The 57,671-nt window shown below is 50.0% G+C and carries 48 protein-coding genes and 1 tRNA gene (1 of these 49 running past the window's edge); 22 read left to right on the forward strand and 27 right to left on the reverse strand.

Annotated elements, in window-relative coordinates; all coding sequences use genetic code 11:
• From AC2215_RS27370 to AC2215_RS27395, 6 genes are all read left to right on the forward strand, one after another.
• Positions 1 to 1,105, forward strand: a 1,105-nt coding sequence (locus AC2215_RS27370) for a cation:proton antiporter (protein ID WP_486813208.1), incomplete at its 5' end; no start/stop codon positions are given.
• Positions 1,102 to 1,491, forward strand: a complete 390-nt coding sequence (locus tag AC2215_RS27375; RefSeq protein ID WP_486813209.1) for a Na+/H+ antiporter subunit E — start codon at positions 1,102 to 1,104, stop codon at positions 1,489 to 1,491. The genes AC2215_RS27370 and AC2215_RS27375, both read left to right, overlap by 4 nt.
• Entirely contained in the window at positions 1,488 to 1,751 is a 264-nt protein-coding gene (locus AC2215_RS27380; protein ID WP_486813210.1) for a hypothetical protein, read from the forward strand. Before AC2215_RS27375 ends, AC2215_RS27380 begins: the two co-directional genes overlap by 4 nt.
• Positions 1,748 to 2,050 (forward strand): monovalent cation/H(+) antiporter subunit G, encoded by a 303-nt coding sequence (locus tag AC2215_RS27385; RefSeq protein ID WP_486813211.1) that lies wholly within the window; start codon positions 1,748 to 1,750, stop codon positions 2,048 to 2,050. Before AC2215_RS27380 ends, AC2215_RS27385 begins: the two co-directional genes overlap by 4 nt.
• Entirely contained in the window at positions 2,043 to 2,672 is a 630-nt protein-coding gene (locus AC2215_RS27390; protein ID WP_486813212.1) for a DUF4040 domain-containing protein, read from the forward strand. Before AC2215_RS27385 ends, AC2215_RS27390 begins: the two co-directional genes overlap by 8 nt.
• Positions 2,669 to 3,328 carry a Na(+)/H(+) antiporter subunit B gene (locus AC2215_RS27395; RefSeq protein WP_486813213.1) on the forward strand — a complete coding sequence of 220 codons (660 nt, stop codon included), beginning with the start codon at positions 2,669 to 2,671 and terminating at the stop codon, positions 3,326 to 3,328. Before AC2215_RS27390 ends, AC2215_RS27395 begins: the two co-directional genes overlap by 4 nt.
• Positions 3,329 to 3,424: 96 nt before the next feature.
• On the opposite strand, the gene AC2215_RS27400 is transcribed toward AC2215_RS27395, so the two are convergent.
• The 4 genes from AC2215_RS27400 to AC2215_RS27415 form a co-directional block, all read right to left on the reverse strand.
• Positions 3,425 to 5,011 carry a tetratricopeptide repeat-containing sulfotransferase family protein gene (locus AC2215_RS27400; protein WP_486813214.1) on the reverse strand — a complete coding sequence of 529 codons (1,587 nt, stop codon included), beginning with the start codon at positions 5,009 to 5,011 and terminating at the stop codon, positions 3,425 to 3,427.
• A 57-nt stretch (positions 5,012 to 5,068) separates the two neighbouring features.
• Positions 5,069 to 6,058: a glycosyltransferase family 2 protein gene (locus AC2215_RS27405; protein ID WP_486813215.1), complete on the reverse strand. Its 990-nt coding sequence runs from the start codon at positions 6,056 to 6,058 to the stop codon at positions 5,069 to 5,071.
• 228 nt (positions 6,059 to 6,286) lie between these two features.
• Positions 6,287 to 9,247, reverse strand: a complete 2,961-nt coding sequence (locus AC2215_RS27410; RefSeq protein ID WP_486813216.1) for a glycosyltransferase — start codon at positions 9,245 to 9,247, stop codon at positions 6,287 to 6,289.
• Positions 9,248 to 9,268: 21 nt separating this feature from the next.
• Positions 9,269 to 10,264, reverse strand: a complete 996-nt coding sequence (locus AC2215_RS27415; RefSeq protein ID WP_486813217.1) for a glycosyltransferase — start codon at positions 10,262 to 10,264, stop codon at positions 9,269 to 9,271.
• Between the two features lie 264 nt (positions 10,265 to 10,528).
• On the opposite strand from AC2215_RS27415, the gene AC2215_RS27420 reads away from it, so the two are divergent.
• Positions 10,529 to 11,419 (forward strand): sulfotransferase family protein, encoded by an 891-nt coding sequence (locus AC2215_RS27420; protein WP_486813218.1) that lies wholly within the window; start codon positions 10,529 to 10,531, stop codon positions 11,417 to 11,419.
• Positions 11,420 to 11,481: 62 nt separating this feature from the next.
• Here AC2215_RS27420 and AC2215_RS27425 read toward each other — a convergent pair whose 3' ends face one another.
• A complete protein-coding gene (locus AC2215_RS27425) occupies positions 11,482 to 12,648 on the reverse strand; it encodes a cupin domain-containing protein (RefSeq protein ID WP_486813219.1) in 1,167 nt (388 codons plus the stop codon).
• 147 nt (positions 12,649 to 12,795) lie between these two features.
• Here AC2215_RS27425 and AC2215_RS27430 point away from each other — a divergent pair, with 147 nt between their 5' ends.
• Positions 12,796 to 13,623, forward strand: coding sequence for an ankyrin repeat domain-containing protein (locus AC2215_RS27430; protein WP_486813220.1), 828 nt, complete (start codon positions 12,796 to 12,798; stop codon positions 13,621 to 13,623).
• A gap of 110 nt (positions 13,624 to 13,733) precedes the next feature.
• Here the strand turns inward: AC2215_RS27430 and AC2215_RS27435 are convergent, their stop codons facing one another.
• On the reverse strand, positions 13,734 to 14,006 hold the full coding sequence (locus AC2215_RS27435; protein ID WP_486813221.1) for a hypothetical protein: 273 nt from the start codon (positions 14,004 to 14,006) through the stop codon (positions 13,734 to 13,736).
• 528 nt (positions 14,007 to 14,534) lie between these two features.
• On the opposite strand from AC2215_RS27435, the gene wecB reads away from it, so the two are divergent.
• Together wecB and AC2215_RS27445 are read left to right on the forward strand one after the other, a co-directional pair.
• Complete coding sequence (wecB, locus tag AC2215_RS27440; RefSeq protein WP_486813222.1) at positions 14,535 to 15,659, forward strand: non-hydrolyzing UDP-N-acetylglucosamine 2-epimerase; 1,125 nt, start codon at positions 14,535 to 14,537, stop codon at positions 15,657 to 15,659.
• 275 nt (positions 15,660 to 15,934) lie between these two features.
• Positions 15,935 to 16,057 (forward strand): hypothetical protein, encoded by a 123-nt coding sequence (locus AC2215_RS27445; RefSeq protein WP_486813223.1) that lies wholly within the window; start codon positions 15,935 to 15,937, stop codon positions 16,055 to 16,057.
• A 316-nt stretch (positions 16,058 to 16,373) separates the two neighbouring features.
• Here AC2215_RS27445 and ruvB read toward each other — a convergent pair whose 3' ends face one another.
• From ruvB to AC2215_RS27490, 9 genes are all read right to left on the reverse strand, one after another.
• Entirely contained in the window at positions 16,374 to 17,477 is a 1,104-nt protein-coding gene (ruvB, locus tag AC2215_RS27450; RefSeq protein WP_486813224.1) for a Holliday junction branch migration DNA helicase RuvB, read from the reverse strand.
• Positions 17,478 to 17,674: 197 nt separating this feature from the next.
• Positions 17,675 to 18,625, reverse strand: a complete 951-nt coding sequence (locus tag AC2215_RS27455; RefSeq protein ID WP_486813225.1) for a F0F1 ATP synthase subunit gamma — start codon at positions 18,623 to 18,625, stop codon at positions 17,675 to 17,677.
• Between the two features lie 93 nt (positions 18,626 to 18,718).
• Positions 18,719 to 20,236 (reverse strand): F0F1 ATP synthase subunit alpha, encoded by a 1,518-nt coding sequence (gene atpA / locus AC2215_RS27460; RefSeq protein WP_486813226.1) that lies wholly within the window; start codon positions 20,234 to 20,236, stop codon positions 18,719 to 18,721.
• 176 nt (positions 20,237 to 20,412) lie between these two features.
• The gene (atpH, locus tag AC2215_RS27465) at positions 20,413 to 20,961 is read right to left on the reverse strand and encodes an ATP synthase F1 subunit delta (protein WP_486813227.1); all 549 of its coding nucleotides are present in this window, start codon (positions 20,959 to 20,961) and stop codon (positions 20,413 to 20,415) included.
• Positions 20,958 to 21,482, reverse strand: a complete 525-nt coding sequence (locus AC2215_RS27470) for a F0F1 ATP synthase subunit B (RefSeq protein ID WP_486813228.1) — start codon at positions 21,480 to 21,482, stop codon at positions 20,958 to 20,960. Before AC2215_RS27470 ends, atpH begins: the two co-directional genes overlap by 4 nt.
• Before the next feature lie 94 nt (positions 21,483 to 21,576).
• Positions 21,577 to 21,993, reverse strand: a complete 417-nt coding sequence (locus AC2215_RS27475; protein ID WP_486813229.1) for a F0F1 ATP synthase subunit B' — start codon at positions 21,991 to 21,993, stop codon at positions 21,577 to 21,579.
• Between the two features lie 120 nt (positions 21,994 to 22,113).
• Positions 22,114 to 22,359: an ATP synthase F0 subunit C gene (gene atpE / locus AC2215_RS27480; protein WP_413264337.1), complete on the reverse strand. Its 246-nt coding sequence runs from the start codon at positions 22,357 to 22,359 to the stop codon at positions 22,114 to 22,116.
• A 133-nt stretch (positions 22,360 to 22,492) separates the two neighbouring features.
• Positions 22,493 to 23,242, reverse strand: coding sequence for a F0F1 ATP synthase subunit A (gene atpB, locus AC2215_RS27485; RefSeq protein WP_486813230.1), 750 nt, complete (start codon positions 23,240 to 23,242; stop codon positions 22,493 to 22,495).
• 7 nt (positions 23,243 to 23,249) lie between these two features.
• Positions 23,250 to 23,828, reverse strand: a complete 579-nt coding sequence (locus AC2215_RS27490) for an ATP synthase subunit I (RefSeq protein ID WP_486813231.1) — start codon at positions 23,826 to 23,828, stop codon at positions 23,250 to 23,252.
• Positions 23,829 to 24,651: 823 nt separating this feature from the next.
• Between AC2215_RS27490 and AC2215_RS27495 the strand changes: the two genes are divergently transcribed.
• Complete coding sequence (locus AC2215_RS27495) at positions 24,652 to 27,828, forward strand: CHAT domain-containing protein (protein ID WP_486813232.1); 3,177 nt, start codon at positions 24,652 to 24,654, stop codon at positions 27,826 to 27,828.
• Here the strand turns inward: AC2215_RS27495 and AC2215_RS27500 are convergent.
• Positions 27,808 to 28,017 (reverse strand): hypothetical protein, encoded by a 210-nt coding sequence (locus AC2215_RS27500; protein WP_486813233.1) that lies wholly within the window; start codon positions 28,015 to 28,017, stop codon positions 27,808 to 27,810. The two genes, AC2215_RS27495 and AC2215_RS27500, sit on opposite strands and share 21 nt — an antisense overlap.
• A 100-nt stretch (positions 28,018 to 28,117) precedes the next feature.
• Between AC2215_RS27500 and AC2215_RS27505 the strand changes: the two genes are divergently transcribed.
• Complete coding sequence (locus AC2215_RS27505; RefSeq protein ID WP_486813234.1) at positions 28,118 to 28,978, forward strand: tetratricopeptide repeat protein; 861 nt, start codon at positions 28,118 to 28,120, stop codon at positions 28,976 to 28,978.
• Between the two features lie 677 nt (positions 28,979 to 29,655).
• On the opposite strand, the gene AC2215_RS27510 is transcribed toward AC2215_RS27505, so the two are convergent.
• A complete protein-coding gene (locus AC2215_RS27510) occupies positions 29,656 to 30,951 on the reverse strand; it encodes an FGGY-family carbohydrate kinase (protein ID WP_486813235.1) in 1,296 nt (431 codons plus the stop codon).
• 152 nt (positions 30,952 to 31,103) lie between these two features.
• Here AC2215_RS27510 and hpsE (AC2215_RS27515) point away from each other — a divergent pair, with 152 nt between their 5' ends.
• The 3 genes from hpsE (AC2215_RS27515) to AC2215_RS27525 are packed head-to-tail and all read left to right on the forward strand — an operon-like array spanning position 31,104 to position 33,582.
• A complete protein-coding gene (hpsE, locus tag AC2215_RS27515) occupies positions 31,104 to 32,087 on the forward strand; it encodes a hormogonium polysaccharide biosynthesis glycosyltransferase HpsE (protein WP_486813236.1) in 984 nt (327 codons plus the stop codon).
• On the forward strand, positions 32,060 to 33,007 hold the full coding sequence (hpsE, locus tag AC2215_RS27520) for a hormogonium polysaccharide biosynthesis glycosyltransferase HpsE (protein WP_486813237.1): 948 nt from the start codon (positions 32,060 to 32,062) through the stop codon (positions 33,005 to 33,007). Before hpsE (AC2215_RS27515) ends, hpsE (AC2215_RS27520) begins: the two co-directional genes overlap by 28 nt.
• A 20-nt stretch (positions 33,008 to 33,027) precedes the next feature.
• The gene (locus AC2215_RS27525; protein WP_486813238.1) at positions 33,028 to 33,582 is read left to right on the forward strand and encodes an SMI1/KNR4 family protein; all 555 of its coding nucleotides are present in this window, start codon (positions 33,028 to 33,030) and stop codon (positions 33,580 to 33,582) included.
• Positions 33,583 to 33,820: 238 nt separating this feature from the next.
• Here AC2215_RS27525 and AC2215_RS27530 read toward each other — a convergent pair whose 3' ends face one another.
• The 7 genes from AC2215_RS27530 to AC2215_RS27560 all read right to left on the reverse strand — a co-directional run bounded on the left by AC2215_RS27530 (position 33,821) and on the right by AC2215_RS27560 (position 50,336).
• The gene (locus AC2215_RS27530) at positions 33,821 to 34,774 is read right to left on the reverse strand and encodes a glycosyltransferase (RefSeq protein ID WP_486813239.1); all 954 of its coding nucleotides are present in this window, start codon (positions 34,772 to 34,774) and stop codon (positions 33,821 to 33,823) included.
• Positions 34,774 to 35,652 (reverse strand): SDR family oxidoreductase, encoded by an 879-nt coding sequence (locus AC2215_RS27535; protein ID WP_486813240.1) that lies wholly within the window; start codon positions 35,650 to 35,652, stop codon positions 34,774 to 34,776. Before AC2215_RS27535 ends, AC2215_RS27530 begins: the two co-directional genes overlap by 1 nt.
• 57 nt (positions 35,653 to 35,709) lie before the next feature.
• Positions 35,710 to 41,205 carry a CHAT domain-containing protein gene (locus tag AC2215_RS27540; protein WP_486813241.1) on the reverse strand — a complete coding sequence of 1,832 codons (5,496 nt, stop codon included), beginning with the start codon at positions 41,203 to 41,205 and terminating at the stop codon, positions 35,710 to 35,712.
• Between the two features lie 927 nt (positions 41,206 to 42,132).
• Positions 42,133 to 42,825, reverse strand: coding sequence for a response regulator transcription factor (locus AC2215_RS27545; RefSeq protein WP_486813242.1), 693 nt, complete (start codon positions 42,823 to 42,825; stop codon positions 42,133 to 42,135).
• A gap of 228 nt (positions 42,826 to 43,053) precedes the next feature.
• Complete coding sequence (locus AC2215_RS27550) at positions 43,054 to 45,357, reverse strand: NACHT domain-containing protein (RefSeq protein ID WP_486813243.1); 2,304 nt, start codon at positions 45,355 to 45,357, stop codon at positions 43,054 to 43,056.
• 454 nt (positions 45,358 to 45,811) lie between these two features.
• Positions 45,812 to 47,548 (reverse strand): EAL domain-containing response regulator, encoded by a 1,737-nt coding sequence (locus AC2215_RS27555; protein ID WP_486813244.1) that lies wholly within the window; start codon positions 47,546 to 47,548, stop codon positions 45,812 to 45,814.
• A 226-nt stretch (positions 47,549 to 47,774) separates the two neighbouring features.
• Positions 47,775 to 50,336, reverse strand: coding sequence for a PAS domain S-box protein (locus tag AC2215_RS27560; RefSeq protein WP_486813245.1), 2,562 nt, complete (start codon positions 50,334 to 50,336; stop codon positions 47,775 to 47,777).
• Positions 50,337 to 50,685: 349 nt separating this feature from the next.
• Between AC2215_RS27560 and AC2215_RS27565 the strand changes: the two genes are divergently transcribed.
• Entirely contained in the window at positions 50,686 to 51,027 is a 342-nt protein-coding gene (locus tag AC2215_RS27565; protein ID WP_486813246.1) for a hypothetical protein, read from the forward strand.
• 153 nt (positions 51,028 to 51,180) lie between these two features.
• On the opposite strand, the gene AC2215_RS27570 is transcribed toward AC2215_RS27565, so the two are convergent.
• Complete coding sequence (locus AC2215_RS27570) at positions 51,181 to 51,546, reverse strand: single-stranded DNA-binding protein (protein ID WP_486813247.1); 366 nt, start codon at positions 51,544 to 51,546, stop codon at positions 51,181 to 51,183.
• 589 nt (positions 51,547 to 52,135) lie between these two features.
• On the opposite strand from AC2215_RS27570, the gene AC2215_RS27575 reads away from it, so the two are divergent.
• The 4 genes from AC2215_RS27575 (at position 52,136) to AC2215_RS27590 (ending at position 55,197) form a co-directional block, all read left to right on the forward strand.
• Positions 52,136 to 53,140: a rod shape-determining protein gene (locus AC2215_RS27575; RefSeq protein WP_486813248.1), complete on the forward strand. Its 1,005-nt coding sequence runs from the start codon at positions 52,136 to 52,138 to the stop codon at positions 53,138 to 53,140.
• A gap of 6 nt (positions 53,141 to 53,146) precedes the next feature.
• Complete coding sequence (mreC, locus tag AC2215_RS27580; RefSeq protein ID WP_486813249.1) at positions 53,147 to 54,001, forward strand: rod shape-determining protein MreC; 855 nt, start codon at positions 53,147 to 53,149, stop codon at positions 53,999 to 54,001.
• Between the two features lie 4 nt (positions 54,002 to 54,005).
• The gene (gene mreD / locus AC2215_RS27585; protein WP_486813293.1) at positions 54,006 to 54,569 is read left to right on the forward strand and encodes a rod shape-determining protein MreD; all 564 of its coding nucleotides are present in this window, start codon (positions 54,006 to 54,008) and stop codon (positions 54,567 to 54,569) included.
• A 232-nt stretch (positions 54,570 to 54,801) separates the two neighbouring features.
• A complete protein-coding gene (locus AC2215_RS27590) occupies positions 54,802 to 55,197 on the forward strand; it encodes a hypothetical protein (protein WP_486813250.1) in 396 nt (131 codons plus the stop codon).
• Between the two features lie 22 nt (positions 55,198 to 55,219).
• Here the strand turns inward: AC2215_RS27590 and AC2215_RS27595 are convergent, their stop codons facing one another.
• Positions 55,220 to 55,627, reverse strand: coding sequence for a response regulator (locus tag AC2215_RS27595; RefSeq protein ID WP_486813251.1), 408 nt, complete (start codon positions 55,625 to 55,627; stop codon positions 55,220 to 55,222).
• Positions 55,628 to 56,003: 376 nt separating this feature from the next.
• Here AC2215_RS27595 and AC2215_RS27600 point away from each other — a divergent pair.
• Both AC2215_RS27600 and AC2215_RS27605 read left to right on the forward strand, forming a co-directional pair.
• A tRNA-Gln gene (locus AC2215_RS27600) sits at positions 56,004 to 56,075 on the forward strand.
• Between the two features lie 119 nt (positions 56,076 to 56,194).
• The gene (locus AC2215_RS27605; protein ID WP_486813252.1) at positions 56,195 to 56,443 is read left to right on the forward strand and encodes a hypothetical protein; all 249 of its coding nucleotides are present in this window, start codon (positions 56,195 to 56,197) and stop codon (positions 56,441 to 56,443) included.
• Positions 56,444 to 56,874: 431 nt separating this feature from the next.
• On the opposite strand, the gene AC2215_RS27610 is transcribed toward AC2215_RS27605, so the two are convergent.
• Positions 56,875 to 57,671, reverse strand: partial view of an aldehyde dehydrogenase family protein gene (locus tag AC2215_RS27610; protein WP_486813253.1) — the 3' portion only. It continues 616 nt past the right edge of the window; the window shows 797 of its 1,413 coding nt (coding positions 617-1,413); its start codon lies off the right edge, out of view — the gene reads right to left on this strand; it ends in the stop codon at positions 56,875 to 56,877.

Here is a 57,671-nt window from a genome sequence, read left to right on the forward strand (position 1 = left end):
CGCAGTCTTTATCTGCGCTGATTTTATCAGTTTGTACGTGGCTTTGGAGGTCATCGGAATTGCGGCATTCCTACTGATTGCCTATCCTCGGACCGATCGATCGATTTGGGTGGCCTTGCGCTACCTGTTTGTGAGCAATACAGCAATGTTGTTTTACCTGATCGGGGCGGTATTGGTCTACCAAACCCACAACTCCTTTGCGTTTGAAGGATTGCAGGGTGCCCCAACAGAGGCCGTTGCTCTAATTTTTGTCGGTTTGCTCACCAAAGGGGGAATCTTCATCTCGGGGTTGTGGCTGCCCCTGACTCACTCGGAATCGGAAACCCCCGTATCGGCAATGCTGTCGGGGGTGGTCGTCAAAGCCGGTGTCTTTCCCCTGGTGCGCTGTGCTTTGATGTTTGAGGAGATCGATCCCATCGTCCGCATCTTCGGCGTCGGTACGGCATTGCTGGGGGTCGGTTATGCCGTCTTTGAAAAAGATACCAAGCGAATGTTGGCGTTTCACACTGTTTCCCAGTTGGGGTTCGTTCTCGCGGCACCCGCTGTTAGTGGCTTTTACGCCCTCACCCACGGCTTAGTGAAATCGGTTTTGTTTCTGATTGCGGGGAATTTACCCAGCCGCAGCCTCAAAGCCCTCAAGCACATACCCATTGCCACACCGGTTTGGATTGCCCTGGCGATCGCGAGTTGCTCGATTTCGGGCTTACCGTTACTCTCGGGTTTCGGATCGAAGGCGTTGACGATGAAAAACTTATTGCCCTGGCAAACGAGCGCCATGAACGTTGCGGCATTGGGAACTGCGATCTCCTTCGCCAAATTTATTTTTCTGCCCCGTGGGGGTCAAGGCAAGGTCAAACCCGGTTTCTGGCCGGCGGCGATCGTCTTGCTGGGGGGATTGGTGGTGACCAATGGGTTTTATCTAGACGCCTATACCCTGACCAAGATCGGTAAAGCGCTCGTCACAATCGTCTTGGGATGGCTGGCGTATCATTTTATTTTCGGGCGAGCGGCGATCGCCTTACCCCGAATGATGGAGCGATTCGAGCATCTGATCGGGGTGATGAGTCTAACGCTAACACTACTGTTTTGGATGGTATTCGCATGATTGGATATCTTGATTTACTACTGCGATTGACCATCTGGTTTTTGCTGACGGCCGATTTGAGTTGGGCCAATATCATTATCGGTGTGGCTGTCGCTCTGCTGCTGCCGCGACGCTATACCGCACCGGCCGTTTTCAAAGATGGGTTGCGGGTTCTGGGGGAAATTCTCGTGGCGATTCCCCAAGCCTATTTTGAAGCCTTTGAAATTATGTTGCGTCCCCACAAACACGAAGATATCGTCATGGAGCGGGTCAAGCCCCAGCGCACCCCCGGACTGATTTTTCTCGATATCTTTTTGATTACCTTTACCCCCAAAACGATTGTTTTGAAATACCACGAACATGGCTGGTACGAAGTGCATCGGGTGCTCCGGAGGAAGAAGAGATGAATTGGATACTGATAGCAACGATCGCGGCACTGCTGATTCCGATTTACGAGGCATGGCAGGATGAAAATATTTGGCAAACCATGCTCGCGTTTTCGAGTATTGCCAGCAAAACATCGGTGATGATTTTGATTGTTTCCGTCCTCCGGGATGATTGGACCCTCGGGGTGGTGGGGGTGATTATTTTGAGCGTGGGAAATGCCTCATTGATGCTGCTGGCTCACATTATCAGACGAACGAACGAACTACGATCGAGGCTATGAGTGATTTGAATTATTTGAATTATTTGAATTATTTGAGTTATGTCTGTATTGGCGTGGGACTGGTCTTTTGGTTTTGGGGAACCTGGCCGCTGATCGGCGATCGCTCCGTCCTGTTTAAACTCCACAGTCTCTCGGTGGCCGATACCCTCGGTTCGATGAGTATTATCGTTGGGTTGCTCGTCAAAATTCCCCGAGAATGGCCGCTGCTGCTTCTGGCGTTGATTTCCCTGGCGATTTGGAATACGGTTCTGGGGTACGTGTTGGCCTACTGTGCCAGTGGGGGGGGTGAGAATGAGTGACGAGTTGTACATCATCCCCATCGTTCTCCTGCTGCCCCTGACGGGATGTATGCTCGTGTTGCAGCTCAACCCCTACCACGCCCTGGTGATTCGCGGGATTTTCGGGGCGATCGCCGCTCTCGTCTACGTCCTGTTCGGGGCGGCCGATGTGGCCTTAACCGAAGCCCTCGTCGGTACCATGCTTTCAATTACCCTCTACGCCGTGGCGGTGCGCTCTTCGATGAGTCTGCGGCTGGGGGCGATCGAGGGTCAGTTGAAAGCCGACTCCGCTCAAGAGTTACTCTCACAACTGCGCAAAACCTTCGGGAAATACCACATGGGCATCGAAATCGTACCCTATACCAATCCTGAAGCGATGCAAGCGGCTTTAATCGCCAAGGAAATTCATACCGCCTGCATCGAATCGGAGAAAAAGGGGAAATCGGAATACTCCAACGGACATACAGAGCCATATCCCCTTTACGATCTCCAAACCCGCGTCACCCGTCTCTACGAAATCATGCAAGCCGAAGTGCCCCCTACCCTCGCCGAGCTAGGCTACGTCGATCCCGATCGACCCAGTCCCCCCAAGACCGATGATGCGCTCGCTCCAGTACCCGAAGCGATGGAGGGGCACTCATGAAGTGGGTTTATATTATTGCCGGTATCGCCCTGTTTATCAAAACCCTCGTGTTCCCCCATCCCCCTATCGATACCGAACTCGAAATCGTCGATTCGATTATCAAAGATAGCGGCGTGCCCAATGCCGTGTCGGGGATTATTTTCCGCAACCGACTCTACGACACGATTTTTGAGGTGGTGGTGTTTACGATCGCCATTATGGGGGCGAAGTATCTACTGGCGAACGAGCAACCCTCCTGCACCATCTATCAGTTTCCCGATGGTCCGTCGGTGGTGCTGGCGCGGTTGGGGGCGACCATTGCCGCACTCGTCAGTATCGAACTGGCGATTCGCGGTCACTTGAGTCCCGGCGGTGGGTTTGCGGCCGGCGTGGCGGGCGGTACGGCGATCGGTTTGATTGCCATTACCTCCTCTTCCAAATGGATGGAAGAAATCTACAAACGCTGGCGCGCGTCCACCTGGGAGAAAGTGTCGGTGCTGATTTTTATCGTCTTGGCGGTGCTGACCCTGGCGGGGGTGGAATTGCCCCAGGGACAGTTTGGCGCGCTCGTGAGTGGGGGATGGATTCCCCTACTGAACGTGCTGGTGGCGATTAAGGTTGCCTTGGGTTCCTGGGCGGCGATTTTGATTTTTATTCGCTATCGGGGGTTATTGTAAGGTCAGCATTCAGCACTCAGCTATCAGCTTTAGACTTTCTCTCAAGGCTTAAATTTAAAGAGTGTTAGCCTGTCAATCAAGCCATTCTACAATGTTCTATTCCCAATTAAAGTTCATCCCTAAATAGTCTTCCAACTCCAGGTTGTAAGGTTGGTAGTAATCCCTTAACTGTTGATACACCGACGGATTGACGGAAGCATAAGAACCGGCATTGTACTTTTTAGAATCTTGAACGTTTCGATCGGGAAGGTCTAAAAACTCAAACACCTGAGTCAGCGTGTTGCCGGGATTTTTATAAAAGTCTTGACTGTTGAGAATTAAAAGCTGGTTGGCGGGAAAGACCTCCATCCACTTTTTAATAAAGGTTACGTACATGCCGCGCGTGAGGTAGTTGCCTTGTTGGTTCCAGGGATCGCCATCGCGATCGAATTTTTTCATCTGCCGTTCGATGGCTTCTTCAAAAGAGCGATGTTCCCAACCTTCTCGCACGGAATGGTAATAATGAGAAATCGCGCGATCGACGGGATTTCGTAAGAGAATAATCAGTTTTGTTTGCGGCAAAAACCGATACATTCGATCGGGAACGCAGTCGAAATCAAAATAGTTGGTACTCGCTTCCCCTGATAGAAAATTATTCTCGGAAGAGGTGGGAGGAAAATGAGAGAGATACCAATCTAAACCCAACTCGAAATAACTCGACCAAAAATGAATTTCTTTTTTAATCGGCGTTAAAACTTGGGGATGTTGGGTCATATAATAATAGAGAGAGGTTGTTCCACCTTTTTGAGTACCGATGACTGCAAATTGAGGGGCACAAATTTTCTCGGAATTCCAACTCTCTTTCGGCGAGTTCGGGTAAAACCGAACCGTTTGATTGTAACTGGCAACTTGATAAGATTCGATCGCCTCTTCAATCTTCCCTTGTCGGGTTAAAATTTCTCCGAAATTGACGCGAGCTAACACGGGTTTGGGACTATTCTCAAGTTTAGAACGATAAATTCGAGCCGCATCGTCAAGTTTATCGACTTCAGACAATAAATCCCACAGATTTGAGTAATGCCACCACCGATGCAGCGGGTTGAGTTCTAGGGCTTTTAAATACGCATTTGCCGCGGATTCCCACTGTTCCATTCGGGTTAAAAACGTTCCGAATTTATAGTAAGGGGAAAAGTCATCGGGTTGCTGTTGCAATTTTGCGTAAATTTTTTCTAACTCTTCTTGACTTTCGCTCAAACCTCCATTTGTTTGAAGTTGCGAAACCTTAAGATAAGCTCCTAAAGATTCCTCCCACTTTCCGTCCAAAGCCAGTAAATGAGCAAGTTTTAGATAAACGCCCCATCCATTGGGTTTGATTTCCACAGCTCGCTTGTAGGCGGAAATTGCCTCATGGGTCAGGTCGATTTGAGCGAATGTATTTCCAAGTTTTTTATAGGTTTCAAAACAATTGGGATTAAAGTGCGCCGATTTTTGTAACGCAGCGATCGCGGCGGTAAATTGTTTTTGCTGGCAAAAGCGATCTCCAAGTTTTTGATATAACAGATCTCGGTTCGAGCGCGATCGAAATGCAATTTGATAGTAGAGAAGAACCCAACGAGCGGTGTGGCTGTTGACCCAAATCCAAATCTTTTTCAGTTCTTGCTTGAACGGGTCGGGGAGGCCGGAAACGGGGTTGGCAGAAGTCATAGTTCGATCGGCTGAGATTGCGGGTCAAAATTGCGAAAAAGAGTCCGTGCGTTCGTCTTAACTGCGGACGGGGTACTGCAGGGTTTGGAGAACGCCATCGACATTGGCATACCGACCCATTTTCGCAAACAGGGGTGCGGTAATCGAACTCGGCAGCAATAGTGCCAGAACGGCTTTCAGCCACATTTTCCAGGTGGCGCGCTGCTTCCAGAGGTTGCGATCGTATCCGATGGCGCGCCAGAGAAATTTTACTCCCATCATCGCGCGCTGCCGTTCGGGGTTTCCCTCAAACGCTTTCCAAGCAAAACACTTATAGCGGTTTCCCCAGCAGAAGGGTTCGAGGTATCGCAGCGACTCCGGCATATCTTTAAACGCTAAATTCAGGGTTCGGCTACTGGCGACTTCCATGACGGACATATTATGGGAACCCGAACCTACTAGTTGCCGATACAAAATCTGCACCGACGGCACCACGGCGTATTCGTATTTTCTGGCCAGCCGCAGCCACATATCCCAATCTTCCGTGGGAACGACGTAGGGGTTGAACTGTCCCACCTCTCGCAGTGCCTCAGTTTTGATGAGGGGATTGGAACCGCTGCCGATAAAGTCGGCGAGTAGCAGGATTTGATACACATCCCCTTTCAAGTCTGCATGCGCGCAAGCACCCAACACGTTACCGGATTCGTCGATGTAGTTCGTCCAGCTATAGGCAACGGCAGCCTTGGGATTGGCATTGAGGGCCGCTAGTTGCGCTTCGAGTTTTTCTGGCGTCCACAAATCGTCAGAGTCGAGGAAGGAGATGTATTCCCCCGTAGCGCGATCGATTCCTCGATTCCGGTTGGCGGCAACCCCAGCATTCTCGAAGGAAAACACCTTCATACGCGGTTCGTCGATTTGTTCGAGAACTTTGAGGGTGTTATCGGTAGAACCGTCGTCGATGACAATCAGTTCCCAGTCGGTGTGGGTTTGCGCAATCACCGATTCGATGGTTTCGCAAATGGTGGTTTCGGCGTTGTAAGCCGGGATAATCACGGAAATCTGTGGCACGAATTTTGCTCCTATCGATAGATGAGTTTGCCTGAAATTTTTCGTAATCTCGATGGCTGGGTTTACCAACATCTATATAAGCATTCAGTTGTCAGCGTTCGGCGATCGCATTTTGAAGATGTCAGCACTCATTTGAAATTGCCGCTATTTAGGCTTGTTTAAAGCTGACTGCTGACAGCCGTTCGCTAAGCGACTCCTTCGGAGTATCGCTGAAAGCTTACACATCTATTAAAACGGCACCGGACGAATGCGGATGAATAAATCCGTCAGATAGGAAATGCGATCGATGCGGGGACGTAAGGCTGCAGCCATCGATTCGGGAAGAAAGGCAACAGTATAACTTTTGAGAATCACCATCAACGAAATCCGCCGCTGGCGCAAGAATCCTCGATCGTTTTGGACGATCGTCCAGAAGAAGCGAGTGGCAACTTTCGCTCGTTCTGGATCTTGCAAGTTTTCCAGTGCTTTGTAGGTTAAATATTGGTATAAATTCGCCAAACTTTGGGATTTGAGATATTGCAGAGACTCGGCTTTTTCCACCGCAAAAGCGCGATCGAGAACTCGACGGCACGATCGCTCTAAACGTACCACGTTTGTCGATTGCGAGGTGGATGTCATCCGGTACAAAATTTGTGCTTCCCGAACGCAGACAAAATCGTATTTTGCTGCCAAGCGCAACCACATATCCCAATCTTCTGCAGGGGGTAAATCTCGATCGAAATTCCCCACCTCGTCAAAAGCTTCCCGGCGAACGAGGGGGTTGGAACCATTTTCTAAAAAGTCGGTGAGGAGCAAATGTCCGTAGGCATCGCCGTTAACCTCAATTCGTCCTCCCTTACGGAGAAATTTACTCGATTCATCGATATAATTGACCCAACTATAAGCAACTCCCGCATAGGGATTTTCTTTGAGCGCTTCAAGTTGTTTTTCGAGTTTATCTTCCGTCCATAAATCATCGGCATCGATAAAGGCGAGATACTCTCCCGTGGCGCGATCGATTCCCCGATTGCGGCTTTCTCCCTGTCCGGCATTGGCGTAGGAGAAGATTTTGAGCCGGTAATCGCCGATGCTTTTCACCACATCAACGGTATTATCGGTAGAACCATCATCGATGACGATAATTTCAAAGTCGGTAACGGTTTGGTTGAGAATCGATTCGATGGTTTCGACAATCATATCCGCACCGTTGTAGACGGGGATAATGACAGAAATCGTCGGAAACGGACGGGGACGATTGTATTCGAGTAACTCCGCTGGATCGAATACCCATTTGAGTTCGCTTTGCAGTTTTTCGATCGAAGAATTTGTGGGAAGTAAGGCAAAGGTGGCGCTATTAAACCATAAAGAGGAAATTGTTTCTTTGGCGTGAATGTGGGAGGGATCGCAGGTGATAATTTTGCCTAAAAACTTAACGGTTGCTTGACAGTTGGACGGGGTAAGTGGCGGACGCAAGGCGCGTGCGGATAGGCTGCGGTAGAGGTTTCCCAACCCTTGCGGCTTTAAGTGTGCGAGTTCGGGAACTCGATCGAAAGCGCGATCGAGGACGGTAATAAATGACGACTCTAGGGGAGCGATATTGGACAGTAATGCGTCGGGGGTGATGCGACACATCACCTGAACTTCTGGGATACCAATAAATTGAGAGTCTTTGGCAAATCGCAATGCCAAATCCCAATCTTCTGCGGCGTTCAAGTCTTCGTCAAATCCACCCATATCGAGAAAGGCTTGGCGGCGAAAGAGGGGATTAGACGCACTTTCGAGAAAGTTTTCCAGTATCAGGTAGGAGTATATATCTTCTTCTATATTGCTGTGGCTTCCGGTATGAAGAACTTCTCCGCGTTCATCAATATAATCGACCCAGCTATAAGCTACGGGAACGTCTGGATTTTCTTGCAACACTCGCAATTGCTGGGAAAGCTTCTCCCGCGTCCACAAATCGTCGGCATCGATAAAAGCGATGTAGTCTCCCCCCGCTTTGGTAACACCAAAATTACGGCTGGCACTTTGACCGGCATGGGGTTGAGAAAAGACTTTAATTCGATAGTCTCGAATGCTAGAAATGACGTCTAAAGTATCATCTTCGGAACCATCGTCGATAATAATGAGTTCGAAGTCGCTGAAATATTGATCGAGGACGGATTCGATGGTTTCCCGAATGGTTTTCGCGCCGTTATAGACCGGTAAAATAACGGAAATGGTGGGATAGGGGTCGATGCGAGTTTCGTCGAGAAACCGTTTCACCGGACAGGTCGGTTTGAACGTTTCCGGTAAAATGTTGGCTACCGATGGTTCGAGTAACGCCGAAGTTGCACTGACGAGTAAGGCGGAGGAGAGTAAATCCGTTCGGACGCGAAAATTGGGGTCGTTTTCGATAATTTTGCTGATGAATCGTCCGGCGGTTCGCGCGCGATCGGGTTCGATCGGCTCTTGGAGCGCTTTGGGGGTAAGATACTTGTATAAGTTGGCGTAGCTGGGTTTTTGCAGGTATTGCAACTCCTGCGGTGCGCGATCGAAGGCGCGATCGAGAACTTTCAAGCAAGCGGCTTCCTGCTGCAAAATATCCGCCGACATGGAACTGGCGGTAACGCGATACAAAATTTGCGGACGGGGAACGCAGGCAAATTGATATTTCGCCGCCAACCGGAAATACATATCCCAATCTTCTGCGGCTGGCAGGGTTTCGTCGAAGTTTCCCACCTCTAAAAGTGCGTCCCGGCGAATCAGGGGATTTGACCCATTTTCGAGGAAGCAAAGCAAAAGTAAATGCGGTAAGGCATCGCCATTGACGGTGAGGTGGCTACCGGAATAGATGTATTCCCCTGCTTCGTTTATATAATCCGTCCAGCTATAGGCAACGGCAGCTTCGGGGTTGTCTTGCAAAGCCTGAAACTGCGCTTCGAGTTTGTCTGCCGTCCACAAATCATCGGCATCGATGAAGGCGAGATATTCCCCCGTGGCGCGGGAAATGCCTCGATTGCGACTCGCCGATAAGCCGGCATTGGCATAGGAGAAGACTTGAATGCGAGAATCGTCGAAGGATTCGATCGCCTCTACGGTACCATCGATCGAACCATCATTGATAATGAGGAGTTCAAAGTCGGTAAAGGTTTGATTGAGTACCGATTCCAGGGTCGCTCGAATTGTCTTTTCGCCATTATAAACCGGTAGAATGACAGAAACAGTAGGCATGACTTTGCTATAAAATTTCCCTTACGGTGAAGGCGGATCGAGTCGAATGCTGACCAGCAGGCTGTACGGTGGCGAGATTCGATCGAGTTGTTCGAAGGCTAGCTTTGCAAGCTTGAGCGGCAGAAGAACTAAGGCGAAACTTTTCAACATTACTGTTATAGCAGTTCTTTTTTGGCGGATAAACCCCGGATCGTAGCGCAGAAGTTGCAAGAAAAAACCGATCGCTGAAATCCCTTGTCGCCGCCGGCGGGGGTACTCGAGGCTGCGATAGGTATAGTATTTGTAGAGGTTGGCGAGGCTGTGGGGTTTGAGGGACTCTAGGGAGGCTGGCGCGTTATCGAAGGCGCGAGAAACGACCGCTACCGATGCCGCTTCCAATTGCGATAAATCGGTGGACATGGAATTAAAGGAAAGCCGATACAAAATTTGCGCTTCTCGGACGCAAACAAATTCGTATTTTGCGGCCAATCGCAAGTAAAAATCCCAATCTTGCGCGGCGGGGAGTGACTCGTCATATTTGCCAACGGTTTCGATCGCCTCTCGACGAACTAGGGGGTTAGAACCGTGTTCGAGAATGTTACATAGTAAAAGGCGATCGAACACATTACCGTTATAGGTTTGATGACTTCCCGGACGTAAAAAGTTCCCCCATTCATCAATACAATTCGTCCAGCTATAGGCAACGGCAGCTTCAGGGTTTTCTTGCAATGCCTCGAGTTGTTTTTCCAGTTTTGTTTCCGTCCATAAATCATCGGCATCGATGAAGGCGAGATACTCCCCCGTCGCGCGATCGATACCTCGATTTCGACTCGCAGCCAGTCCGGCGTTAGGATAGGTAAAAACCTTTAATCTGGAGTCGGAAATACTGGCTAGGATTTCTGAAGTTCGATCTGTCGAACCGTCGTCGATCGCCAGCAGTTCAAAGTCACAAAAGCTTTGGTTTAAAACGGAATCGATCGTCTCGCGAACCGTTTTTTCACCGTTGTATACTGGAAGCACCACAGAGATAAGCGGCATATTGACGTGGCTCGGGAACGCTATCTCTATTTTAAAACGCGAGTTTGTCGAACGTCAGGAGTTAGTCGCTTGAATAGGTCCCACTCCCGTTCCCCTTCAAAAGGGGGAAGCCAGAGGATGCTTCGCAGTTTATTTGTTCGGGACTTTTTCGAGTTCCCCCCTTTTGAAGGGGGGTTAGGGGGGATCTAAATTTATTAGTCTTGAATTCTTACTAGTAAACGTCGCGCTTTTTTAGTTAGCACATTTTTCCATTTTAATATTTATATGATACCACATCGCCGTCAAAATACAATTTTTTTAGTGGGATGTCCTCGATCGGGAACGACATTTTTACAAAGCTTATTAGCAGCGCATTCTCAAATTTATTCGCCTCCCGAATCAAAGTTTTTTCAATACCTCGTTCCCGAATTCGAAGACCAACCCCGGCGATATCAATACGGACTCGTTTCTCGCCGCTTGTCTCCGCGCATGAAAGCCTTTTTCGCCGACGAATTGCATCGTCCGGAACTATTATCGCATTTGTCTAAACTTCCCGTTCGGAGTCTGTATACTCGTCAATTCATGCAGATTTTACACGGACTCAAACGAGAAGCAGGGAAGACAATCTTGCTCGAAAAAACTCCCGAACATATCAATCATATTGACGACATCGAAAAATACGTTCGCGGTGCCAAATTCATCCATCTTGTTCGCCAGGGAACCGATGTTATTGCTTCCTTGTATGAAGTCACCCGCAAACATCCGGAATGGTGGGGGGGAGAGTGGCCGCTAGATTGGTGTATTTACCGGTGGAATCAGGCGATCGAAATGACCCAGAAAAATATTCACAAGCCCAACCATATTGCGATCGGCTACGAATCATTAGTCGAAAACTCAAGCACATCGCTGCTCAGACTTTGTGATTTTATCGGGATTGAGTTTGAAGAAAAGATGATGCGGGATTATCACCGAGTTGCAGCTAATTTAACCCGTCAAGCTTCGGGAAGAACGGTCAGCGATAAAATTGCCACAACCTCGGGCCATAAATTCGATCTTTTATTGAGCGAGGCCGACAAAAAATATGTTTTAGATAATTTATTATCTGTGTATTTGAGCGAACTTATTGATGAACCATTCGTAGGGGTCAACGGCCGTCTAGCCTGTCGGCATGGCTGACGCTAACACCCCTACAACCCACACCCCACCTTCACCAGAAACTGTCTTATCCCGAACTAACGTTAATCCACTAAAATCATTCCTTCTTTCACCAATCCCGATAAGATGGGCAAAATTTGCGTTTCTAAGTCGAAGTCCGGCAACCATTGCGCCGCATCTCCCACGGTAAATGCTTCGCAATTCAACAGATTATCCAAGAGATTATCGACGAGTTCGGGATTGGTCCCTTTAAAAGTAATCTTTTTGCCGTTGGTTAAAATTTGATAGCCGGATTCCGGTAGGGGTTCGAGTTTCAGGGTTTGGAATTTCGTGTGGCGGAAGCGAGTCTCCATGCCGCGATCGAAAACCCCAAATCCCAACTGACCCGGCAGGGAAATTTCCGGCGCGCGGGGGTTACTCGTGGCGTGGCGCAGGCTGTACTGGAGGGCGAGTCGATCGCGATCGAGACTGGCTTTGAGGCGTTCCAACAAGCTTTGCACGCTCCGTTCGAGAGGTTCGATGTTACCATCGGGCATCAAGGGTAAATTTTGCCGCCACGCTTCTTCCTCTTTCAACTCCCCAATCAGCCAATCGAGCATGTTTCCCCCCGTGAGGCAGCATATTCCCAAGGTGAGGTGCAAGGAGGGAGAATCTTGCGCGACGGCATAGTGCCAGTGTCCGCGCGGGATGTAGAGTACGTCTCCCGGCTGGAGAACCTCATGGATATAAGGCGGACTTTCAGGGGGTCGGTGTTCGGGTCCGTTATCCTTGCGCACCGGGTATTTCATCGTCTCGTCGAAGACAAACCACTCTTTCGTGCCGTCGATTTGCACAATGAAGACTTCGTGGGTGTCAAAGTGGTTTTTAAATCCCTGCGTCCCCGGCCAGGAACAGTAGAGGTTGAGATGGGCGGTATTTTGCCCGATTTCTTCTTGCAGTGCCCAAACCCAGTCTGTGAGGACGGGAACGCGATCGTGAACGTGGTCGATGACGAGGGTTGCCCCTTGCTTGCAGTACTTAATCCAGTGCTTGGGATCGCATGCAGGTAGCCTTTGCCCTTTGATGGAAAATCGAATAGATGGATGTTGCAGTTGGTGGAAGTTGAGGAGGTCGTTCAGCTGTTGCCAGGAGAAAAAAGAATCGAATCGATCGGGTTTTTCTCCGGGAATCAGAACCCCTCGCTGAGTCCAGTTTTCCGCGAAAAATTTCTCGATCGAGTAGGGATAAAGGAGATTTGCAAAAGTTTTCATAAGGGAGAGGAGAGAATAAGTATATTAAGTGGGTTGAATTCAAATTGAATCACGAGGAATGAGTTTCGTGTTGCCAAATTGGCACGATCGAGATTTGGCTTGCATCCGAAGGAAAATCTCGAGATTTTCGAGAGAATGTAAATCTTAATGAAGAAAAATATTAAGTCTAGCCCAACGCTCTCTTTTTTCTTGAGTGCAATAATTGGCGTGCAGCGCTTGACCTGCTCGAATCTTCTCAACCTCATTAAACGAGGTAGATATTTTGACGGACATTTAATAACCGATAATATTTTTCTCTTTCTCGTGGGAGCTTCTATTGGAGGAATTCTCGGAATCGGGATCTGGTTATTGATGTCTTATCTTAAAATTGGTGGACGAGCGAAAATATATTTAAATTATTATTTACTATTTTTGGTAACTATCTTAACGATTTTTAGAGTGTCATTAGGAATGAAAGTTAGACCCCCTATCGTTAAAGATGCTTTAGTGAACAACGTATTTAATTTAAAACTCTATGACAAATTTAATGCAAACTTAAATATTAGAGACTTAAATAGTCAAACGCCTTTAATCAAATCCAGTGAATATCACAATATTGAATCCGTTCGATTTTTAATTGAATCAAACGTCGATTTAAATGTACAAGATAAGAATGGGGAGACCGCATTGATATCGGCTATCCGCGAATCGAGTCGCATCGATCGGAAAGCTTGCCAAATTGTGGATGCACTAATTGAAGCGGGAGCGAATCTCGATGAGAAAGATATGAGTGGCGAGACGGCATTAATGAAAGCCGCAAAAAGTGGAAATACTTGTAGTGTAAATAAGTTACTAGAGGCGGGTGCAGATATTAATATACAAGATCGTCATGGTAGCACTGCGATGATGCACGCTGCCGGAAGAGGACACGACAAAATTGTACAAATTTTTCGAGATTTTACGATCCGTGTTTTCATGAAGTTCGATCGAGGTTAGGTTTATAGACATTAAAAGATGACGAATAGATTAATATCTTTCCGATCTGCTTAATCATGAGAAATAAACCGATAATATCGAGTGGCGTTCGACCTTATATCTAACTAAAACTATTGACAGATATATTCGCGGCTTGAGTCACGCTCGTCAGCAAGTAAGCCAGCGGAGAGTTCGGCTTCGGAAATTGTTTCATTGGCTGGCAAAGAGAAGGTTTCTAACAGTCTAGTCCCATCAAACTCGTCATAGAAATAAAAGTTCCAGATTTTTGTAGCTGAGTTAGAGGCTTGTGTATCTAATTCCAAATCAAAACCATAATTGTGTAAACCACTTCCGATTGTAATATACGAACCCCTAGAGTTAAACTCATAGATTGTTCCACCCATGCGATGTAACTCGGCTGGCAACCATCTATGACTTAGTCTATGTGGGAACAATTTTGGATCGGACTGGGAGTAACGGGCTAGCGTTCGAGCTACCGATTGATAGACTTCTGGACGTAACATATATTCTTGCCGGCATTCAACCTGTCTTCCAATTGTCAATATCAAAAATGATACTATTACTACATGAAAAAGAATGTAGATTACAGTTGCTCTTAATATAAATAGACCAACGTTTTTAAGAAGGGTAAGTTTACTATTCACGCTCGAATGACTCTGTTGAATTACTTTTTTTTATAAAAATCATATTCTTTCACCGCTAATACAAAGTGATTTTCATCCAAATCGTATTTTTTTGTAGCACTTTTCGATCGAGGTCAAAATACATTCGCGATCGAACGGTTCGCCGATCGCGAATGTAAAAGTGCCACCTCCGCAAGAAAAACTGCCCACCCGACAAATCGATCGCCAATCAAAAATCCTTCTCCCGAGGCTATAGGATAAATAAGGAATTCTCTCCAAACCCGTCTCATGCCTACCCCTCCCCTTCGAGTTTGCATCACCCTCGGTACTCGTCCCGAAGCGATTAAACTCGCCCCGGTCATTCGCCAGTTTCAGCATTCCCAAGCCTTTGAAACCCACGTCATCCTCACCGGACAGCATCGGGAAATGGTCGCCCAGGTGATGGAACTGTTCGATTTGCAGGCCACCCGAGATTTGGCAATCATGCAACACGGGCAAACCCTCACGGACATTACCTGCCGCAGCCTGGGGGGGTTAGAGGAACTTTTCGGCCAACTCCAACCGCAGTTGGTTATCGTCCAGGGGGATACCACCACCGCGTTTGCCGCAGCGTTGGCCGCCTTTTACCAAAAGATACCTATCGGTCACGTCGAGGCGGGATTGCGCACGGATAACCTCTTCGATCCCTATCCCGAAGAAGTCAATCGTCGGCTGATTTCCCAACTCGCCCAACTCCACTTTGCCCCCACCGCCCGTGCCGTGGAGAACCTCAAGGGTTCGGGGGTCGTTGGAGAGATTCACCAAACGGGCAATACCGTTATTGATGCCCTCCTTTCAGTTGCAGACCGGAATCCCGAATGTGACGTCGCGGGGTTGGACTGGGGGAAATATCGGGTATTGCTGGCAACGGTGCATCGTCGGGAAAACTGGGGCGAACCCTTAGAGGGCATCGCGCGGGGATTCTTGCAGGTTCTCGAGAAGTTTCCCGATACCGCCCTGCTGCTGCCTCTGCATCGCAATCCCACCGTTCGGGAACCGTTGCAGAAATGGTTGGGCAACCATCCGCGCGTTTTCTTAACCGAACCCCTCGATTATGCCAAACTGGTGGGGGCGATCGGGCGGTGTTACCTGTTACTGACGGATTCGGGGGGATTGCAGGAGGAAGCCCCGGCTTTGGGCAAACCGGTGTTGGTGTTGCGAGAAACCACCGAACGTCCAGAGGCGATCGAGGCGGGAACGGCTAAATTGGTCGGAACGAATCCCGATCGCATTTTGACGGAAGCCAGCGCCCTGTTGAACGACGCACAAACGTATCAAACCATGGCGACGGCTATTAATCCGTTTGGAGATGGTCGCGCGGCAGAGCGAATTGTCTGGATTTCGGGGAATTATTTCGATCTAGACTTGTCTTGAAATTCCCTGAAAATACCAAGTTAGGTCAGTTAAAGAAAAGATATAACTGCGCTCGACTCGATCGCCTTTTAAGCTGTCGATCGCACTTTCTTTATATTCATCTGAAACAACCCTCGATCGCCTAAAATCGAGAAAAAGCGATCGAGATCTCAGGTAAATAGCGATCGCGATCGCATCCCTAAGGACTCTTCATCACGTAGATCCAGACCCATCTTGTCTAAAATAAGCGTAACGCATAATATGTTGAACTAGAGTGTAGTCTGGAGTCCTTTACTATGTCTCAAACGATAAAACAGCCCCCCATCCAAGAAAAGCCCCTACGCCAAAATCCTTTTACAGCCTATCGCGATCCACAAACCGGTCGGTGGATGGTGATTAAATCTTCTTCTTCAAGGTAACATCCTCAGGGTGTCTCTACCACGTTTCTCGATTGCCGCATCTTCACCACATCTGCTGTAATTGATTCGATTTGAGAGCCGACTCGTTTCAATGGCTCGATCGCGCCAAAGCTTCTGCCACTTCAGCTTTGATACGCCAGTTTTCAACTCCAATTTCCAGTCTCGAGCGCGTTCATAAAGATCGCAACAAACAGTTTCCAGGACGATCGAGTTCGTATTTATAGCAGTTCGCGCTTTCTTCGCTATAATCCCTGGGAAATGGAAAATTAGGAGTTTAAATTTTGAATTTTGAATTTTTAACTTTGCATTCTCCCCATCACTTTCCCCAAATCGACAGTTGCTCTTGAGGCGGTTCGTAACCCAGATGTTCCCACGCCGCGCGGGTCGCCACTCGTCCGCGATGGGTACGGTTGAGATAGCCGATTTGCAATAAGTAGGGTTCGTAAACTTCTTCGATGGTTTGGGTATCTTCCCCAGTGGATGCGGCGATCGTTTCTAACCCCACCGGGCCGCCGTTGAACTGTTCGATAATCGCCCCCAGCAAACGGCGATCGGTCCAATCCAATCCCATGGGATCGACTTCAAATAAATCTAAAGCATCGATGGCCACTTGCAATTCAATGGAACCAGAGGCACGAACCTGGGCAAAATCCCGCACCCGCTTCAACAATCGGTTGGCAATGCGCGGTGTTCCTCGCGACCTGCGGGCGATTTCCGTGGCTCCTTCTTCACTCAGGGGAGTTTGGAGAATCTCCGCCGTGCGCTGGATGATTTGCGTCAGTTCGTCCACTTCGTAAAAGCGCAGTCGTTGAATCAAACCGAAGCGATCGCGCAAAGGAGAGGTCAGCGCGCCAACGCGGGTAGTGGCCCCCACCAGGGTAAAGGGTTGCAGGGGGATACTGCGGGTTTTGGCACTCGAGCCTTTGCCGATGGTGATATCCAGGCGAAAGTCTTCCATCGCGGGATAGAGTAGTTCTTCAGTCATCCGACTGAGGCGGTGGATTTCATCGACGAATAGAACGTCCCCCGGTTTCAAACTTACCAGCAAGCCGACGATATCGCGCGGTCGTTCCAGGGAGGGAGCCGTCGTGATTTTGCAGCCGACTTCCATCTCTGTCGCCAGAATCAAAGCCATGGTGGTTTTACCCAAACCGGGAGGTCCGTACAAAAGCAGGTGATCGAGGGCTTCTTGGCGCGATCGGGCTGCTTGGATGGCGATTTCCAGGACGGCTTTGAGGTCTTTTTGCCCGATGTAGGTATCGAGGCGCTGGGGGCGCAGTTTCTCATCGTGCTGAAACTCTCGGCGTTCTTCTGGAGTGGCTTCTTGTTCCAACAGAGAATCGACGTTCTTCGGCAGTGGCGACTCGTCGCGCGGGCGCTGGGGTTCGGGGGAGGATTTTTGAGAGGAGACGATCGCCATGGATACCTACGAGGAAGTCCGGTTCAAGATCGATGGTATCGCGAGAAGGGGGCATCGGGGGCATCGGGGGCAACGAGCGCTAAACTTTCCCCCATTTCCGAATTCGGAATTCGGAATTCCGAATTCCCCATTACGCGAAAAAACGCCCGATCGAAATCGAGCGCTTGCACAAAAAGGATAAATAGTCAAGGCTGGGCTTAGCCCGCAAGTGCTTCCGCACCGCCAACCACTTCCAAAATTTCTTGGGTAATTGAAGCCTGACGAGCTTTATTATAGACCAAGGTTAAGGAACCGATGAGTTCGCTGGCGTTGTCGCTGGCGTTATTCATGGCGGTCATCCGGGCAGCCAGTTCGCTGGCAGCGGATTCTTGCCAGGCCCGCAACACTTGATTGTTCACGTACAGCGGCAGCAAGGCATCCAAAATCTGAGCGGGGTCTTGCTCGAAAATCATGTCGCGGGGTAGGTCTTCCAGGGGAGAAGACACCTTTTCCCGTTCCACTTTAAACTCTCCACCTTTACTGGTGAGTCGGAAGACTTCATCATCCTGGGTCTCTAATCCTTGAGGTGTCAAGGGGAGAAGAGTTTGGATGACGGGACGAGAACTGACCAGGGAGACGAACTTGGTGTAGATGAGTTCGACCCGATCGACTTCCCCAGAAAGGAACAGCGACAGGAGGATGTCGGCAACTTGCGCGCTTTCGTTGGCGGTGGGAATTTGTTCGTTATCCACGAAACTTTCCACAACCGGGGCGTTGCGACGGTTGAAATACTGGGTGGCTTTGCGACCGACCAGAACGTACTTATAATCGATACCTTCTGCGGTGAGTTCCCGAGCGCGGGTTTCTGCTTTTTTGAGAATATTGGTATTGTAACCGCCGCAGAGTCCCCGGTCTCCGGAGATAACGAGCAGTCCGGTGGTTTTGACTTCCCGCTGTTCGAGTAGGGGCAAGTCTAGGGCTTCAAATTGCAGGCGAGATTGCAAGCCGTGAAGAACTTGGGCGAGGGCGTCGGCAAAGGGGCGAGTGGCGAGTACCTGTTCTTGGGCGCGACGGACTCGGGCAGCGGCCACCAGACGCATCGCTTCGGTAATTTTTTTGGTATTTTTGACCGACTTAATGCGATCGCGAATTGCTTTGAGATTGGCCATGACGAAGAACGATGAACGATCGAATTAAAATTAGCAATTGAGAATGAAGATCGCTGTTAAATTGCTAATTCTCCATTCTCAATCTGTCAGCATTTAGCTAGAAACCAGGAAGGTTTGTTTGAATTCGCTAATGCCTTCTTTGAGCAATGCATCCGCTTCTTCGGTGAGCACTTTTCCGGATTGAATAATCTCGCCGAACTTCGGCTTGCTGGTGCGCAGGTACTCTCGCAATCCGGCGTTGAAGTCGGTCACTTTCTCGAGGGGGACGTCGTCGAGGTAGCCGTTAATGCCGGCGTAGACGATCGCCACTTGCTCGTTGAGGGGCAGGGGCGAGTTTTGGGGCTGCTTGAGGATTTCCCGCAGGCGCTGACCCCGAGAGAGTTGGTTCCGGGTGGCTTCGTCGAGATCGGAGGCGAACTGAGAGAACGCTTCGAGTTCGTCGAACTGGGCCAGTTCGAGCTTAATCTTACCGGCCACCTTCTTAATGGCTTTGGTTTGGGCGGCAGAACCCACTCGCGACACGGAAATACCGGGGTTCACGGCGGGACGCTGACCGGCGTTGAACAGGTCGGAGGAGAGGAAGATTTGCCCGTCGGTAATCGAAATCACGTTGGTGGGGATGTACGCGGACACGTCACCGGCTTGGGTTTCGATAATCGGCAGGGCGGTCATGCTACCTTCGCCGAGTTCGGGACTCAGTTTGGCGGCCCGCTCCAACAAGCGAGAGTGGAGGTAGAACACGTCTCCGGGATAAGCTTCCCGACCGGGGGGACGACGTAGCAGCAAGGACATTTGACGGTATGCCTGGGCTTGCTTGGAAAGATCGTCATAGACCACCAGGGTGGCTTTGCCCTTGTACATGAAGTACTCGGCTAAAGCAGCACCGGTGTAAGGGGCGAGGTATTGCAGGGTGGCTGGGTCGCTGGCGTTGGCGGCAACAATAATGGTGTAGTCGAGTGCGCCGCGATCTGCCAAGGTTTGAACGACCTGGGCAACGGTGGAGGCTTTCTGACCCACGGCCACGTAGACGCAAATCACGTCTTCGTCTTTTTGGTTGATGATCGTATCGACGGCGATGGCGGTTTTACCGGTTTGTCTATCGCCGATAATCAGTTCCCGCTGACCCCGACCGATGGGAATCATCGCGTCGATGGCGGTAATCCCGGTTTGCATGGGTTCGTACACGGACTTCCGTCCGATGATGCCGGGGGCGGGAGATTCGATGAGGCGGGTTTCGCTGGTGTCGATGTCCCCTTTACCATCCACGGGACGACCCAGCGCGTCGACGACGCGACCGATGGTGGCATCTCCCACGGGAACCTGGGCGATTTTACCGGTAGCGGTGACCGAAGATCCTTCTTGGATTTCGTTACCGGCACCCATCAGCACGGCCCCGACGTTATCTTCTTCGAGGTTGAGGGCAATACCGATGGTTCCATCTTCAAATTCGAGCAGTTCGCCGGCCATGGCGTTTTCCAGGCCGTAGATGCGGGCGATGCCATCGCCAACTTGCAGCACGGTTCCGACGTTGGTGACTTTGAGTTCGGCGTCGTACTGCTCGATCTGCTGCTTGATAATGCTGCTAATTTCGTCTGGTCTGATCGCTGCCATAATGTTTGTCCTTCGTTCTTTATCGTTCGTTGGTGACTTTGAGTTCGGCGTCGTACTGCTCGATTTGCTGCTTGATAATGCCGCTAATTTCGTCCGGTCCGACCGCTGCCATCACGATTGTCTTTACGCTCTTTATCCTGAGCTCTGCCCAGAGCGGGACTTGGGTTCTTCGCGTGTTAGCTCAAGCTCACGGCAAGGCGGCGCAGTTGTCCGCGCAGACTGGCATCGAGAACTTGGGAACCAACTTTGATAATCACGCCACCGATGATGTCGGCGTCGATTTTGGTTTCGATTTCGACTTCCCGCGCGCCGGTGAGGTTTTTGACTTTATCGACGATCGCATCCCGTTGAGAACCGCTCAATTCCACCGTCGAGGTGACTTCGGCGAGCACTGTCTGGTTGCGTTCGCGTAACAGCGCCCGATACCGAGAGCAAACTTCATCGAGGAACAAAATCCGTCCCCGATCGATGAGGAGCATCACGAAGTTGAGGGTAATCGGGTCGACTTCCGACTCGGTAACGCGGCGGAGAACGGCTTTCTTATCGTCGGGGGCGACGATGGGATTGTCTAAAAACTCCGCAAGATCGGAAGAGTCTTGCAGGAGTTGCTGTAACATCGCCACGTCGCGACCGATGCGATCGGCTAAGTCGCGATCGTCGGCGATCGACATTAAGGCTTTGGCGTAGGGGTCGGCAATTTGCGCCCCCATGGCACCGCTTTTCATCCCTGACCTCCTAGCAATGCAATACTGCGATCGATGGATCGTTCTTGAGCGGAGCTATCCATGCGCTCTTTAAGCTGAGCTTCGGCGGTTTCGATTGCCATGGCAGTTACCCGGGCCCGCAGTTCGCCAATGGCTCGATCTCGATCGGAGCTTAGCTCTTGACTTGCGGACGCTTTCATGCGTTCGATTTCTTGCTCCGATTGCGCCAGAATTGCTTCTTTAGCTGCTTTGGCTCGCTCTTGAGCGTCCGATCGAATGCGTCCGGCTTCTGCTTGGGCTTCGGTTAACTTTTGCTGAGCTTCGGAGAGGGCGACTTTAGCCGCTTGAACTCGATTCTCGACGTCTTTGATGCTCGTTTCAATATTCGCCTGTCGTTCGCCAAGGGTTTTGCTTAAAATCCCTTTCCCGAAATAGACGAGTACGCTAATAATAATGGCTAGGTTAACGATGTTGGATTCTAACAAGTCAAAATGGAATCCAAATCCTTTTTCTTCTGTTGCTAGCCACAAAAATGTTTCCATTTTCGCCTTGATATCCTTTGTGATTTTTGAGCTAGGTTTAAGCTTTCTTTGCGCGAAAAATTAACCTTAGCAATCCCTCGGTTTGCGCGAGTTCTTATCCCAATAGTTTTGCGAGCATCTGGTTACTCAGCGCGCTGACTTCCTGCTCCAAAGACTGCATGGCCGCTTCTTTTTCTTGGGCAATTTCGGCGGCTGCGGCTTCGCGGGCTTCTTGAGCTTCCTTCTGAGCTTCGGCGATGCGTTGATTGGAAATATCTTGGGCTTCGGTTTGGGCGGCGATGACGATCGCTTGAGCTTCTTTGCGCGTATCCGCTAGCTCTTGCTCGTATTGCCGGGCCAATTCTTCGGTCTTTGCCAGACGTTCTGCGGCATCTTTATCGTTACTGCGGATGTACTCGTCTCGCTCGTCTAAAACTTGGGTGAGCGGTTTGAAGAACACCGCATTCAAGATCGCCGTTAACACTAAAAACTGCACTGCCATTAAAGGCAAAGTGGCATCAAAATCAAACATCGCTTTGCTCGGAAATACAAGAATTTAAAAAAGAAGCTGTGCCAGTCAGTTGGGTCTTTGCAAACGAAGGGTAACTGGTATCGATACGCACCAATTACCCCAAACTCGCTAATGGATGTTTTATGCGAATGGATTGGCAAACAGCAACACCAGAGAGATAACCAAGCCATAAATCGTCAGCGATTCCATGAATGCTAGGGTCAGCAATAGGGTACCGCGAATTTTTCCTTCTGCTTCCGGCTGACGAGCAATCCCTTCAACAGCTTGACCCGAAGCATTACCTTGACCGATACCAGGGCCGATTGCAGCCAAACCAACGGCGAGGGCAGCAGCTAAAACGGAAGCAGCAGAAACTAATGGATCCATGACTGTATTTTCCTTACTGTATTAAGTACTAAACAAAAACTGAACGAATCGAACAACTCGAAGGCGCGATAAGGTTTCTCGCTGGGTCGGTGGCGAGTGTTTCGCCGCAACTCAAGGGCGAGGGTTTCGGTCCTCAATCGTGCTCTTCTTCACCGTGACCTTCAAGGGCTTCGTGGATGTATGCCGCCGCCAAGGTGGCAAACACTAAAGCCTGAATGGCACTGGTGAACAAACCCAGCATCATCACTGGAATCGGGACGAACAGGGGAACCAGCAGCACCAAAACGGCGACCACTAGTTCGTCTGCCAAAATGTTCCCGAACAGACGAAAACTTAGGGAAAGGGGTTTGGTGAAGTCTTCTAGAATCGCGATGGGTAGTAGAATCGGCGTGGGTTCGATATACTTAGCGAAGTATCCCAAACCGCGCTTTCTAAACCCGGCGTAGAAATACGCCAGCGAGGTTAGCAACGCGAGGGCTACGGTGGTATTGATGTCGTTAGTCGGGGCGGCAAGTTCGCCTTCGGGTAGCTCGATAAGCCCCCAAGGGATTAACGCACCGGACCAGTTAGACACGAAGATAAATAGGAATAAAGTCCCAACAAACGGTAGCCAAGGTCGATATTCTTTCTCTCCGAGTTGGCTTTTTGCCAAGTCCCGCAGAAATTCCAGGGCGAACTCCATAAAGTTTTGGATACCCGTGGGGACTCTCTGGGCGTTCTTGGTGGCCAGAACCGAAGCACCTACGATGAGGGCGATGACAAACCAGGAAACTAGAAACACCTGTCCGTGAATTTTCAGGTTCCCAATATGCCAATACAAATGGTTGCCGACTTCGAGTTCGGCGATTGGGAGGAAGTTAAAGGTGTTTAAAACATCCAACATTGTCGATTTAGGAGGATTCCTCAGTACTTGAGGACGGGGACTCACCAGAGGTCAAAACTTCTGGTAAAAGCGTAATGCGCACCGTGTATACGATTAGGGTGACTTTGTAGGTTAAAAACCCCAGAAAGATCGGCAGAATTTGCAGTTGTTCGAGTTGAGTGGCGAAGATAATCGCGCCAACGAATACCGCAAATCGAGCTTTGCTCACCGATGGATCTTCTGGCCCGAGACGATCGACGTTTCTCGCTAACAGTCTCAGGTACACCAGACCCGAAAATGCCCCGATCGCGTAGTTCAAGGCAATATTGAGGGAGTAGAAAATCCACACTGCCGCGAAGATTAATCCCGTCAATAACAGCGTAATCCCGTACAGCTCTTGCTTGAGCTTGGCGTATTCTTCGAGTCCTCGAACGATTTCCTCGCTAGAGGTTTCCCGTGAGGGAGGTTCCGATGGCGTTGCTGCTTCAACAACGGTTTCGGATCTCCGAGAGGGTCGAACGGCGGGTGTCCGAACATTCCCAGCATCCGATCGCCGAAAGCGCGGATAGTGGGTTTGAGATTCGGTTCGATCGCCGGGAGGAAACATAGTGTTTTACGCCAGGGGTTAACAAGCCGATTCGGAAATTTCCGAATTTAGCTCGGGTCGATGGACGCGGTCAAACCCATCGTGGTGCGTGGCTTGGACTTCCCAAGCCAGAAGCCATCTTATCATGAAGCGGCAACAATACTTAAAAAAAAATAAATCTTCCCCAAGGGCGATCGAATTGACTGTTCGACCGGGATGGTGGAGAACGGGTCTATGTCATAGAATGTCTGATTTTATTGAACTTTACCGGCTTCTCGAGAGGGAATATTTGCGCGATAAACGGTCAAGTTTTGCCGATAATTGACTTGGCCGGGAATTCTGCTGCCATCGGAAATACTGGGGCGATCGGTGATAAGCAAGATGGGGAATTTACGAATCAAATGTTTTGATTTTTCTATGATTTTCGATGGGTTTACATAAGTTTAGGGGTGAGAATGGTGTCAATAAGCAACGCAATGGATGGGTTGTTGGGGTATACTTAAAGGTGCGCCCAAGGGCTTCTAGTGTCTAAAACTCAATTAACACGATCCAAGAATCGATAAAATCTTCACTACACCGTCGATCTTGGGTCATCAATAAATAAAAGGTTCGATGGGAATGCTCTCGCTCGTGACAGAAGTTGGCGATTTCGTTTTTTAATTTCTTTTTCAAAGTATTGACAAAACGACCAAAATCGCATTTAGCCATAAAAACTAGGGTTCGATCGAGTTTGGAGGCAACAATGGCAGTCCGTCGAATGCTAACTCTCGAAAAACTTGCATAAGTTCCTCATTCCCAGAAATATGTGAACATAACTCGCGAGTCGGGATAGATGCTAGCTGTAATGAAAAGGAAACAGGCGATGAAAGGTTGGCAGGGGTGGGTGGCGGCACTATGGCTGTGGGGGATGGTTCCGGCTGAAGTGTTGGCGAATCCGATCGCTGGGAATAGAGGAGATTTGAGCTTCCTCATCAATCTGGAACTGCCAGTTGTAGCGCAGGAGAATAATGAAGATCGTCAAGATCGAGCCTATCGATTGTTGTCAGAAGGCGTTCAATTACTCCAGGCAAGTGAGTTCCAAGCTGCACGAGAGAAACTGTACGAGGCATTAGCGATTTACCGGCAAATCGGCGATCGCTTTTTTGAAGGTGTCACGCTTACGGGACTCGGTGAAGTTTCGCGCGAACTGGGACGGTACTCACTTGCCTTGGAATACTCTCAAGAAGCATTAGCCATCCACCAGGAAGTCGAAAATCCTTTGATGGAAGGGACGACTCTGAGTAATTTAGGTGGAATTTACAGCGCTTTAGGAGATTATCCCCAGGCACTTGAGTACTACCAACAAGCATTAGCGATTCACCGGGAAGCCGGACATCGTTTTGGAGAAGGGGTGGTTTTCAATAGTTTGGGGTTAATCCATCACAACTTGGGAGACTACCCAACAGCATTAGAGTATTTCGAGCAAGCGCTATCGATTCGGCAAGAAATCGGGCATCAGTCCGGAGTTGGTATCACGCTCAATAATTTGGGACTCCTTTACGCAAGTCTGGGGAATTATCCTCAAGCATTGGAATACTACCAACAAGCCTTAACCATCGTTCGGGAAGTTGGCGATCGGACGGGGGTTGGAACGACTCTCAATAATTTGGGAGGAGTGTATGAAAGTCTGGGGGATTATCCTCAAGCATTGGAGTATTACCAACAAGCCTTAACCATCGCCCGAGAAATTGGCAATCGGGCGAGGGTTGGAATGACTCTCAATAATTTGGGACTTATTTACAATAACCTAGGAGATTATTCCCAAGCATTAGAGTACTATCAACAAGCCTTAACCATCGCCCGAGAAATCGGCAATCGTTCGGGGGAAGGAACGACTCTTAACAATTTTGGGAGCGTTTATTTCCAACGGGGAGATTATCCCCAAGCATTAGAGTACTATCAACAAGCCTTAACCGTTATCCGAGAAATTGGCGATCGGGCGGGGGTGGGAATTACACTCAATAATTTGGGGTTCGTTTACAAGAAGCTGGGCAATTATCCCTTGGCGTTGGAGAATCACCAACAAGCTCTCGAGATCGCCCGAGAAATTGGCGATCGGGCTGGAGAAAGTGTGGCTTTTAAGGCTTTGGGGGAAATTTACTCATATCTGGGAAATGAGCGCCAAGCATTGGAATACTACCAGCAAGCGTTAACCATTGCTCGGGACATTGGCTATCGGGCAGCAGTAGGAACGATTCTCAAGGCGATCGGGGGAGTTTACTTACGTCTGGGCAATTACTCTCAGGCACTAGAATACTACCAGCAAGCTTTAGCCATCGTCCGAGAAATCGGCGAGCGTTCTATTGAAGGCAGAACTCTGAGTGATTTGGGCACAATTCACACTCTTATAGATCGGAGCACCCAGGCACTGGAATACTACCAACAAGCTCTTGTCATCGCCCGAGAAATTGGCGATCGCTCTGGGGAGGGTGCGGATCTTTCTGGATTGGGTTTAGCCTACATGAACCTGGGAAATTTCTCTCAAGCACTAGAGTACTATCGGCAAGCCTTAGACGTTACTCGGGAAATCGGCGATCGCACTGGGGAAAGTACAACTCTTTCGGGATTGGGATTCGTCTACGGTCACTTGAGAGAACATGCTGAAGCCGAACGATGGCTATTCGAAGCGATCGCGGTGTGGGAATCCCTGCGCTCTTCCGAACTCAGCGACACTGATAAAATCTCGCTCTTCGACACTCATACGTTTGCATACCAAGGTCTCCAACAAGCCCTAATTGCCCAAAACAAAACCGAAATCGCCCTCGAGGTGGCAGAACGGGGAAGGGCTAGGGCATTTGTCGATGTTCTGTGGCAGCGTTTTAGCGACGATACCCGATCCACTGTGCCGCCTCCAACACTTGACGATATCCGGCAAGTTGCAAGAGAACAGAACGCCACCTTCGTCGAATATTCCGTAATTGAAAATGATGGAATAGCAAGAGAACTCTACATCTGGGTTATCTCTCCCACGGGCAACATCGCCTTCCATTCTGTCAGCCTCGCTGATGTCGATCTCGAAGAACTCGTCAATACCACCCGTTTTTCCATGGGGGTTCGCAATCGTTCTGCCATCGAAGTTGTCTGGGCAGACAGCAGTTCAGAACGTACTGTCCGGTTGCAGCAACTCCACCAAGTTCTCATCGAACCCATTGCCGATATCCTCCCCCAAAACCCGGAAGAACGAGTGGTTTTCGTTCCCCACGGCGCACTCTTCCTCGTTCCCTTCCCCGCCCTACAAGATACCGACGGAACCTACCTCATCGACAAACACACCATCCTTACCGCCCCGGCGATTCAGGTATTGCAACTGGCGGGGAATGGGGTAGCAGATGCTTCTGGGGGAGAGGCTTTAGTCGTAGGAAATCCAACCATGCCTTCCTTTCAAGAAAATATCAGCGATATACCCGTGCAATTACGTCCCCTTCCCGGCGCGGAAACCGAAGCAAAAGCGATCGCCCAAATGTTGGGAACCGAACCTCTCCTGGGCAGTGCGGCAACGGAACCCACTGTCGTCGAACGAATGCAAACTGCTTCTGTCATCCACCTAGCTACTCACGGCTTACTTGATGACGCGCAAGGGATCGACAGCAGCATTGCCCTGACTCCTGGTTACGGGGGAGATGGCTTCCTCGCTGCTGGAGAAATCTTCGAGCTGAATCTCAAAGCCGAGTTGGTGGTGCTGAGTGCCTGCGATACCGGGCGGGGCGACATTACTGGAGATGGAGTCGTAGGATTATCCCGTTCTCTGGTGACGGCAGGGGCACATAGCGTTGTTGCGTCTCTATGGCAAGTTCCAGATGCACCCACGGCAGAGTTAATGACAGAATTTTACGATAATTTACAACAAGGACTTGACAAAGCCACTGCGCTGCGGGGTGCGATGCTCTCCACCCGAGAAACTCACCCGGAACCCTCGAATTGGGCGGCATTTACCCTGATGGGGGAAGCAGATGCAATGCCATTAACAACTCAAAAGAATTAACTGCCGCTTTTGAAGCGATCGCACCCCATCTAACCCCAACTCCACCGTCGCCACAATCTCACCCACCGTCTTGCCTCCAGCTTCGCAACCCTGTAAAAATTCACGATCGCGATCGGTGAGGCAAATAAGCTGTATGGTCACTTGCCGCGTACCGGGCGTTAGAGCAGTAAATGGTGACCCAACTTTCATCAGTCCTCCATTCCCATAGCTCTGTAGCAATAGCTCATAATATGAGAACGCAATTGCAACTAGGAGAACAGTGGGGATGGAGAATCGATATATATGGGTCGTGGGTACTCTATTGGCTTGGGGAATCGCAGGAATTCCGATCGGCATCCAGATAAAAGCAAGACAACTTTACTCAGAAGTATCAGAACTCCAAAACAAAGGTGAATACCAAGCTGCACTCAATAAACTTCAACAGCAACTTGTTATCGATCGAAAATGGAGACATCAAGTTAGAGAAGGTACGACTCTCAACAATTTAGGATCGGTTTACTACCAGCTGGGAGAGTATTCCCAAGCGATGGAATACTATCACCAAGCTTTAGCAATTCGCCGAGAAGTTGGCGATCGCCCTGGGGAAGGGGTGACTCTCAACTATTTGGGTGTCATTTACGATGACCTGGGAGAGTATTCCCAAGCAATGGAATACTACCACCAAGCTTTAGCGATTCGCCAAGAAGTTGGCGATCTCACTGGGGAAGGGGTGACTCTCAACAACTTGGGATCGGTTCACGATGACCTGAGAGAGTATTCCCAAGCAATGGAATACTACTACCAAGCTTTAGCGATTCGCCGAGAAGTTGGCGATCGCCCTGGGGAAGGGGTGACTCTCAACAATTTGGGATCGGTTTACCAAGACCAAAGACAGTATTCCCAGGCGATGGAATACTATCACCAAGCTTTAGCGATTCGCCGAGATATTGGCGATCGACCTGGGGAATTGACGATTCTCAATAATTTAGGCTCGCTTTATTACGATCGAAGACAATACTCCCAGGCCATGGAATACCACAACCAAGCGTTAGCCATCGCACGGGAAGTTGGCAATCGTACCTTTGAAGGAATCACGCTCAATAATTTGAATGCAGTTCGGAGCCAGTTAGGGGACTCAGCAAAGGATCCGAGCTTATCAACCATCGATTGAATCGGAACTCAAAAGAATCAACTATCGTTCTTGATGCGATCGCGCCCCGTCAAAAATTCATGCTCGCTATCGATAAGGGAAACAAGCTGGTAGTCGCCATCGAAAATTGTTCGTTCGGGTCATCCTTATCGACTTCTGAGTGAGGTGTCATTTGGCGAACGATGATAATTGAATTCAATAATTTTTGACGGTTTGTTTTAAATATTCCAATAGATACGTGGAGTTTACATAACTTCACGAGTGAGAATGGTGTCAATAAGCAACGCAAAATTGGGATTTTTCAGGTATACTTAAAAGTAAGTCCAAGGGACTCTAGTATCTAAAATTAAACTTTCACCAGCCAAAAATTGACGAAACCCTCGCCACATCGTTAATTTTTCTCCAAAAAGATCGCAGAACTAAGATGGTCATGCTTTCGTTCGCGACAAGAGTTGGCGATCGCAATTCTGAATTTATATTGCAAAAAATTGACAAAATAACCAAAATCGCAGGTAGATGGAAAAAGTGAGAGTTGTGTGGTGAATTCAAAAACTGGTGCGATATCGAGTTCGGATAATTTATGACAATTCAAGGCAATTGCTGAATCTCTCCTCCCATTCTCTCCCGACGCTTCCCACACCCCCGACGCTCACTTAACCTGGAATTGTCAGTATTGAACCCAACTTTATGGATGCAAGTCATCTTTCGATCGTTGGATTGAGACCTCGCATTGCCAATAATGCCGTACCGTATGCAGCTTCTGTCTGGATGGAGGGAATCACGGGTACGCCCAGGCGATGTTGGCGCAGGCGAGTCCACACCCGATTTTTCGCCCCACCACCTGCGGTATAAACCCGTTTGAGGGAAGCCGCCCCCAACTGCTGCAATAGTTGGTATCCTCGGGTTTCAATTTTCGCCATGCCATCGAGCAAACCGTGGAGGAATGCAACGCGATCGTCCGGTTTCGGTTCCAGACGCGGGGAGAGTTGCGGATCGTTGATGGGAAATCGTTCCCCCGGTTGGGTGAGGGGATAGTAGTCCAGGGGACTTTCGCCGCTGGCAATCTGAAGGCTGAGGGTGGCGAGTTCATCATCGCCAAAGAACTGACGCAACACTGCCCCCCCCGTATTCGACGCACCCCCCGCCAGCCACAAATCTCCCAAGCGGTGGCTGTAAATCCCGTATCGGGAATCATCTACCCGAGTGCGACTCAGTAGCTTCAGCACCAGGGTGGAACCGAGGGAAGTAACCGCTTCTCCTGGGGCAGATGCACCACTGGCGAGAAAAGCGGCAATGCTATCGGTAGTTCCGGCACAAACAGTGCAGTTGGCGAGTAAACCAAAACGACGGGCAATCTCTGGGGCGATCGTTCCGATGGGGGTTCCCGGCGAAACAATCTGTGGCAACTGGGGAATATTTCCTCCGGCAATGCGATCGAGTCCCTCGTTCAACCAGTTGGGATATCTGAGATTTTCCACATCCGCCCCCAGTTTCAGGGCATTATGATAGTCGCTGATGCCGAGTCTGCCATGGAGTAAAAATGCCAGCCAATCGGCTTGGTGGAGAAAATAGTAGGATGCCTGACTTTTATTTTCAGTAATCCACCACAATAACTTTGCCAAACTCGAAGTTGCACTCAAAATCGGATGATTGGCAGGGGCGATGCTTTTGAGGGTATCGAGAACAGTAACCGAGCGATCGTCATCGTACAGAATGGGAGCATCGACGGGATTGCCCGTTTCGTCGCACAGGAGTACTGTCGAAGACGTTCCATTAATGGCAATGCGAGCAATGTTTTGGGTCACCGGTACGATCCGACAAATTTGCTCGAGCAGGGAAAACAGTGCCTCCCGCCAGATGGGTATCCAATCGGCAGAGGTGGTGCGACCCATCTCGAAGTCGTATCGCCCTTCTCCCCGAATTTGCCCGATCGCATCGACGACGATCGCCCGTGCCCCCGACGTGCCAAAATCGATCCCCAGATACAGTGCCATCGCTTTTGTTTCCTTGTCTCCAATTTGCTAACGATTCGGGTCAAAATTCAGGTGCTATAACGGAGGTATCGCCCGTTTGCGGGCGTTGCGCGCGCAATAGACTTTTGAGAGTCTACGATTAAAAACCTGGTGGTTACGGAACTTCTATTAAAATGCCATCTCTTTCCGAGAAAATCGACTTTACGGTTGCCATTCCCACTTACAATGGTGCCGAGCGTTTGCCTGCCGTTTTAGATCGCCTCAAAACCCAAGTCCGTACGGAAGATTACGTTCGCTGGGAAGTCCTTGTTATCGATAATAATAGTACCGATCGCACGGCACAACTGGTGGAAGAGTATCAGCAAGATTGGATCGATCTCGCTCCCCTACGCTATTGCTGCGAACCCCAGCAAGGTGCCTCTTTTGCCCGGATGCGAGGGGTAACGGAAGCTCGAGGCAAGTGGGTGGGATTCCTCGATGACGACACGATTCCCGCCCCCAACTGGGTAACCACGGCGTATGCCTTTGGGGAAGTGCATCCGGCAGCGGGGGCATACGGTTCTCAGGTGCATGGGGAGTACGAAGTGGAACCGCCGCAAAACTTCGAGAAAATTGCCAGTTTTTTCGCCATTACCGAACGGGGATGCGAACCCCATCTCTACGAACCTCGGATGAAAATGCTGCCTCCTTCAGCGGGATTGGTAGTGCGCAAACAAGCCTGGTGCGATTGCGTTCCCGAGAACCTATTTTTATCGGGACGTTCTCCACAGTCGATTCTCAACAGCGAAGACTTGGAAGTGGTACTGTATTTGCAAAATGCAGGTTGGCAAATTTGGTACAACCCCCACATGCATATCTACCATCAAATTCCCCGCCAGCGACTAGAACGGGAGGCGTTGCTATTTTTGATGCGGAGTACGGGATTGGCACGCCACCACATCCGGATGCTACGCCTCAAATCGTGGCAAAAACCGCTTTTGTTTCCCCTCGGTTTAATTCGGGATATCTACAAAGCGATCGCCTATTTTGTTCAACATTACCCGGAACTCGATCGCGATGTCGTCGCTGCCTGCGAGATGGAGTTTTTACGCAGTAGTATTTTCAGTCCGTTTTATCTGTGGAAGCAATCATGGAAATCTCGATCGATTTCACCGTAGCCATTCCCACCTATAATGGAGCCGATCGATTATCTGCGGTTTTAGAAACGTTAAACGCTCAAATTAAAACCGAACAAATCACCTGGGAAATTATCGTTATCGATAACAACAGCAGTGACAATACGGCACAAGTCGTTGCCGAGTGCAAAAAAAATTGGCAGTCTCCATTTCCCCTCAAATACTATTTCGAACCAAAACAAGGACTTGCCTTTGCAAGAGCGCGCGCGATCGCCGAAGCTCAAGGTCATTTAGTTGGGTTTATTGACGACGATAATCTACCCGCCCCGGATTGGGTGTTTGAAGCGGTTCGGTTTGGTGAGAATTATCCAAAAGCCGGTGCGTACGGCGGTCAAATTCACGCTAAATTTGAAGTGCCACCGCCGGAAAACTTCGAGAATATTATCGGCTTCCTCGCCATTCGCGAACGGGGAGATATCCCAAATTTATACCAACCCGAAGTGCTTAGTTTGCCTCCCGGTGCGGGATTGGTAGTTCGCAAACAAGTCTGGTGCGATTGCGTTCCCGAAACGCCGATTTTAAGCGGGCGATCGGGAAATTCTCTCGCTAGTGGTTCTGATTGGGAACCGTTAATTCACATGCACAAACAGGGGTGGGAAATTTGGTACAATCCAGCGATGAACCTCGACCATTTGATTCCCGCTGCACGACTCGAACGAGAGTATCTTTTAAAACTAATTCACGGTTCTTGTGCCTGTTTTATTCCCTTAAAGATGAAACTGGCAAAACCGTGGCAAAAACCAAAAATTATCGCCCGAACTTTACTGGGAAATAGTTACAAAGCAATACAATATTTTATCCAAAATCGAAACCAGCTGAAACAAGATATCGTGGCTGAGTGCGAGATGCAGATCTACTTGAGTCGTATTGCGAGTGTCTTTAGTGCCCTCAAAGTCTTTTAACCAAAACAATTCACCCAAGAGTGGAAATTGAAGCGATGTATCTTGACAATTTTCACTCTCATTTCGTGCAACTCCAAGAGTACTTTCCAGAAAAAGTAAAACCTTGCACAGAAGAGCAAGTTCTTTCTCTTGAGAAATTATGTGGGTTATTATTACCAGCAGCTTACAAAGAATTTCTCCTTTGGGGAGGAATTTGGGCTGGAGGATTCCTGGTAGGGATAGACTTCGATTATGATGACGATATGTATCAACTACGAGAGTCTTTGGAAGAAGTATTAAAACAAGAAGAATTTCCATACCCTCTACCAGAAGATGCTTTTGTTTTTAATGCACATCAAGGCTATATCTTCTGGTTTTTCAAAACCTCTGACGGAGAAGATCCGCCTGTTTATGGTTACAAGGAAGGCTCAGAGCCAGAACCTTTTAATCCAATTCCTTTTAGAAGAATATCTTCTAGCGTAAGCCAATTTTTCTTGGAAGAGCTAGAGGCAGAGGATAGGTCAATTCAACAAATGCTAGAGAGAGAAAAAATGCACGTATTAAGTTCGATATACAGTAATAATTATAATTTTTGAAAAAACATTAATTCAGTTTATTTGATTGAAAAACATTGAAAAAAGCGATAAGTTTTTGGCTTAGAAACATAGAATTTTACGGGTAGTTTTTTTATTTTTTTAGATCGTAAAGAATATCCCAGACGGAATTGGAAAATTTCGTTTTTTAGAACTGATTAACTTACAAGCTACATTTTTGAAAGTGGCTTCGATAATAATAGTAGGATAAAACACCCAACCCTAAAATCTGAATGACGCTTCAAACTCTTTCCGTAACCGCCTTCATCACCGCCCGTGCCTGCCGTGGGGGAAAAACCACCATCGACGCGATTTTAAACAAAACACTCCCCATAAAGCGCGGATTAAGAGCAACAGAGGGATTGTATTGCAGGTAATACCAGAAACAGCGAGCGGCGGCAATCCCGTTGCGGCGGGAGGGATATCCTTCGATCGCCTTCCAAGTTAAATATTTATAGAGATTAGCCAAACTTTTCGGTTTGAGAGATTGAAGCGAATCTGACGCGCGATCGAACGCTGAATTCAATACTTTTCGGCACTGTTGTTCTTGCTTGATAATATTAGAAGAACTCGAATTTACCGTCACGCGATAAAGAATTTGTGCCGCCGGAACGCAAACAAACTCATATTCTTCGGCAGTTCTCAGCCACAAATCCCAATCTTCCGCTGGGGGGAGCGATTCTTCAAATACACCAACTTTCTCAAAAACGGATTTGCGAATTAAAGGATTCGATCCATTTTCGAGAAAGTTATTCACAATTAACTTTTCCAGAACCTTGCCATTCGCAGTGGTATGTCTGCCGGGATGTAATAATTTGCCCGACTCGTCGATATAATCCGTCCAGCTATAAGCTAAAGCAGCCGTGGGATGTTCTTGCAATGCGTCTAGCTGCGCTTCTAACTTATCGTGCGTCCACAAATCATCGGCATCGATAAACGCAATATATTCTCCTTTTGCTTTAGAAATACCTCGATTGCGACTGGCTGCTTGTCCGGCATTGGGATAAGAAAAGACTTGAATTCGGGTATCTTCAATTTTCTCGATTGCCTTTAAGGTATTATCTTGAGAACCATCGTTAATAATAATCAGTTCAAAATCCGAGAACGTTTGCTTTAAAACCGATCGAATCGTTTCTTCAATGGTGCGATCGCCGTTATAAACCGGCAAAATAACTGAAATTAGAGGTCTGCTCACTAAATGCCCATCTCCCGCAATGCCTCCAATTCCTCCCGAATCGATCGAGTTTGATATCCCAAACTTACCGCTTTCGAACTATCGAGAGACACGTCGGGAGAACGAGGTGCGGCCATCTTCACGTCGGCTTGCTTGCAGGGTGCGAGCAGTTCTTGGGGAAAATCCATCACCTCGGCCAACACCCGACCGAATTCGTAGCGGGAGATGCGTTCTGGACCTCCCAAATGCAAAATATCATGCCCTTTTTCCACCGCCAGCAGCAATCCTCGGGCAGCTGTCGTCCCGCTCACCGGCGTTCTCACTTCATCGGCAAACAGGGATAACGCCCGACCCTCCTGCAGTGCCGTTAGAAACGACTGGAGAAACGTGGTAGCAGTCGGGGGAACGGTGCCGAACATCAGCGGCATCCGGCAAACCACGGCTTGGGGATGGCGAGAAAGGATTTCAGTTTCGGCGGCGACTTTTTGCTGACCGTAAACGTTCACCGGACACACGGGATCGGTTTCTCGATAGGGCGGATTCAGACCGTCGAAGACTAAATCCGTGGAGGTAAATACGCAGGGAATGGATGCCTCGGCGCACAACTGGGCGATATCCGCAGAAACCGTTACGTTGGTGCGGTAGGATTCTTCGGGGTGAGTTTGGCAAAAGTTGGGTTTGGAACGAGCTGCCGCGTGAATCACGGCATCGGGTCTGATGCGATCGAAATAGGCTTTGAGCTGCCCGACATCTCGCAAATCCACTTGCGCCAAGTCAACCCCTGGAATCTCAATTTCCTGGGAAAAGTAAGTCCCGCAAACCTCCCATTCCTCCCGCGCAATTTGACACAGGTGCCATCCGAGGAATCCACTCGCGCCGGTGACCAGTAGTTTTTTCATCGATCGTATTTCCCCCTCCCCCATCTGGGTTGCCGCGGCTCCACCCCGGCAGACAGTCTACCAAGGGCTACCCACCATCGTAAACCCAGACCAGTAATAAGGATGGGAGAAATCTGTTGTCGGGAGACTGCTTAATTCTGGGGGTAAGGGTAACTTACCGTTGGGCCAAATGAGCTGACCGTCCTCGATGCGTAACTCCCCTCGCAACATGGCAATTTGGGCCTGTCGCAGCGCTTCAGACTTAATGGTTACGTCATCGAGTCGCAACTGTCGGTAAAACTCGCTCATCAGCCCCAAGGTTCCTTCATCGCTGACGTACCACAAACTGGCTAGCACGGACTTAACGCCGGCGCGGATAGCCAACCCCGCAAAGCCGAGTTCTTCCCGTCCCGCATTACCCACAGCCGTGCGACAGGCACTCAAAACCAAGAGTTCCACCGGAGACTGATGCCAGCCGAGTTGTCGCAAATCGTCGAAATCGAGCTTGCGATCCCATAATTGAATGTAGGACCGACCGGACTCGCCGGACTGAAATTCCGCATGGGTGGCTAGATGCAGAATATCGAATGGATAGTCGTTGCGCAACTGTTGCAGGTTACCAAAGGTAAACTCGTCGTTGAGGAAGGATTTACCTTCCCAGAGTCCGTCGATGTTTTGAGCCGGCGCTAGGGCTGAATTTCTGACAATTGTCGATAGCTCGATGGGAACCGTTGGCAGCGCCCGTTGTTCGCTTTCATTAAAAGCACTCGCACCCATTGCCAGGACGTTTGCATTTTGCAGGGGTTGGTAGCTGGTATCGGTGAGGTTGATGGTGGGGATGAGTCCGAGGCTGTATTTTTCCACCAGGAATTGCTCGCCATCGTGCAAAGCCGCAATGGGAAGAGCGCGCAAACCTTCATCCATGGACAAGACGAGGGTATCGGTCTCGAAGGCTTCCAAATGTTCTTCTAGGGGAGCGATAATCCACTGATATAGCTGTTGGGCCGATCGCAAATAGCTTTCGGTGTGCCGCTGGCGGGGACTAGTAATCCGAATTCTGAAATCTCGGGCCACTCGAGTAATCTCTGCCTGGGGCGCGTCGGGTACGCTGACGTAAATCGGTTCGCCTTCGGGGGTAATCAGAATCAGATCGAGCTGTTCGGGACGAGCCAGGACGTAGACGATAACTGGAGTTTTACTCGTTTGCCAAGCAATATCTTGGAGTCGGTCTTGAAATTGGGCGACCGATCGCACTCCGGGACGGAAGCCAGTGCGATAGCCGTTACGACCCTGGCTTCTCAACTGCCGACTGTACAAGCCATCGATCGCCCCAATAGCCCCTTCGAGATTACCGCTATCGAGTTGGTTTTCGATTTTGTTCGTGCTTGTTGTAGTCGCTGTCGTCCGGCTTCGAACTCCGATCGAAGTGGAGGTGGTCTGTATCGAGCCAGAGGAAATACTCGAATTAGACGAACTCGTGTTTCCTCGGCTGCTTGATGTTGCCGAGTTGGTAACGGTTGCCGTCGTACCGGTCCCGCTCGATTCCTTCCCTTTCAGATCGAGACTGCTCAGAGTGCTCGCCACCGGACTGGTTGTATTCGTCGCTGTCGTACTGCCCGAAGAGGCGGTTTGTCCAGAATCTGCCACATCGATCGAACTTGATGTCGAAGCGATGGAACTCGAACTTGTCGAGGTACTCTCTGCCAGGCTTGAAGAGGAAGACAAGCGACTGGTGGAGGGACTGGTGCCGTCGCCGGAGGAGGAGGAACCGACAGAACTCGAGCTCGTTGAGGGACTGGTGCCGTTGCTAGAGGAGGAGAAACCGACAGAACTCGAACTCGTCGAGGGACTGGTGCCGTCGCCGGAGGAGGAGAAACCGACAGAACTCGAGCTCGTTGAGGGACTGGTGCCGTCGCCGGAGGAGGAGAAACCGACAGAACTCGAACTCGTCGAGGGACTGGTGCCGTCGCCGGAGGAGGAGAGATCGGATGAGGAAAGGCTCGAAGATGACGAGAAGCTCGAAGATGATGATGAGACTTCACCACCATCGGATTCGATCGAAATTGAATCCACCCCTCCCGTTTCGACTTCTCCCAACTCAGCACTATCGAGATTCACCTCGACTTCCACCAGTGCTGGAGTTTCGGTGAGGGACGTATCCGGAATCGGCTCGATGCTCGATAAATTGCCATTGCCAGATGGATCGCTTGTCGTCTCTGAATTCGGCTCGGTGCCTTGCAAATCCGTAGCAATATCCCCCTCATCGGTGTTGTCGTCGAGAATCTCTTCTAGATTGGAGTCACCTCCATCGATCGGCTCTTGATTCTCTTGAGAACTATCGCTGTCTGAAGGGTCGATCTCCGGTTGCGGTTCCGGTTCTGCGATCGGCTCCAGATCCGATACGGGTTCGATTGGAGTTCCCCGAACGGGTCTGAGTCCGGAGTCAGAGCCTGGTTCTGGATCGCCTTTTGGTTCCGGTGTGGGTTCCGGTGTGGGCTCCGGTTCCGGTGTGGGTTCCGGTTCCGGTGTGGGTTCCGGTGTGGGTTCCGGTGTGGGCTCCGGTTCTGGTGGAGAGGTGACGTCCGGTTCCGGTTCTGGTGGAGAGGTGACCTCCGGTTCCGGTTCTGGTGGAGAGGTGACCTCCGGTTCCGTTTCCGGTGGAGAGGTGACCTCCGGTTCCGGTTCTGGTGGAGAGGTGACCTCCGGTTCCGTTTCCGGTGTGGGTTCCGGTTCCGGTTGCGGTTCCGGTGCGGGAAATGAAACTGTACTGCCCGAATATTGGGTGGGATTGGCTGGATCGGTGGATGGTGTGAGGGTTTGAATGGTGCTACCGACTCCCGATCGAATCCCCTCAGCGGTTCCGTTGACGCTGTCATCCCCCACGATAAAGGGATATTCTCCACTGTGGGTGACGGTAATCGCGCCACCGCTCAAGCTGATGTTATCCCCGAGAGTTCCCGTCACCCGCACCGAACCCAATGGCGCACTCACATCGATGTTGTCAGTTCCCGCATCGATCGCCTCGACGCTGACATTTCCGACAGAAGATGTGATGGAAATGGGGCTGTTGTTAGAGGTAATGGTTCCAATATTAGAAATATCCCCCCCGGAAGAGGTGAGGGTAATCGAGCGATTTTCTGAGGAGAGCGACCCAATTCCTGAAATACCGTCATGTCCAGTCAAGGTAATCGAAGCGTTACTCTCTCCCGAAATTGCAAACCCCGAGGAGGCGATCGAACCCGATGTCAGAAATTCAATTGGATCGTGGAAGGTTAAGTCGGCGGCTAGGGTCATATCGCCACTACCTTCTCCACCAATGGTAATCGAGTTAAAGCCATTGGCGAGAGCATCCAAATCGCTACTTCTCAAGAATGCCGTTGCCCCGGTGCCGCCGACGTCGATCTCTTCTCCTGCTGGGGGGACCAAACGTAGGTTGCCAGTGCCGCTTACCCTTCCCGTCAGGTTCAGAGTCTCCCCCATCAGGGAAAGATTGCCCGACCCCGCATTCAATGTGCCGCCAATCGAAATGCCATCGGCAGTTCCCGTCAGATCGATCTGACCCCCATCGGAATCGATCGAACCCGAACCGGAAACTTCGACGTTGGTTCCGGTGAGGTTAACGCTGCCTCCGCCTGATTCGATCGAGTTGGCAATGGAAATTCCCGTCGCCGTGGAAGTCTCTCCGGTCAAGTTGATATTTCCCCCGGCTGTGGAGAGTGGCGCATTTATCGAAATGGCATTCCGTCCTACCTCGTTGTTACTCATCCCGTTCGCACTCACCGACCCCCCACTGGTGGAAATCGGAGCGTTGATGGTAACCGCACCATCTCCATCCCCATCTGCATCGGCATTCAGGGTGACGTGACGACCGTTGGTCTCGATACTGGCATTGACATCGATGTGACGACCGGCTTGAGCGCTCAGGTCTTGCTCGGTATTGACCGGCGTTTCAAAGGTGATATCGTTGGTGGCTTGGAGGGTAATGTTACTCGTTGCGTTGTCTAGAGCACTGACGTTAACCCGCGTTTCCTGGTTGTTCGCATCTTGGTCTGGATCGTCAAATGCATCGACTAATGTCAGGTCGCTGGTGCTATTGGGAACTGGTGATGGTGATGGAGCTGGTGAAGTATCTGTATCCGAGCCATCTAACGGCGATGCATCCCCCTCTCCAGAATCGGTTGGGGGGTCTGCGGTCTCATCTGTTGTGTTGTCGAGTGTCGGGTTCGGTGTCGGCTCGGGTGCGGGGTCAGCAACCACCCGAATATTGGTCGGGTCGAGGAGTAAGTTGCCGAACTCGCCGTTGGGGGCAGAGGTATCGACGTTGCCTTGAAACACCAAGTTATTGTAACCGGAGACTTCTACAAATCCGCCGTCACCGGAATTTGCGCCCCCGCGAGCGCTGATGCTGCCGTAGAATTGGGTGGTCCGATCGGACCAGACGATCGCGTTGCCTCCATTCCCTTGTTCCAGGGCATCCACATTCAGGAAAGAGCTAGCGTCGATAAACGTCTGTTGGGCGGTTGGTAGCGTCCCGCCCCCTTGCAAGTCTCCCCCGACGAAGATATTGCCGCCGCCGTTCGATCCGGAAGCATCGAGAGTGGCACCAAACAAACCGACTCGGTTACCTAACACTTGAATACTCGAAGACGAACCGTTCGCGCCATTGCCGCGCGCCAATAAATTCCCCGAGACGATCGCATCTCCAGTGCGATCGTCGATTTTAATCCCCGAGCCGGCTATACTAATGCTGCCGTCTGGATTGACGAAAATTTGACTCGACCCTTCAATCTCCGAACTCCCAGCCAGTAACTCCGGCAAGGATAGGGGATCGATGGGTGCATTTCCCGAGATTTGGTTCGGCAGTAAAACTTCAACGCTCAGAACCCGTCCCGGCGCGCTCAAGCGGACGAGGCTTTCTCCAGCAACCGCTGCCACGGAGAGATTCCCTCCATCGGTTTCGAGGGTTCCCGTATTGAGAACTCGACCGCCGAACAGACTCAGGTTGCGACCTTCTCCCACGGCTAAATTGCCTTCGTTGACGATCGCCCCCGGATCGAGCGTGGCAAACTCAAAAGCGTTGGGATCTCCAACTAACTCCGCCCAATTATTTTCACCCAGGCCATCGAACCAACCCCCATCAAAGCCAATTCCCGTCGCACTCGTGGCGGTGAAGTCTCCGGTGACGTTGAGGCTGGCACCGGCCCCGAAAACGATCCCGGCGGGATTGATGAGAAATAGGTTCGCGTCGCTGCCCGAAACTTGCAACAGACCGTTAATCGACGATGGATTCCCACCGACGACTCGCCCTAGAATATTATCGATATTAGGGGTAGACAGAAAGTTTGCCGTTTGTCCTGCGTCGAGTCCGAACTCTTGAAACGAATGAAATAAATTGTTTCCATCGCCAGAGAGCTGACCCCCGTCGATATCCAATCTCTGACCGTTAGGCGTCACCATCGTTCCCGTGCCATCGTTTGCCGGTAGGATCGTCTGTGCCTGAGTCGGTAAGGCGATCGCGTAGGTTAGGGGAATAATTGCCAACGTCCCTTTCCAGGAGCCGACAGAAAATTGCATGGTTCGTCCTCTGGTATGTCAAAGTATCAAGTTGCCGCATCGGGAAGATAAAATCCCGTTCAGCTCCCGTCCAATGCCAGATTTTTTCGCTGCTGCTACCCTAATGATGAGAAAAACCGGTCGTTAATTCGTACCGTTCGAGCTAAGATTCCGATGCTTGCTCCACTATCTGGTATGGTTCCTGGGTTTGTCAATTAATTGGAGCGGATTGTGTTCGAGTCCGGTTAAATTTTTGACTTCGCAAGCGATTGCAAAGTTTTTTGTTTGGAGTCGATCGATCTTCTCGCGAGGAAATTTTTAGCCCTTAATTATATTCGATTTGACCTTTCCTTTTCAAATAGTATACAACATTGCTGTTGTATACTTCCGGACGATCTGCTATACCAAACGATCGGCGTTCGATCTCGATCGAATTGTGCCGGTTGTTCGACGATCCCGAGTCGGGATTTCGATTCGTGCGAACTCGATATTTACAGCAGTGGCAAAGAAGAAAAGGCCAAGGGAGGATTCACGAACCGCTGCTACATCAAAATCGATTGTTTGTGGTGAGGCAAGTTAGTGCAACTACGGGTCATTAAAAATGCTGAGTGTAGAGAGCTTTGTGCAGTTGACAACTCGGTCGTTATTTATGCCGTGTCGCACTCGGGTCGTGGCTCTTTCTGGAGAAGAATCTTGGAGAAAACAAAGCACCCAAAACCTGCTGAATGCTCGCGAACGATCCAAACTCGCTCTTGACAAAAGAACTCGTAATTAGCAAATCGGGTAGGGCATACCCGCTCTTCAGCTTGGGAGCCAGTGCGGTCTTGGGGGTTTCCCCCATGAGCAACTGGCGTGGAGAATCCCACCTCTGAGTTCGACAACGCAAGGACTCTATTTTAAGTGGTATCGACGAACCCAGAATCCCCGTCTCGCGTTTAGCGGGGAGTATCAATGAGTGAGACCGTGCTCTAGGGCGTAGCGAACTAACTCCGTTCGGCTGTTGGTTCCCGTTTTGGCAAATAAGCGGCTGACATATTTCTCTACGTTCCGCACGCTCGTCTCCAGACGGCGGGCGATTTCTTTATTCATCAACCCTTCTGCCACCAATTCCAGAACGCTCTGTTCTCTGGGGGTAAAGTCAATTTGAATCGGAGGTGGCGTGGGGACGATCGTGTTGGGATTGCTCAGCATCTCCTTCAATTCTTTAATCTGACGCGCCAGGGTGGCCAGATCGATATTTTCTTCCGTTTCGGGTAAATCTTGGGAAGCCGTACGCCGTTCGAGTAAGTTTTCCACCACCGCTACTAACTCATCGGGATCGAAGGGCTTGGAAATGTAGGCATCGCAGCGAGCTTGATAACCCTGAATCCGATCGCTCGTCATTCCTCTAGCCGTCAGAAATACCACCGGCACCGGTTTAAAGCGAGGATCTTGACGCATTCGATCGAGGAGTTCGTAACCGTCAACACCGGGCATCATCACGTCGGTAATCACCAAATCCGGCTGGGTTTGTTGCACCATTTCCCACCCTTGCTCGCCATTGGTGGCCACATCGACGGTAAAGCCAAAGTTTTCTAAGTACGCTTTGACCCCTTCTCGCAAACCCGGCTCGTCATCCACCAGTAGCAATCGTTCTGACATTGGTATTCTTGATACTATTCGCGCCTATATTCCAGAATAGCGCCCTCAGTTGTCTATGAACAGGGGAGATTTCGGGAGCTTGGGAGGCTTCGGGCCCTTCGGGGGCTTGGGAGGTCGGGGAAGCACACAGAATAATCAACCGTACAATCAACCGTACGCAGTGGGAGCATCTTGCTCCCGTTTCCGCCGTTTCCGCCATTTCCCTCATTGCTCCCGTTTCTCCCATCCTCAAACAGCCTCTGGCAACTCAAATAATCGATCGAGACATTTCCAGGATGCTGAGGAGATGACCGAACGGGTTCCGAAGCAGTCAAGTAACAGTTGATGGGTGCGAACGTAGCCCTCTAAGATTCGATTGGCTTCGGGGGTAAACGATCGAGACAAATCGAGCTGGCGTTCCTCCAGCGCAATGTCTTGCAGGCGATCGCACCAAGCACGACCCGATTTTTGCCACCATTGACGAACCGTGGCATTTTTCCTGGAGGGTTGCGGCAATTGGTCTTTCAAATCTTCGATCGCCGCTTTTAAAGAGGGTTGTTCCCCTAACATCTCCTCTAAATCCAGGGCGAGGTGCAAAGTTCCCATGCGATTGGGGGCTAAGGTTGGGGAAATCGATCGCGCCACTTCCAGTGCATGAACCAAGGCTAAATCGATCGCCAAGTCCCCGGTGAATTCTCCGGCTAACCTCGGATCGATGGCAAGGGCTAAGGTCAGATCGCGCTTGACGGGATGTTCCGGTGATAGAGCCAAGGTGAGATAAAATGCCCGAATGGCCGCCGGGTGATAGGGGGCGCGCACGGTCTGAGATTTTTGCCCCACCCAGGCTAAATACCCGCATAATGTCTCGTTTGCCAGGATAGGGGCTTCGGCTTTGGCTTTCATGGCATCGAGTAACCCTTGCCAGTGGGGTAGGGGAAGCATCTCCGCGGCCAGCAAAAAGACTTCGTGCCATCGCTTTTCTTCGAGGTGGTTTGCGAGTTCCTCCAGCTTTCCCTCGTCGACATCGGCGACGATCGCCCGTGCGCTTAAATATTCTTGGAAGGTGAGGTGGGAGAAGGAATAGAGCGATCGCGCGCGTTCGACAATTAAACCATGCTGTCCTTCAATGGCTTTGAGAACGGCGGCACTATCGAAAGGTAATGCCATCGGATCGGTTTCCGGCAGAGTTTGCAGGTAATCGGCAATCAGTTGTTGGATCTTCGAGGTTTCAAAGAAATATTCTGCTCGATCGAAGGTGATTTGGGCGATTTGACCCAGGAGTTGCAGTTTTTGGGGTAAAGATAAATGGCGATAGGCACTATCTCGTTTGATGCCTCGGGTTTCATCCCAGCGCACTAACAGCAAATCGAGTCCCTGCTGGTACATTTGAGACCGAGCGGCGGGAAACTGACCGTTTACCTCAAACACCAAACAGGTGAGATTGAGCAAAATGGGAGTGACTGCCAGTTCCCGCAGCCGCCGATTTTGGGGCAGGGTGAGTTGTTCGAGAAACGATAGAGTTCGAACCCGTGCCGCTTCGGGAGAATGTTTGCCAATGGCGGCGAACCACTTTTTCGCAAAGGCTTCGACGCGATCGGGGGTGAAATCGGCAATTTCAACTTCTGTAAATCCGGTAAACTGGTATTCCCGTGCGGCAATGCGACAGGTGGCGACGATCGGATTTTGATAGTAGCGTTCGGAAAATTTCCGAATTTGGGCGACAACCCGATCGCCTTCAGAATCGGGCACTTCGTCTAAGCCATCGAGTAATAGAAAAATCCGTCCTTGAGCCAGCAGTGCCGTTACATCTTCTGGGGTCGCGCCATCCAAACCCAGTTCGAGGGTTAGATATTCAACCAGACCGAACTCCTGGTTTTTGCGGGCATCTTCGGCAAAATTTTTCAGGCGAATAAAGATGGGAACCTGTTGGGGATAAAGCGTACCGCGATCGCAACCGATCGCCAGATGCTGCAAGAACGTCGTTTTTCCCGAACCGGGTTTGCCTAACACCATCAATTTGGGATGGGTCTCGACGACTTCTAATCCCGGAACCCCGACGGCACGGATTTTGCCCAAACCCAAGCGATCGAATTCCGTGGGTTCGATCGCGCGCACCTCACTCAGATCGATCCAGCGTTGCCGGGTCATTTCTTCGAGAATATTCACCCGAACGTAGAGGTCGTCAATGTCAATGGGACGCGCGATATCGAGGAGTCGTAGCGTCCCGCATTGATGTTGGATTTTGGGATGACGTTGCGCTCGAATTCGTTCGACTAACGCCTCGATCGAGGTTGCGGGAATCTCTGGTGTGGAGAAAACTTCGGCAACTTTAGGTCGCTCGATAATTTCTTCAGGATCGAGTTCGAGATGAAAGCAAATCTCGACAAAAACATGTCGCGAAACGGGTTTTCCTTTAAAAAACTTCCAGATGGGTTGGCGCGTGTTCAGACCGACTTCCGCTGCGAGATATTCTTGCGTCCACTGTTTGTGGGCAAAAGCGGCTTTTGCTTTTTTGATTCCCTCCTCCGATGCGCGAAGCGAGCGTGCAGCCATAATTTTTTCGACCCTTAATTTCTGATAGCAATAGCAAAAAACTTATCCCAAGAAAATAGATGCTTAGATAAAAAAGGCTAAGGGGGAAAGGTTAAAAGGAAAAAAAAGAATAAATTCATAACTAAACCCTAGACATTGATTTGAGTTGCGAACGCGATTGGAGATATTTTAGACAAAAATATTTATTAAATTCTGTAGATTTACCAGTTATTTGCACTATAAATTATTCGTTTATATCCGAGCCGGTTAAATGATCGTCATACGCCAAATTTACGGATAGTTTTCCTCCCCTGCGGCCTCTGCCTCTCCTGCCCTCAACCCTTCATTATGGTTATAGCAATTCTCGCCTCTTATGAGGTACACCCAAATTCTATTTCCTATTCCCCGTTCCCTAAAACCAGAAACTCTGTACCTCATGAGGTGCGAGAAGCGCTATAATCAATCCGATTTGAGATTACACCGGTGTTGAGGTTAAAATTGGCGGCGCATCCATAAACTTTTCAAAGTCCGGAACGGACATCGGTTTGGCAAATAAGTATCCCTGCATTTCATCGCAGGTTTGCTGACTTAAAAAGTCTAGCTCGCTTTCGGTTTCGACGCCTTCAGCAATGACTTTCAAATTTAAGTTATGAGCCATTTGAATAATGGCACTCACAATTGCGGCATTTCGAGCTTCGTCCGTGAGGTTGCGAACAAAGCAGCGATCGATTTTTAAAATATCGAAGGGAAACTGTTGTAAGTAGCCCAGGGAAGAGTACCCCGTGCCAAAATCATCAATGGCAATTTGTACGCCTAACGCTTTTAAATCTTGTAACTTTTGTCGAGCGAGAGAGGCATCTTTGACTAAAATGCCTTCGGTGAGTTCGAGTTCGATGGATTTCATCTCCACCTTCTCTCCCTCCACGATGCCGAACACTCGTTCTGGCAAATCTGGTAAGTCAAACTGCCGACCCGAAACGTTAATCGCCATTAATAACGGTCCGAACCGGTGCCATTCTTTGGCTTGACGGCAAGCTTGCTGCAAAACCCATTCCCCAATGGGTACGATCGCCCCGGTTTCTTCGGCAATGGGGATAAAGCGTCCCGGAGAAATAATCCCTCGCTCCCGATGGTACCAGCGGACGAGAGCCTCTGCACCCACGACTTTTCGGGTGAGCAAACTCACCCGAGGTTGGTAGTAAACTTGCAATTCATCCCGTTCTAAAACATAGCGCAAACTGGTTTCGAGAGCCAATCGATCGGAGGCTTCGACTTTAAAGGTGGGGGTATAAAATTGATACTGGTTGCCCCCGCGCGCAATTGCCTCTTCCATCGCCAGAGCTGCTTGTCCGAGCAGACTTTCGAGTTCCGTACCGTTATCGGGGTAGAAGGTAATCCCCATACTGGCGGTGACAAAGACTTCTCGATCGTCAATGGTGAAGGGTTGCCGCAGACAATCGATGGTCGCTTGGGCTAAATCGATCGTTCGAGTGCGATCTCTCGCGCCGCTGGGAATACAGACAAATTGGTTTGTGCCCAAATAAGCCACGAGTTCTTCGGGCCCCATGCATTGTAGCAAACGTCGGGCCACCGCTTGCAGGAGACGATCGCCACAAGCCGGTCCCCAAGCCTCGATGGTCTGATTGAATCGATCTAAGGACACGTAGAGCATGGGAATCAGGGGGGATTCTTCGCCATCGAGGCTTTGTCCCCCACCGATTCGATCGAAACGTTCTTGGAGAGACAGTCGGTTGGGTAACCCCGTCAGACTGTCGTAGTGCATCAAATAGTTGAGTTGCTCTTCTTTAATCTCGATTTCTTTGATGTAGTAAGCGTGGGTGGCCGCTTTTTTCTGGAGTTGCGCGTCGATGGCACCGAGGAGTTCGGCGCGGGTAAAAGGCTTGGTGAGATAATCATCCGCCCCGAGTTCCATTGCCAACCGGAAATCGCCTTTGGCCGATTTTGCCGTCAGGAAAATAAACGGGATAGTGGTTGTGGTGGGATTTTGGCGAATCAGTGCCAACACTTCATACCCGTCAAGTTTAGGCATCGTGACGTCGCACAAAATGAGATCGGGAATTTCTGCTTGTGCCAACTCATATCCCTGTTTGCCCTCTCGGGTTCCAATTGCTTCATACCCCTCGGCTTCTAGAATTTCTAGAATACTATCTCGGATGGAGTCGTTATCTTCAACAATCAGGATTCTGGTCATAGTACGGGCATCGTGGGGAAATCAATCTGGGGTCTTCTTACCTTTATCGCTGACTTCTTATCTTCTCAAGGTAACATTATGGTAAAATAACCGCCAATCTAGCTTCTCTATTTCTAGGGAGTTTGCCAAGCTTTTACACATTTTCTGCACGTTGTGGGGAGCAATGTACAATTATCCTGAGAGCTTGGTCGTCGCGCGAGATGACGAAGATCGTTAAGGTTCAATTTTACGATGCAATCGGAATTTCGATCGTAAATTCTGTACCTTTTCCGAGGCTAGATTGACACTTCAATTTTCCTCGATGTTTTTGAGTGATAATTTGATAGCTAATAGACATTCCCATTCCCGTCCCTTTTCCGACGGACTTGGTTGTGAAGAAGGGATCGAAAATTCGAGAACGAACGGATTCGCTCATTCCCACACCATTATCTTTAATCCGAATGACAATTTTTTTCGGCGTTTGCGTTCGAGAATTTCGCATTAGTTCGGTTTTGATTCTCACAACCGGAACGACGGACTTTACATCGCAAAAGTGAGAGTGTGTCTGGAAATTTTTAGCATCATCAATCGCATCGATTGCATTGGCAAGGATATTCATAAAAACTTGGTTGAGTTGTCCGGCAAAACACTCAATTTTGGGAATATCTCCATATTCTTTAATGACTTTTATTTCAGCGCGATTGCTATTTTCCTTTAAGCGACTGCTTAAAATCATTAAAGTACTATCGAGACCCGAGTGCAGATCGACTTCTTTTTTTTCCGATTCGTCTAAGCGAGAAAAGTTTCGTAAAGACAGAACAATTTCGCGAATTCGTTCCGTTCCGACTTCCATGGATAAGAAAAGCTTAGGTAAGTCTTCTTTGATAAAATTGAGATCGATTTCACGAACCATCTTTTGGATGCGATCGGACTGTTCCCCACAGTCTAATTCATACAAACTTAAGAGGCGGAAAATATCTAAAATGTAATCTCTCGCATGGGATAGATTACCATGAATAAAACAGATAGGATTATTGATTTCATGGGCAATTCCCGCTACAGTTTGTCCCAAAGATGACATCTTTTCACTTTGAACGAGTTTGAGTTGTGCCTTTTTGAGTTTGGTTAAAGTCTTTTGCAAATCTTTAGCTTGTTGCCGGAGTTTCGCTTCAGATTTCTTGCGTTCGGTAATATCGCGATCGATACCTCGATACCCTAAAAAGTTATCGAAGGCATCAAAAAATGGCACGCCATTGGTTTCCAGCACAATCGAATTTCCATTTTTGTGCTTGCTAGTATTTTCGAGCCGGATAATGGGTTTTCGTTTGGCAAACTTTTCTTGAATAATTCTTGCCGAATTTTTCTTGCAATTGGTTTGTTTTAAATCGAATACTCTCGTTCCCAATATTTCTTCTGAACTGTAGCCGAGTACCGAGTGAATTTGCGGACTAACATATGTATAAACTCCCTCTGCATTCACTTCCCAAATCCAATCGCTGGTGGTTTCCACTAAATTTCGGAATCGTTGTTCGCTTTCTTGCAATGCCACTTCTGCTAAGACGCGATCGGTAATATCATGGGCAATTCCCACCACCGATAAAACTCGACCGCTCGAATTTCGCACGGGAGATAAGTTAGACGAATGCCATCGCCAAGTTCCATCCTGATGTTTGATTCTGTACTGAATTTTTGATTGCTGCTTTCGAGGGTTGGTCACAATATTCGTCATTGCATCTTGACAAATATGTAAGTCATCGGGATGAACGAAAAGCGTGTAAGGTTTTCCCTGGATTTGGGCAAGACGATGACCTAAGATATCGCTCCAGTTGGGAGAAACGTAGGAAAAAAGACTGTCGGGGGTTAATAAATAAATAATATCGTTAGCATTTTCAACCATCGAGCGAAATTTGGCTTCACTTTCTCGAAGAGCTTGTTCTGCCACCTCGCGATCGCGAATATCGCGCACGAAGGCATAACTATATTCAAGCTCGTTAAATTGTAAATACTGAAAACTGACTTCGACCGGCAAAGTTTGACCGTTTTTTTGTCGATAGGAGGATTTTAAAGTAAAAGCCCCCTCACTCTTTAAAATCTCCCAATATTGCTGCCACGTTGAATCGGGAAAATTCGGATCGATCTCCGATAAACTCATCGATAATAGCTCGGTTTGAGAATACCCAAAAATCTGACAAGCCGATTGATTCACCCGCAGAAATTCTGCGCGAGCGTTCATTAAAAAAATGGCATCGGGCGATCGCTCGATCGGAAACTCAGTCAGTTGCAGTTGCTCCCGAGTCTGCTGGAGTTCCACCGTCCGTTGCTCGACTTGCTGCTCGACTTCTTCCCACGCCTGTTGCAGCGTATCTTCTGCAGATACCCGAGCGGTGATATCCATAATTAACCCATCCCAGAGGATTTCACCGTTAGGTTGTCGTTCCGGAACCGCTCTCCATTTCACCCATTTCACCTTCCCCGACGGCCAAATCAACCGTCCCTCCCAGTCCCATAACGTCAACTGCGTTGCTGAACTCTTCAAAGCGCGATCGAACTCTTTAATGTCCTCTGGATGAGGCATTTGCAGTAACACCCGCGCATCCGATCGGATCGCCTCTGACGTCGCCCCCAAAATCGATTGGCAATCCCTAGAAAGAAACGAAAAACTCACCGAGTCATCTAACTTTTGAATGCATTGGAAGATCGCACCCGGTACGCTTTGAATAATTCGCTCCAAACGGGAATCGAGCGATCGAGAGCCGTGGGAGTTGTGCATTGTTGTCTCGATGCCCTCCAAAAGAATTACCGTTCCCATTATTATGGCGCGTTCCCCTTCCTCGCCAGAATCCGCATTGAAAAGTTTTCTTCCCTGGAGGGTTGGCTTCCCAATTCAAGCAGTATCGCGCTAGCGATACAACATGGGGTTCGCCCGTCGTGTTAGCTTACCTAAAAGGGAAGCTAATACATTTGGGTCAAAAACGTTCGGATTCTCCTCAAGTTTGAGTGTAGAAGTAATTAAGAGCCGGAACGATAATTTTGCCGTGCCGTAAATTTTGGGTGAGAGCGGTCTTGAAGACTGAGTGACTAAAATCCGCGCCGTGCAGTAGCGAATGCCGTTGCCGCGCGATAGCGACTCACACGAACATGACAGGAGGTCACAGAAGATGGGAAACCCGCAACAGAAAGACTTAATCGGGACGATCGAACTGTCCCCAGGGGTTGAAATTCAAGCATTCGTGCCCAAAGAACACATTCCAGCGTTGCGAGCGGGGTTTGCATTGTTTCCAGCGAATCCCCGATGGAGTGCGTTAAAGTTTCAGGCTTGGAAAAGCGGTCGTCGATTGCGCCAAGCTGTCGATCGCGGCGAGACTTACGTCAGCGATCGGTATTTAGTACTCGTGGCTCAGGAGAGAGCTGTCGAACCCCCGCAACCCAGACAACCCATCGAAGCCTGTTTGAGCGCCGTCAAGCGGTTGTTGGGAGAGCGCTCCTATGCAGGATTTTAATGATCGTCGACCCTGGATTTTTGGAGTTGAGTTGAGGGGGAAGATGACTCCTCTCGGGTAAGCGGGGTGCGCCAAAACGTGAGACTCCGCAGTCTTTTCCCCCATGCTCTTCTCCTGTCTGTCAGGGATTTAAGATCGCCCGGTTCGGGGAAGCTAAAACTCATCCATATCGCTGTAACCGATGGAATTCGGTTCGTTATCGCGCTTAGACCCCAGCAGATCGAGCTTGTCGACTTTAATCACCGGAGAAGAACGGCTCGCTCCCGTATTGCGATCGCTCCAGGTATCAATTTTCAGCGCCCCTTTCACCCCAATGAGCGAACCCTTACGAACGTAATTGGCTGCCACCTCAGCCGTCTTGCCCCACAATTCTAAATTGAACCAGTCGGGTCGATCGCTATTGCGAGTGGGTCGATTCACCGCAAGACTCAACCGACATTTGACGCTCCCGGATTCAAAATACCGTACGTCGGGATCTCCACCCACTCGCCCTACGAGGGTTACCACATTCAGACTCATAATTTTAAGTTGAAAGTCGATAGTTGAATTATCCTTCAACTTCGATTATGACGTATTTTATGCCAGTTCGGGTTAGGGATGTTCGCGGTGTGGGCAGGCGATGTTGATTCGGAATCTGTTGGGAGAGAGTCTCGATCGCACTCGAATGACACCGCCCAGAATCAAGATCGATCGGGTCGTCACCCTACACCCCACAGATCGATCGCCCCACCGATCCACATTCAACATCCAATAGACATCTCGCGACTGGACTTCTCGCAAAAAACATACTAAGATCCACCTCGATCGCCATTACCGTAAGGCAAACAATAAAGAGTGACGCTCAAACGCTAAGTCCGGTCGAACCTCCGGTTTAACCGTCATCCCAGACTCAAGTCTAGGCGAACTCCATCGGGGAAGAATGTATTCTATATCAGTCAATTGCAGGGAATCCAAACTGAAAACTCCCCTGCCGTTACTCTTGCGGTGTAGCCAAACCTAAAGTGTTACAGTATCCACTCGATCGCTCGCGAGCGGTCACACACAAAAGAAATTCCTTAGGGGGACCTAGTTCGTGGGATTATTAAATCGCTTTTCACTCTCTAGAGATATGGGTATCGATCTCGGTACCGCCAACACGTTAGTCTATGTCTCTGGAAAAGGGATCGTACTCCAAGAGCCTTCGGTGGTTGCCATCGATCAGGATGATAAACTACCGTTGGCTGTCGGTGAAGATGCCAAAAAAATGCTCGGTCGGACCCCCGGTAACGTGGTGGCATTGCGCCCTTTACGAGATGGTGTGATTGCCGATTTCGATACCGCAGAGCTGATGCTCAAGCATTTCATTCGCCAGGTTCACGAAGGAAGAACCCTGGTTTCCCCTCGAATCGTCATTGGGATTCCCAGTGGTGTCACGGGGGTGGAGCGTCGAGCGGTGATGGATGCCGCGCTCCAAGCTGGTGCTCGGGACGTACGCCTCATCGACGAGCCGGTTGCTGCCGCCATCGGTGCGGGACTGCCGGTTGCCGAACCGACGGGAAACATGATTATCGATATCGGCGGGGGAACGACGGAAGTCGCCGTGATGAGTTTGCAGGGGATCGTGTTGAGCGAGTCCGTGCGGGTGGCTGGAGACGAACTGAGCGAGTCGATCGTTCAGTACATGAAGAAGGTTCACAACTTAGTGATCGGGGAACGGACCGCTGAGGAAATTAAAATACAAGTGGGTTCGGCCTATCCCACCCATGAAGATGATGAGTTGATGGACGTGCGCGGTTTGCACCTGCTTTCGGGTTTGCCCAGAACCGTGACCATCAAAGGTCCCGAGATTCGCGAGAGCATGTCAGAACCGCTCTCGGTGATTATTGAAGCGGTCAAGCGCACCTTAGAGCGAACACCGCCGGAACTGGCCGCCGATATTATCGATCGCGGTATTATGCTCGCCGGTGGGGGAGCGCTGCTGAAAGGTTTGGATACCTTAATCAGCCACGAAACGGGAATTGTCACCCACGTGGCGGCTGACCCTCTCAGTTGCGTCGTCCTCGGAACCGGGCGCGTTCTGGAGAATTTCAAGCAGTTGGAGCGAGTGTTCAGCGGTCGCTCTCGCTCGATGTAAACACCCATGAAGGGAAATTCGATCTACGTGTTTCGTCGCTGGTGGGAACGGTACGGGGTGCAAACGGTACTGACCGTGTTAGCTTTAGTAGCAGCAGGGCTGATTCGGCACACCCATGGTGCAGTCTTGTTTGAAATGTATCAAGCCCTTGCCCGTCCGTTTGAAGCGGGCCCCGAGCAACAAGAGCAACTCGTGAACGCTCGTATTCGGGAACTCGAACAGCGTTTGGCAGAACAGGAACGTCAAAATCAATCTCTCCAGCAGCTCGTCGATGCGGTGGGCGATCGCGATCTGCCGCCGGTTTTCGCCCCGGCGATCGGTCGTAGCGCCCATCACTGGTGGAATCATATTATCTTGGGTCGCGGTCGTCGGGATGGTTTGAAGAAAGGATATATCGTCACGGCCCCCGGTGGTTTAGTGGGTCGGATTGCCAGCGTGACCGATCGCACCAGTCGGGTATTGCTGATTAGCGATCCCACCAGTCGCGTCGGGGTGACCATCAGTCGCAGTCGTTCCATGGGCTTTCTCCGAGGTCAGGGCACCGAGCGGGCGGCGATGGAGTTCTTCGATAAAGTGCCCGATGTGAAAGCGGGGGATACGGTCTTGACGTCTTCTTTGAGTCAGTTGTTTCCACCGGGAACCCCCGTCGGGATAGTGGAATCGGTGAAACTCAACGCCAGCCCAGCTCCCGAGGCGATCGTCAAGCTATCGGCCCCCATCGGAAATTTAGAATGGGCAATGGTCGAACCCAATCGCCCCCCCTCCAAGACTTCGAACCCAACCGCCTCCGAAGCGGAAGAAGAAGCCGCTGCAGAACAACCCGAAGAAGATAGTTTCGAAGATGGTTTCGAGGAAAACTAGCTTGATACCCCCTTTCGCTCGATGGCCGTCCTGGCTGCGTCAAGGACTCGACGCGAGCGTCACGGTGGGTTCTTTACTGGTGTGTTTGCTCTTGTTGCCTACCCGTTTGCCGGGGATGGAACTGTTGGGCATCGGGCCGAATTGGTTGCTGATTTGGGTGGTGGCTTGGAGTCTCAATCGCACGGTTGGGCAGGGTATCTTAGCTGGGTTGACTGTCGGCATCATCCAAGATGGGATGAGTTCGGCAGACCCCACCCATGCTGCGAGCCTGATCGTCGTTGGGGTGCTGGCGGCTCGATTGCAGAAACAGCGCTACATCCAGGAAGATTTTATTTCCGTGGCGCTGGTGGTGTTTGGTATGAGCGTCGTGGCCGAAACAGTGACGGCACTTCAGTTTAGTATGGAAACCCTGTGGGGGGATGCAACCGAGATGGGGCGATCGCTCTCAGATATTTGGACGTACCACCAGCGGGTGACGCTGGCGTCGGCGATTCTCAGTAGTCTCTGGGCACCGGCGATTTATTTCCCCCTGGAGCGGTGGTGGGAGAAGATGAATTTGTTGGAATAGAGGGCAATCGAACTTCAGTCTTGGGTCACAATGTCCCATGTCGGCATGGCTGGGCGACCACTGTCTCTCCCCGAATGCTTTCACCGTCCATAACAAGCCTGAAGATCGGGAGACTTGAAGACCCCACCACAAAAAACCCGATCTCAATTTTTCTGCGATACTGAAAACAATCCTCGATGTAAGAGACAATCTGCTTTGAGGTTTTTTCGGTTTAAATACGCAATTTTTGAAGATGCTGGGTACGTTTCAACAAAGTCATTTACGAGTTGAGGTCGAGGCTTCTGCCACGGCGATCCAACAAAGTTTGCTCTATCCCGATCGCCTCAAACAATGGTGGTGGCCGCAACAGCTCGCGACGGGATTGCCCGAACAACTCACTGAGGGATTGACTTTCACCAGTACCCTCGGTTTGGTGACAATCCAACATCACGTTGATGCTGTGGGAGATAATCACCTGCGGCTGCTGCTGAGTCAAGGCATCGATGGCTTTCACGAGTGGTACTGGGGCCAAGGATGGGTGCAGTCTCGTTTGGAAGGACTCTCCCTGCTGCCGTTAAATTTGGGGCAAACCCTGAGCTTGATGCGCCTGCGTCAGTTTGTCAGCGCGAGCGACTCGTCCAAGGGATGATGTTTTGTGGATGGAGTCGGGGTTAACTCTCAGAATCGACAGCCACTTCTGTTTGAGCGTATTTTCCGACCACTTGGCGTAATTGCTCGGCATCGAAGGGTTTGGTGAGATACTCCGTCGCCCCGGCCATCCGACCTTTGACTTTATCGAACGCTTTATCGCGAGCGGTGAGCATGATAATGGGTAGCTCTTGAAATTGGGGCAGGTTGCGCACGGTTCGACAGAGTTCTAAGCCGTCAATTTCAGGCATGGACACATCGAGCAGCAGCACAGAAATCGGCTCGTGGTAAATCAAGCTTAAAGCATCCAAGGCATTATCTTCTAATAGGACGCGATACTCCTCTCCCAAGGCTCGTTGGATCATTTGCTGGGTGATAGCGCTATCGTCCACTGCCAGGATGGTCTGGGTACGACCCTCGCTCGAAGACATAAAATTCCTCTCTTGTATGACTCATCTGACGAACTGCATTGAATGCGGTTGCATTACCCTGCAGGGTTTTATGAGCCGATGCTTTCTAAAGTAGAAGAAAGCCAACGACCCGCGAATCGTTGAAGTCTTTGTACTCTATCGATTCCGATAAAAAACAAACCCGCAGTTGTTTGGAAGCTGTCGGGTTGCTTCGGGCGACACCATGTAAGATGCGCGATTGTAATTCTATTATAGGTTTGGTTGGCCTCCGGTACATGGGTCGCCTCGGTCTCGATCTCCTGGTGAATGGGTCGCGTATTATTCGATCGCCGGATCTTGAAAAAAAGGCTTGACATCCTGGGGGAACCTACTGTTAATATATATAAGGTCAACGCAATGGGGCGTCGCCAAGTGGTAAGGCAGCGGGTTTTGGTCCCGCCATTCGGAGGTTCGAACCCTTCCGCCCCAGTTTTTTAAACTTACACCTAAAACCGAAGCATTTTTTGGAAAGATTGCTGGTAACTGAGTGTTACGGTTGAAGGACGATCGCCTCAAAATCTCTCTCCACATCCTTATTCCTTCCAACTCATGGCAGTCACCTTCGCACAACTTGGCATCCCCTTCCCTCTTTTTGCCGCACCGATCGATGAGACTACAGACTATGTGGGGGCAAAGGTTTGCAAGCTCTGTGGCATTCTCCAACCCCATACGTTTCGTGTCGATGCTGTGATGATACCGTGTTCGTCTTGCAACAGTATCAATGCCGATGCACCGAAAACGCTTTCTGGCGAAGATATTTTACCGGGATTTATATTGGATTTAGCAACGATTTGGTGAGAGAAATCCTCAGTGGATAGTAGGGTTCAAGCGCACAGCCATGCCGTTTCGCTTTGCAACATGAATTGCGTAGTGTCTTGAGAGGAGAAGGCTACACAGCCATTTACCGTCAGGATTCAGCAGCTTCAGTAGATCCCCCTCCCGTCCCCCTTAAGAAGGGGGAAGCCATAGGATGCTTGCGCTGTTAGTTTGTCCGGGAAGCCATAGGATGCTTGTGCAGTTTGTTGATTTTTCTAGTTCCCCCTTATGAAGGGGGGTTAGGGGGGATCCATAGCCCTTCGTCATCAGTTGATTTAAAATCTCCCAGAAATAGGTTTTTTCCATTCCCCATTCCCCATGACGGAAGAGATGTAATCATACCAGCGCGAACTGCTATCAATCGATTCGACCTGAATTCTTACCGTTGACTTCTGCATGAGATCGCTCTAAAACTAAAACCACCACGGATTGGCAACCGATGCGGTTTTCACAAACAAGGCTTTCCGACGCAAAAATCGCCGCAGGGAAACGACCCCCATCCGCGAACCCCCCAAACCGGAAAATTTGAACGAGTTTTTCTCCCCTTCGTGAATAAATCCTGTCAATCCGGCATCGTTGATACTAATTCCCCCAGCATCGATTTTGCTAGCGATGGCAAGGGCTTCAGCTTCAGAACCGGCAAATACCGCCCCGCTGAGTCCGTAGTCACTGTCATTGGCAAGGCGAATCGCTTCTTCGACGGTGGCAAAGGGCATGACAGGCATTATCGGACCGAAGGTTTCTTCCGTCATCACCTTCATTTGATGACTAACTCCGGTAAGTACCGTGGGAGGACACCACCATCCCCCACCGCGTTCCTCTACCTTGCCGCCACAGCGGATCGCCGCCCCCTTTTCCGCAGCATCTCGCAGGTGTTCGGCAATTATTTTCGCTTGAAATTCAGCGATAATCGGTCCGATTTGTCCGTCTTCGGGATTGGGGTATGCCAGTTTTAGGGTTTGGGCTTTGGCAACGAGACGATCGACAAATTCCTCAAATACCGCTTCGGCAACGTAAATTCGTTCGATCGACAAACAAGATTGCCCCGTATTCACCACCGAACCCCACAGCAAGGCAGAAGTGGCCAAATCGAGATTTGCCGATTCCAAAACGATCGCCGGATCTTTACCACCCAACTCCAAAAACGCGGGGACAAACTGCCCTGCAGCGGCTGCGGCAACTTTGCGCCCAGTGGCGACGCTGCCGGTAA

The sequence above is a fragment of the Zarconia sp. genome (assembly GCF_057467645.1).

Bases quoted from the DNA above. Each gene is read 5' to 3' on its own strand.
- AC2215_RS27375 (WP_486813209.1), top strand. From the start codon at position 1,102: ATGATTGGATATCTTGATTTACTACTGCGATTGACCATCTGGTTTTTG.
- AC2215_RS27380 (WP_486813210.1), top strand. From the start codon at position 1,488: ATGAATTGGATACTGATAGCAACGATCGCGGCACTGCTGATTCCGATT.
- AC2215_RS27385 (WP_486813211.1), top strand. From the start codon at position 1,748: ATGAGTGATTTGAATTATTTGAATTATTTGAATTATTTGAGTTATGTC.
- AC2215_RS27390 (WP_486813212.1), top strand. From the start codon at position 2,043: ATGAGTGACGAGTTGTACATCATCCCCATCGTTCTCCTGCTGCCCCTG.
- AC2215_RS27395 (WP_486813213.1), top strand. From the start codon at position 2,669: ATGAAGTGGGTTTATATTATTGCCGGTATCGCCCTGTTTATCAAAACC.
- AC2215_RS27400 (WP_486813214.1), bottom strand. From the start codon at position 5,011: ATGACTTCTGCCAACCCCGTTTCCGGCCTCCCCGACCCGTTCAAGCAA.
- AC2215_RS27410 (WP_486813216.1), bottom strand. From the start codon at position 9,247: ATGCCTACTGTTTCTGTCATTCTACCGGTTTATAATGGCGAAAAGACA.
- AC2215_RS27415 (WP_486813217.1), bottom strand. From the start codon at position 10,264: ATGCCGCTTATCTCTGTGGTGCTTCCAGTATACAACGGTGAAAAAACG.
- AC2215_RS27420 (WP_486813218.1), top strand. From the start codon at position 10,529: ATGATACCACATCGCCGTCAAAATACAATTTTTTTAGTGGGATGTCCT.
- AC2215_RS27425 (WP_486813219.1), bottom strand. From the start codon at position 12,648: ATGAAAACTTTTGCAAATCTCCTTTATCCCTACTCGATCGAGAAATTT.
- AC2215_RS27430 (WP_486813220.1), top strand. From the start codon at position 12,796: ATGAAGAAAAATATTAAGTCTAGCCCAACGCTCTCTTTTTTCTTGAGT.
- AC2215_RS27435 (WP_486813221.1), bottom strand. From the start codon at position 14,006: ATGGGTGGAACAATCTATGAGTTTAACTCTAGGGGTTCGTATATTACA.
- wecB (WP_486813222.1), top strand. From the start codon at position 14,535: ATGCCTACCCCTCCCCTTCGAGTTTGCATCACCCTCGGTACTCGTCCC.
- AC2215_RS27445 (WP_486813223.1), top strand. From the start codon at position 15,935: ATGTCTCAAACGATAAAACAGCCCCCCATCCAAGAAAAGCCCCTACGC.
- ruvB (WP_486813224.1), bottom strand. From the start codon at position 17,477: ATGGCGATCGTCTCCTCTCAAAAATCCTCCCCCGAACCCCAGCGCCCG.
- AC2215_RS27455 (WP_486813225.1), bottom strand. From the start codon at position 18,625: ATGGCCAATCTCAAAGCAATTCGCGATCGCATTAAGTCGGTCAAAAAT.
- atpA (WP_486813226.1), bottom strand. From the start codon at position 20,236: ATGGCAGCGATCAGACCAGACGAAATTAGCAGCATTATCAAGCAGCAG.
- atpH (WP_486813227.1), bottom strand. From the start codon at position 20,961: ATGAAAAGCGGTGCCATGGGGGCGCAAATTGCCGACCCCTACGCCAAA.
- AC2215_RS27470 (WP_486813228.1), bottom strand. From the start codon at position 21,482: ATGGAAACATTTTTGTGGCTAGCAACAGAAGAAAAAGGATTTGGATTC.
- AC2215_RS27475 (WP_486813229.1), bottom strand. From the start codon at position 21,993: ATGTTTGATTTTGATGCCACTTTGCCTTTAATGGCAGTGCAGTTTTTA.
- atpE (WP_413264337.1), bottom strand. From the start codon at position 22,359: ATGGATCCATTAGTTTCTGCTGCTTCCGTTTTAGCTGCTGCCCTCGCC.
- atpB (WP_486813230.1), bottom strand. From the start codon at position 23,242: ATGTTGGATGTTTTAAACACCTTTAACTTCCTCCCAATCGCCGAACTC.
- AC2215_RS27490 (WP_486813231.1), bottom strand. From the start codon at position 23,828: ATGTTTCCTCCCGGCGATCGAACCGAATCTCAAACCCACTATCCGCGC.
- AC2215_RS27495 (WP_486813232.1), top strand. From the start codon at position 24,652: ATGAAAAGGAAACAGGCGATGAAAGGTTGGCAGGGGTGGGTGGCGGCA.
- AC2215_RS27500 (WP_486813233.1), bottom strand. From the start codon at position 28,017: ATGAAAGTTGGGTCACCATTTACTGCTCTAACGCCCGGTACGCGGCAA.
- AC2215_RS27510 (WP_486813235.1), bottom strand. From the start codon at position 30,951: ATGGCACTGTATCTGGGGATCGATTTTGGCACGTCGGGGGCACGGGCG.
- hpsE (WP_486813236.1), top strand. From the start codon at position 31,104: ATGCCATCTCTTTCCGAGAAAATCGACTTTACGGTTGCCATTCCCACT.
- hpsE (WP_486813237.1), top strand. From the start codon at position 32,060: ATGGAAATCTCGATCGATTTCACCGTAGCCATTCCCACCTATAATGGA.
- AC2215_RS27535 (WP_486813240.1), bottom strand. From the start codon at position 35,652: ATGAAAAAACTACTGGTCACCGGCGCGAGTGGATTCCTCGGATGGCAC.
- AC2215_RS27540 (WP_486813241.1), bottom strand. From the start codon at position 41,205: ATGCAATTTTCTGTCGGCTCCTGGAAAGGGACGTTGGCAATTATTCCC.
- AC2215_RS27545 (WP_486813242.1), bottom strand. From the start codon at position 42,825: ATGTCAGAACGATTGCTACTGGTGGATGACGAGCCGGGTTTGCGAGAA.
- AC2215_RS27550 (WP_486813243.1), bottom strand. From the start codon at position 45,357: ATGGCTGCACGCTCGCTTCGCGCATCGGAGGAGGGAATCAAAAAAGCA.
- AC2215_RS27555 (WP_486813244.1), bottom strand. From the start codon at position 47,548: ATGACCAGAATCCTGATTGTTGAAGATAACGACTCCATCCGAGATAGT.
- AC2215_RS27560 (WP_486813245.1), bottom strand. From the start codon at position 50,336: ATGGGAACGGTAATTCTTTTGGAGGGCATCGAGACAACAATGCACAAC.
- AC2215_RS27565 (WP_486813246.1), top strand. From the start codon at position 50,686: ATGGGAAACCCGCAACAGAAAGACTTAATCGGGACGATCGAACTGTCC.
- AC2215_RS27570 (WP_486813247.1), bottom strand. From the start codon at position 51,546: ATGAGTCTGAATGTGGTAACCCTCGTAGGGCGAGTGGGTGGAGATCCC.
- AC2215_RS27575 (WP_486813248.1), top strand. From the start codon at position 52,136: ATGGGTATCGATCTCGGTACCGCCAACACGTTAGTCTATGTCTCTGGA.
- mreC (WP_486813249.1), top strand. From the start codon at position 53,147: ATGAAGGGAAATTCGATCTACGTGTTTCGTCGCTGGTGGGAACGGTAC.
- AC2215_RS27590 (WP_486813250.1), top strand. From the start codon at position 54,802: ATGCTGGGTACGTTTCAACAAAGTCATTTACGAGTTGAGGTCGAGGCT.
- AC2215_RS27595 (WP_486813251.1), bottom strand. From the start codon at position 55,627: ATGTCTTCGAGCGAGGGTCGTACCCAGACCATCCTGGCAGTGGACGAT.
- AC2215_RS27605 (WP_486813252.1), top strand. From the start codon at position 56,195: ATGGCAGTCACCTTCGCACAACTTGGCATCCCCTTCCCTCTTTTTGCC.